This is a genomic window from Gracilibacillus halotolerans (genome assembly GCF_014206945.1).
Lineage (GTDB): Bacteria > Bacillota > Bacilli > Bacillales > Amphibacillaceae > Gracilibacillus > Gracilibacillus halotolerans.
Genome location: NZ_JACHON010000006.1, coordinates 56173 through 113843 on the forward strand (window position 1 = coordinate 56173; position 57671 = coordinate 113843).

The 57671-nt window shown below is 35.8% G+C and carries 49 protein-coding genes and 2 pseudogenes (2 of these 51 only partly in view); 47 read left to right on the plus strand and 4 right to left on the minus strand.

The genetic code is table 11. The features are described 5' to 3' along the window. Both GGQ92_RS08570 and GGQ92_RS08575 read right to left on the minus strand, forming a co-directional pair. Positions 1-91, minus strand: the start of a protein-coding gene (locus tag GGQ92_RS08570; RefSeq protein ID WP_184247164.1) for a tRNA-binding protein. It extends 239 nt beyond the left edge of the window; only the first 91 of its 330 coding nucleotides appear in the window; the start codon lies at positions 89-91; its stop codon lies beyond the left edge, outside the window. Positions 92-124: 33 nt separating this feature from the next. Continuing rightward, a complete protein-coding gene (locus GGQ92_RS08575) occupies positions 125-1036 on the minus strand; it encodes a DMT family transporter (RefSeq protein WP_184247167.1) in 912 nt (303 codons plus the stop codon). A 376-nt stretch (positions 1037-1412) separates the two neighbouring features. Here GGQ92_RS08575 and GGQ92_RS08580 point away from each other — a divergent pair. The 24 genes and pseudogenes from GGQ92_RS08580 to GGQ92_RS08695 all read left to right on the plus strand — a co-directional run. Continuing rightward, positions 1413-1556, plus strand: a pseudogene (locus tag GGQ92_RS08580) (JAB domain-containing protein); the annotation flags it as partial. Positions 1557-1702: 146 nt separating this feature from the next. Beyond that, positions 1703-2449, plus strand: coding sequence for an N-6 DNA methylase (locus GGQ92_RS08585; RefSeq protein ID WP_184247170.1), 747 nt, complete (start codon positions 1703-1705; stop codon positions 2447-2449). Next, complete coding sequence (locus GGQ92_RS08590; protein ID WP_184247173.1) at positions 2442-6785, plus strand: Eco57I restriction-modification methylase domain-containing protein; 4344 nt, start codon at positions 2442-2444, stop codon at positions 6783-6785. The genes GGQ92_RS08585 and GGQ92_RS08590 overlap by 8 nt, the downstream gene beginning before the upstream one ends. 390 nt (positions 6786-7175) lie before the next feature. Further along, positions 7176-7487: a hypothetical protein gene (locus tag GGQ92_RS08595; protein ID WP_184247176.1), complete on the plus strand. Its 312-nt coding sequence runs from the start codon at positions 7176-7178 to the stop codon at positions 7485-7487. A 238-nt stretch (positions 7488-7725) separates the two neighbouring features. Continuing rightward, positions 7726-7932, plus strand: a pseudogene (locus GGQ92_RS08600) (helix-turn-helix transcriptional regulator). Between the two features lie 62 nt (positions 7933-7994). Beyond that, the gene (locus GGQ92_RS08605; RefSeq protein ID WP_184247179.1) at positions 7995-8237 is read left to right on the plus strand and encodes a hypothetical protein; all 243 of its coding nucleotides are present in this window, start codon (positions 7995-7997) and stop codon (positions 8235-8237) included. Positions 8238-8557: 320 nt separating this feature from the next. Continuing rightward, positions 8558-9472 (plus strand): class I SAM-dependent methyltransferase, encoded by a 915-nt coding sequence (locus GGQ92_RS08610; RefSeq protein WP_184247182.1) that lies wholly within the window; start codon positions 8558-8560, stop codon positions 9470-9472. Positions 9473-9701: 229 nt separating this feature from the next. Further along, positions 9702-10274, plus strand: coding sequence for a GNAT family N-acetyltransferase (locus tag GGQ92_RS08615; RefSeq protein ID WP_184247185.1), 573 nt, complete (start codon positions 9702-9704; stop codon positions 10272-10274). Between the two features lie 169 nt (positions 10275-10443). Further along, positions 10444-11400 (plus strand): mannose-6-phosphate isomerase, class I, encoded by a 957-nt coding sequence (gene manA, locus GGQ92_RS08620; protein ID WP_184247187.1) that lies wholly within the window; start codon positions 10444-10446, stop codon positions 11398-11400. Positions 11401-11596: 196 nt separating this feature from the next. After that, on the plus strand, positions 11597-12427 hold the full coding sequence (locus GGQ92_RS08625; RefSeq protein WP_184247190.1) for an amidohydrolase family protein: 831 nt from the start codon (positions 11597-11599) through the stop codon (positions 12425-12427). A 34-nt stretch (positions 12428-12461) separates the two neighbouring features. Next, complete coding sequence (locus GGQ92_RS08630) at positions 12462-14732, plus strand: helix-turn-helix domain-containing protein (protein WP_184247193.1); 2271 nt, start codon at positions 12462-12464, stop codon at positions 14730-14732. A 357-nt stretch (positions 14733-15089) separates the two neighbouring features. Beyond that, the gene (locus tag GGQ92_RS08635) at positions 15090-16040 is read left to right on the plus strand and encodes an ABC transporter permease (protein WP_184247324.1); all 951 of its coding nucleotides are present in this window, start codon (positions 15090-15092) and stop codon (positions 16038-16040) included. Positions 16041-16069: 29 nt separating this feature from the next. Next, positions 16070-16969, plus strand: a complete 900-nt coding sequence (locus GGQ92_RS08640) for a carbohydrate ABC transporter permease (RefSeq protein ID WP_184247196.1) — start codon at positions 16070-16072, stop codon at positions 16967-16969. A gap of 69 nt (positions 16970-17038) precedes the next feature. Further along, on the plus strand, positions 17039-18667 hold the full coding sequence (locus GGQ92_RS08645) for an extracellular solute-binding protein (RefSeq protein WP_343068799.1): 1629 nt from the start codon (positions 17039-17041) through the stop codon (positions 18665-18667). Positions 18668-18762: 95 nt separating this feature from the next. Next, a complete protein-coding gene (locus GGQ92_RS08650) occupies positions 18763-18996 on the plus strand; it encodes a YesL family protein (RefSeq protein WP_184247198.1) in 234 nt (77 codons plus the stop codon). Positions 18997-19002: 6 nt separating this feature from the next. Beyond that, positions 19003-19503: a DUF624 domain-containing protein gene (locus GGQ92_RS16690; protein ID WP_184247201.1), complete on the plus strand. Its 501-nt coding sequence runs from the start codon at positions 19003-19005 to the stop codon at positions 19501-19503. Between the two features lie 302 nt (positions 19504-19805). Further along, a complete protein-coding gene (locus tag GGQ92_RS08660; protein WP_343068800.1) occupies positions 19806-20375 on the plus strand; it encodes an RNA polymerase sigma factor in 570 nt (189 codons plus the stop codon). Continuing rightward, positions 20356-21114, plus strand: a complete 759-nt coding sequence (locus tag GGQ92_RS08665) for a hypothetical protein (RefSeq protein ID WP_184247204.1) — start codon at positions 20356-20358, stop codon at positions 21112-21114. Before GGQ92_RS08660 ends, GGQ92_RS08665 begins: the two co-directional genes overlap by 20 nt. After that, a complete protein-coding gene (locus GGQ92_RS08670) occupies positions 21105-21974 on the plus strand; it encodes an ABC transporter ATP-binding protein (RefSeq protein ID WP_184247207.1) in 870 nt (289 codons plus the stop codon). Before GGQ92_RS08665 ends, GGQ92_RS08670 begins: the two co-directional genes overlap by 10 nt. A gap of 5 nt (positions 21975-21979) precedes the next feature. Then, complete coding sequence (locus tag GGQ92_RS08675; protein ID WP_184247211.1) at positions 21980-23218, plus strand: hypothetical protein; 1239 nt, start codon at positions 21980-21982, stop codon at positions 23216-23218. Then, positions 23219-24358 carry a hypothetical protein gene (locus GGQ92_RS08680; RefSeq protein ID WP_184247214.1) on the plus strand — a complete coding sequence of 380 codons (1140 nt, stop codon included), beginning with the start codon at positions 23219-23221 and terminating at the stop codon, positions 24356-24358. An 89-nt stretch (positions 24359-24447) separates the two neighbouring features. After that, on the plus strand, positions 24448-25419 hold the full coding sequence (locus tag GGQ92_RS08685) for an LLM class flavin-dependent oxidoreductase (protein WP_425486393.1): 972 nt from the start codon (positions 24448-24450) through the stop codon (positions 25417-25419). A 437-nt stretch (positions 25420-25856) separates the two neighbouring features. Then, entirely contained in the window at positions 25857-26705 is an 849-nt protein-coding gene (locus GGQ92_RS08690) for an alpha/beta hydrolase-fold protein (protein ID WP_184247220.1), read from the plus strand. Between the two features lie 86 nt (positions 26706-26791). After that, the gene (locus GGQ92_RS08695; protein ID WP_184247223.1) at positions 26792-28627 is read left to right on the plus strand and encodes a sugar-binding protein; all 1836 of its coding nucleotides are present in this window, start codon (positions 26792-26794) and stop codon (positions 28625-28627) included. 78 nt (positions 28628-28705) lie between these two features. Here GGQ92_RS08695 and GGQ92_RS08700 read toward each other — a convergent pair whose 3' ends face one another. Next, a complete protein-coding gene (locus GGQ92_RS08700; RefSeq protein ID WP_184247226.1) occupies positions 28706-29479 on the minus strand; it encodes a helix-turn-helix transcriptional regulator in 774 nt (257 codons plus the stop codon). A gap of 212 nt (positions 29480-29691) precedes the next feature. On the opposite strand from GGQ92_RS08700, the gene GGQ92_RS08705 reads away from it, so the two are divergent. From GGQ92_RS08705 to copZ, 7 genes are all read left to right on the plus strand, one after another. Further along, entirely contained in the window at positions 29692-30594 is a 903-nt protein-coding gene (locus GGQ92_RS08705) for an ABC transporter ATP-binding protein (RefSeq protein ID WP_184247230.1), read from the plus strand. Positions 30595-30609: 15 nt separating this feature from the next. After that, on the plus strand, positions 30610-31347 hold the full coding sequence (locus GGQ92_RS08710) for an ABC transporter permease (protein WP_184247233.1): 738 nt from the start codon (positions 30610-30612) through the stop codon (positions 31345-31347). Positions 31348-31350: 3 nt separating this feature from the next. Continuing rightward, positions 31351-32472, plus strand: coding sequence for a sensor histidine kinase (locus GGQ92_RS08715; protein WP_343068801.1), 1122 nt, complete (start codon positions 31351-31353; stop codon positions 32470-32472). Then, positions 32469-33074, plus strand: a complete 606-nt coding sequence (locus GGQ92_RS08720; protein ID WP_184247236.1) for a response regulator transcription factor — start codon at positions 32469-32471, stop codon at positions 33072-33074. The genes GGQ92_RS08715 and GGQ92_RS08720 overlap by 4 nt, the downstream gene beginning before the upstream one ends. A gap of 126 nt (positions 33075-33200) precedes the next feature. Next, positions 33201-33503 (plus strand): metal-sensing transcriptional repressor, encoded by a 303-nt coding sequence (locus GGQ92_RS08725; RefSeq protein WP_184247239.1) that lies wholly within the window; start codon positions 33201-33203, stop codon positions 33501-33503. A 12-nt stretch (positions 33504-33515) separates the two neighbouring features. Beyond that, complete coding sequence (locus GGQ92_RS08730) at positions 33516-35900, plus strand: heavy metal translocating P-type ATPase (RefSeq protein ID WP_184247243.1); 2385 nt, start codon at positions 33516-33518, stop codon at positions 35898-35900. A 33-nt stretch (positions 35901-35933) separates the two neighbouring features. Beyond that, the gene (gene copZ / locus GGQ92_RS08735) at positions 35934-36137 is read left to right on the plus strand and encodes a copper chaperone CopZ (protein WP_184247246.1); all 204 of its coding nucleotides are present in this window, start codon (positions 35934-35936) and stop codon (positions 36135-36137) included. Between the two features lie 100 nt (positions 36138-36237). Here the strand turns inward: copZ and GGQ92_RS08740 are convergent, their stop codons facing one another. Continuing rightward, on the minus strand, positions 36238-39054 hold the full coding sequence (locus GGQ92_RS08740; RefSeq protein WP_184247249.1) for an LPXTG cell wall anchor domain-containing protein: 2817 nt from the start codon (positions 39052-39054) through the stop codon (positions 36238-36240). A gap of 748 nt (positions 39055-39802) precedes the next feature. On the opposite strand from GGQ92_RS08740, the gene GGQ92_RS08745 reads away from it, so the two are divergent. From GGQ92_RS08745 to GGQ92_RS08820, 16 genes are all read left to right on the plus strand, one after another. Beyond that, positions 39803-40099 carry a WXG100 family type VII secretion target gene (locus GGQ92_RS08745; RefSeq protein WP_184247252.1) on the plus strand — a complete coding sequence of 99 codons (297 nt, stop codon included), beginning with the start codon at positions 39803-39805 and terminating at the stop codon, positions 40097-40099. A gap of 164 nt (positions 40100-40263) precedes the next feature. After that, complete coding sequence (gene esaA / locus GGQ92_RS08750; RefSeq protein ID WP_184247255.1) at positions 40264-43854, plus strand: type VII secretion protein EsaA; 3591 nt, start codon at positions 40264-40266, stop codon at positions 43852-43854. After that, entirely contained in the window at positions 43844-44344 is a 501-nt protein-coding gene (essA, locus tag GGQ92_RS08755; RefSeq protein WP_184247257.1) for a type VII secretion protein EssA, read from the plus strand. The genes esaA and essA overlap by 11 nt, the downstream gene beginning before the upstream one ends. A gap of 10 nt (positions 44345-44354) precedes the next feature. Beyond that, positions 44355-44639 carry an EsaB/YukD family protein gene (locus GGQ92_RS08760; RefSeq protein ID WP_184247260.1) on the plus strand — a complete coding sequence of 95 codons (285 nt, stop codon included), beginning with the start codon at positions 44355-44357 and terminating at the stop codon, positions 44637-44639. 5 nt (positions 44640-44644) lie between these two features. Beyond that, positions 44645-45946, plus strand: coding sequence for a type VII secretion protein EssB (essB, locus tag GGQ92_RS08765; protein ID WP_184247263.1), 1302 nt, complete (start codon positions 44645-44647; stop codon positions 45944-45946). 81 nt (positions 45947-46027) lie between these two features. Continuing rightward, positions 46028-50485: a type VII secretion protein EssC gene (gene essC, locus GGQ92_RS08770; protein ID WP_425486394.1), complete on the plus strand. Its 4458-nt coding sequence runs from the start codon at positions 46028-46030 to the stop codon at positions 50483-50485. A 25-nt stretch (positions 50486-50510) separates the two neighbouring features. Further along, the gene (locus GGQ92_RS08775; RefSeq protein WP_184247269.1) at positions 50511-51647 is read left to right on the plus strand and encodes a peptidase M16 family protein; all 1137 of its coding nucleotides are present in this window, start codon (positions 50511-50513) and stop codon (positions 51645-51647) included. Positions 51648-51651: 4 nt separating this feature from the next. Next, positions 51652-51939: a DUF5344 family protein gene (locus tag GGQ92_RS08780; protein ID WP_184247272.1), complete on the plus strand. Its 288-nt coding sequence runs from the start codon at positions 51652-51654 to the stop codon at positions 51937-51939. A 17-nt stretch (positions 51940-51956) separates the two neighbouring features. Continuing rightward, on the plus strand, positions 51957-53225 hold the full coding sequence (locus GGQ92_RS08785) for a T7SS effector LXG polymorphic toxin (protein ID WP_184247275.1): 1269 nt from the start codon (positions 51957-51959) through the stop codon (positions 53223-53225). 78 nt (positions 53226-53303) lie between these two features. Continuing rightward, positions 53304-53693, plus strand: coding sequence for a hypothetical protein (locus GGQ92_RS08790; RefSeq protein WP_184247278.1), 390 nt, complete (start codon positions 53304-53306; stop codon positions 53691-53693). After that, complete coding sequence (locus tag GGQ92_RS08795; RefSeq protein ID WP_184247281.1) at positions 53690-54157, plus strand: hypothetical protein; 468 nt, start codon at positions 53690-53692, stop codon at positions 54155-54157. Before GGQ92_RS08790 ends, GGQ92_RS08795 begins: the two co-directional genes overlap by 4 nt. A gap of 58 nt (positions 54158-54215) precedes the next feature. Beyond that, positions 54216-54635: a DUF5082 family protein gene (locus GGQ92_RS08800; RefSeq protein ID WP_184247284.1), complete on the plus strand. Its 420-nt coding sequence runs from the start codon at positions 54216-54218 to the stop codon at positions 54633-54635. A gap of 23 nt (positions 54636-54658) precedes the next feature. Beyond that, on the plus strand, positions 54659-55111 hold the full coding sequence (locus GGQ92_RS08805) for a hypothetical protein (RefSeq protein ID WP_184247286.1): 453 nt from the start codon (positions 54659-54661) through the stop codon (positions 55109-55111). 110 nt (positions 55112-55221) lie between these two features. After that, on the plus strand, positions 55222-55914 hold the full coding sequence (locus GGQ92_RS08810; protein ID WP_184247288.1) for a hypothetical protein: 693 nt from the start codon (positions 55222-55224) through the stop codon (positions 55912-55914). A 164-nt stretch (positions 55915-56078) separates the two neighbouring features. Then, the gene (locus tag GGQ92_RS08815; RefSeq protein ID WP_184247291.1) at positions 56079-57137 is read left to right on the plus strand and encodes an LLM class flavin-dependent oxidoreductase; all 1059 of its coding nucleotides are present in this window, start codon (positions 56079-56081) and stop codon (positions 57135-57137) included. An 8-nt stretch (positions 57138-57145) separates the two neighbouring features. Continuing rightward, on the plus strand, positions 57146-57671 hold the 5' portion of the coding sequence (locus GGQ92_RS08820) for an NADPH-dependent FMN reductase (protein WP_184247294.1). The gene runs 41 nt beyond the window's last position; only the first 526 of its 567 coding nucleotides appear in the window; it begins with the start codon at positions 57146-57148; its stop codon lies off the right edge, out of view.

Here is a 57671-nt window from a genome sequence, read left to right on the forward strand (position 1 = left end):
AGGCTGGTTTTTTGGCTTTAGAAAAAGCTTCTGCTCTTGTAATTTCTCCAACACGCATATCTAATTTTTGAAAATCGTCGAAAGTTGCCATAGTAATGCCTCCTAAAATTTGTTTTCGCATTATTTATTGAGATAAAGAAAGGTTAGAGTGTTTTTGTTCTTCTTGTCTATCTTTAATAACTAGTAAGACCCCTAAGAGAATTAAAATAGAACCTATCCAAAAGGTAATACTAATCGTTTCACCTAGTATTAACCACCCTAATAATGTTCCAACAATGGGTTGAAAGAAAAAGAAAACTCCCCCACTGGAGGCACTTAGCATTTGTAATCCACGATTCCATAATAGAAATGCAATAGATGTCGATATTACGCCCAAATAAATTAATCCTCCCCAAATGGTTGGATTCGTTAAATCGTTACTGTCAATTTGCGATAATTTCGGTATTACAAAAGGAGTTAAAACGACAAAAGCGATTAAAGTAGCATAGGTCGTAATGACAATTTGCGAATAATCGCTAGGTATACGTTTAATGAGTACAGACATTAATGCCCATGTTAAAGCTGCTATAATAAGTGATATTCCACCAAGCATGCTGGACATATCAATATCATCAATTCCAACGATGGTAATTACACCAATAGTGGCTAAACTAACTGAAATAGCCTTCTTTAAAGTTAAACGTTCTTTAAGGATTAAACTAGCAAACAAAACCATAAAGGCTGGCGTTGTAGATGTTATAATAGCACCCATTTGTGCAGTAGAAAGCATTGTACCTGTTTCTTGCGTAACAATGGAAATGACGTACCCTATAATTGCAATAGCAATTATAATGCCTAAGTGACGCCTTTTAATTCTCCAATTTTGTCTAGTCACCAGCCCAATTATGACTAATGCAACTAGTGCTATTAAATAACGTATCCATACAAGTTCTAAAGGTGGTATGACTGCCACTACTATTTTAACGACAACATACATACCTCCCCAGATACTCGAAGCTAATATTAAATATAAAGAACCAATAAGTGTATTTTTCATTTTTATACCCTCCGTTTTAATTTAGGCTTTATATGCCCTAACGGAGAGAAGTAGCTATCTCTCCATTAAGAACGGGAGAGTACTACTGGTACATCATTTTCGAATAAAGGTGCGTAAAACATAATTGTTCACCCTTTTTTATTATTAAGTAACAGCTTTATATTATCAAGATAGCTAACTACTATCAATAAAAACTCCTTGGATTGTATCAGCAAAATTTCGTATATTTATTATAAGGCTTTATTGTAATAAGAAATGGTCAAACTTTATTTTAAAGCAACACCTGCCTTATTTTTTTGATTTGAATGCGTTAAACACATGTAGTTAAAGTGAGAGGTATGATTTTCTTACGTTTTTAACACATTACTATTGATATGATCCAACACCATCGAAGGAAGATATTAACGTTACAAAGAGATTAGTCGAAGCCGGAAAGTTACTAGGCATTGAAGTACTAGATCACCTAGTGGTAAATAGTGATAACAGTTTTACTAGCCTGAAAGAAAGAGGTTATATTTAAAAGGGAGAAACAACTCCCTTTTTTTCTTCAAGTTTTTTTAAGTACAATTGTATCAAACGAATTTAGCAAAGTACTTTATGATAGAATAGAACTAGATAGAAATGAATAGATAATCGAAAGTACTGACACGAAAGGAGGTACTATGTTTGAAAGAGGAAATTATTAAATCTAAGCTTCGTGTTCAAAAACATGGGGAAGTATTTACCCCTAAAAGAATAGTAAATAAAATGCTGGATATACCGGAGGTAAAAGACGCTTGTGAAAATTTAACAGCAACGTTTTTAGAGCCGGCTGCTGGTGAAGGTGCTTTTTTAGTTGCAATACTAGAGCGAAAGTTAAACATGGTATCTGAGAAATACAATAGAGATTTAACACAATATGAAAATTATTCTTTGCTAGCTCTAACAACACTGTACGGAATTGAATTATTAGAAGATAATGCCCAAACATGTGTGATGAACATGTTTCAACAATATTATGATAAATACAAAGAACAAGTTGAACATCATAATGGAGAATTAAAGGAAAAAGTATTAGATAGTGCAAAGAAAATCATTTCATTAAATGTTGATAATGGTAATTTTTTAACGAGAAAATCGAGAGATGGAAGTCCTTTAGTATTCAGCGAATGGCAACCTATTAATCTGAGGAAAACAACTAAAAATATAAAGATTCAAAGAACTGAATATACATTGGATGAAATATACGGAAGTGTAAAAAAAGAAAATGGTCGAGCGATTAACAGATTAATACAAGAGCCAGTACAACTAGATTTGTTTGACTTTTTGGAAGATGAATCTGAAGAGATAAGTGAAGTTCAAAAAGAAATGCGGTATATACCTGTCAAAATAATCGATGTTTATAAAGAGGAGATGGAGGAAGCCAATGGATAAGACAGTAATTAAGCCTTTTCAGGAAATTAAATATAAAGTGTATGGTTATACCTTACCTGAGGTTCCAAACCACGATGGTTATGTGAAGATAGGTGATACGACACGTGACGCTGTTACGAGAATTTTTGAACAAGTAGGTACAGCTGGTTTAAATCCTAAAATATTGTTTGAAAAACTAGCTCGTAAATCTGATGGAAAATGGTTTCGTGATAAAGATTTACATAAATTTCTTATTCTAAATGGAATAGAGAAACAGAATTTTAATAGTCGTGCTGATGAGTGGTTTTATTTTAATGGAACGCTGGAAAAGGCTGAAGAGTTAACGAATAAGTATATAAATCGTGATTATGATGAAATACAAATTGATGATAAACGTTCTGATTACGTATTAAGAAATGAACAGCAACAAGCAGTAGAAAAAACGTATGAATATTATCAAGGTAAGCAGGAACTCAGAGAGTTTTTGTGGAATGCAAAACCACGTTTTGGGAAAACATTAACAACATATGACTTTATTAGAAACCTTAATGCAAAGAATGTTTTAATTGTAACAAATAGACCAGCGATTGCTAACTCATGGTTTAATGATTTCCAAAAGTTTATTGCCTGGCAAGAGCCACAAATGAAGTTCGTATCGGAAACAGATGCACTAAATGGAAAAGCGATGACTAGAGATCAGTATCTTGAGTTTATTGATACAACTTCTCATGCTAATCCTACGCAAATAGCATTTATTTCATTGCAAGATTTAAAGGGTGCAGAGTTTGCAGGAGGTATGTATAAGAAATTAGAATGGGTAGCAGGATTAAAGTGGGACTTGCTCGTAATTGATGAAGCTCATGAAGGGATAGATACTAGAAGAACTGATATAGCATTTAGCCAATTAAAAAGAGACTTTACTCTACATTTATCAGGTACACCGTTTAAAGCCTTAGCTAAAGGTGATTTTTCTGAAGAACAAATATTTAATTGGTCATATGTAGATGAACAAGAAGCTAAAGAAAATTGGGATTTAACGATTGGTAGCAATCCTTATGAAAGCCTACCTACATTAAATTTGTTTACGTATCAAATGAGTAAAATGGTAGAAGATGAAGTATCGGCAGGGTTAACATTAGAGGAAGAAAATAACGTTGATTATGCATTTGATTTAAATGAATTTTTTAGAGTTAAAGAAAATGGTCGATTTGAATACGAGGAAAGCGTTGTTCGTTTTTTAGATAATCTATCCTCGGGGAAGTTTCCATTTTCTAAAAACCAACATCGTAATGAACTAAACCATACATTTTGGCTACTTCCAAGGGTGAATTCCGCTAAAGCACTAGAAAAATTATTAAACTCTCATCCAATATTCAAAGACTATAAAGTAGTACTTGCAGCAGGAGATGGTGTTAGTTTACATGACGGCGTAGAATCGGAAGCACTTGATTTAAAAGAAAATACAAAAAGCTTTGATAAAGTTAGAAATGCAATTGAGCAAAATGATAAGACGATAACGCTTTCTGTAGGGCAACTGACAACTGGTGTGACGATTCCAGAATGGACAGCTGTATTTATGCTAAATAATATTGAATCACCTAGTTTATACTTTCAAGCTGCATTTAGGTCACAAAATCCTTATGAATATGAAGAAGGTGGTAAACTTTTTAGGAAAGAAAATGCGTATATCTTTGATTTTTCACCAGATCGAACATTAATGCTTTATGATGATTTTGCTAACAATCTATCTAGTGGTAGTTCAAAAACAAGCGAAGAAAGAAAGCGCAAAATAAAGAAGTTATTAAACTTCTTTCCAGTAATTGCTGAAGATGAAGATGGTACAATGCATGAAATAGATGCAAACGAAGTACTGACGATACCTACACGAATTACTTCACGAGAAGTAGTTAAAAGAGGTTTTATGAGTAACTTACTGTTCGCTAATATATCCGGTATTTTTTCAGGTGATTCACCATTTAAAGAAATTCTAGATAAAATACCACCTGAGAAAAATAAAAGATTAGAAAAACCTCGTGAGGTTTCTATTACTGATCCGCATTTAAATGATGAAGGGGAAGTAGAGATACCAAAAGAAGTAGTGTTAGGTAAATCAAAAGAACTTTTTGGAGAAAAAATTTATTCATCAATTGAAGTGGTTGATGAAGTTGTATCATCCTTCGAAGAAGCTGAGGAAAAACAAAAAGAATCCATTAAAAAACTTGCGAAAGATATAACAGCATCATTTTCAGATGGCTTTAATAACTTAAAGGATTCCTTCAAACTGAACAAAGGACAAACCGATAAGCTAAAAGAGTCAGTAAATAATTCAATTGAGGATATTATAACTGAGAAAAGTTTAACACTAAGCAATCAAGTTAAAGAAATAGAGGAAGAATATGCAAAGAAAAAGCAAGAAGCAGAAAAGAAAAATGATGAAACAGAATTAATAGCAGCGACTCAGCAATATGAAGAAGAAAAACAAAAGATAGAAGAGTCTTTTGCCGATGATATTAATAAAGAAGTAGAAAACACAATCAACACTGTTGTCGAAGAACAAATAGAAAAAGTAGAAGAAAAGAAAAAGAAAACAACAGAAGATGATGTTCGAGATCATTTACGAGGATTTGCACGTACAATACCTGCATTCCTAATGGCATACGGGGATGACCAGACTAGATTAGAAAACTTTGAAGAGAATATTGATGAAGCGACCTTTGAAGATATTACGAGTATCACAATTGAAGAGTTCAAGAAGCTTCGCGATGGTTTTGAATATGAGGACGATAATGGCAATAGAAAAGTCATTCATGGTTTATTCAATGAGGTAGTTTTTAATGCCAGTATACGAGAGTTTTTAGATACTAAAAAGCGTTTAGCCAATTATTTTGATGATAGTTTAGAAGAGGATATTTTTGATTATATTCCTCCACAAAAAACGAATCAAATCTTTACACCAAAAAAAGTAGTAAAAGAAATGGTCAATATATTAGAAAAAGAAAATCCAGGAATTTTTTCTGATAAAACAAAGAAATTTGCTGATTTATACGTAAAAAGTGGGTTATTTATTACGGAGATAGTCAAGAAACTAAACGATGGGTTGAAAGAACAAATTCCGGATCAACAAGAACGTATTAAATGGATATTAGAGAATCAAGTATACGCTTGTGCACCAAGTAACATTATATATAATATTGCTAAGAATTTCATTTATAGTGATGTAGTAGATGTTTCAACAAAAAATTTAATAGAAATTGATACAATGAATTTAACTAGTAAGGGAAAATTAAGTACAGATATTTATAAGGCATTTGGAGATGATAATTTGAAATTTGATGTAATTATAGGTAACCCACCTTACCAAGATGAAACAATAGGTGACAATAAAACTTATGCCCCACCAATTTATCATGATTTTTTGGAAGAGTCTTATAAACTGGCCGATAAAGTAATAATGATTCACCCTGCTCGATTTTTGTTTAATGCAGGAAGCACACCGAAATCATGGAATAAGAAAATGTTATCGGATGAACACCTCAGAGTTGTTAATTATTACGATGATAGCTCTAAGGTATTTCCAAATACTGATATAAAAGGCGGAATTGCTATAACGTATAGAGACAAAGAAAAAGTCTTTGGAGCGATCGGAACTTTTACAGTTTATGAGGAATTAAATTCAATTCTAAATAAAGTAACACCTAATACTTCTGAAACTTTTGATAGTCTCATTTCTGGACGAGGAGTTTATAAATTAGCAAAAGCGGCTCATGTGGATTATCCTGAAATTGAAGATATTCAGTCAAAGGGACATAAGAATGATATTGGTTCAGGAGCATTTAGGCTTTTAAAAGATATTATTTTTTACAAAGATAAACCTAAACACGAAGGGGAGTATGTAAAAATTTTAGGTCTTGAAAATAGTAAGCGAACATACTATTGGATGGATAAAAAGTATTTGAATGCCCCAAGCAGTTTTGAAGAGTATAAAGTGATTATACCCCAAGCCAATGGAAATGGAACATTTGGTGAAGTGATAAGCTCGCCATTAGTTTTAGAATCAAATGTTGGTGCTACAGAAACATTTCTTTCAATTGGTGGATTTTCAACTAAATATGAAGCAGAAGCAGCTTTAAAATATATTAAAAGTAAATTTGCAAGAGCAATGTTAGGTGTGTTAAAAATAACTCAAGCTAATACGCGAGATAAGTGGTCGAAAGTTCCTGTGCAAGATTTTACCAATCAATCAGATATTGATTGGTCAAAATCAATATCTCAAATTGATAAACAGCTATATAAAAAGTATAATTTGAGTGAGAAAGAGATTCAATTCATTGAAAGTAAAGTAAAGCCAATGGAATAGGTAGTAAGCTGAACATCGATTCGATTTTTGTGTATTCAACTAGCATCTAAGTGTTTTGGTTCAAATTGGTTCAAGTAATGTCATTTTTAATCCCTATTCATACATTTTTATCCATATAACATTTCCCAAAACGTTGATATAAATGGATTATGATGGATTCAATACACTTATAATTTATCTGTATATTTCTCAAAACGTTAATTTTAAATATAACGAACGCAGACATCAGCATATTGCTGGTGTCTTTTTTTACTGTGATATATATTTAATGAGTTGCCAGAGTATCACGTAAATATGCATCAAGATATTTATTAGAAAATGATAATAAAACTTGTTCAACTAGCGGGACTGAACGGTATTTATCGTTTTTCTAAAAGGGGGAATATTTTAATGGAGAGTAGATTAAGAAAGTTTGGAATATATGGATTATTGTTTGGGTTGGCTATCTCTATTTTGCTTGTCGATTACAAAGAGGTTATTCCTCAAGGAAATGAAGCTTATGAAATTACCTATAAGCCTGTCATTGACTACATTGTACCCATCTTGCGTTTTGGTATCATAGGAATGTTTTTTGGTTTATTTATTGGTTGGAAGAGTTATGAAAGAAGGCATAAAACACAAAAGGAAAAGTCATATTACCTTCCATTCTTCTTTGTAGTTTTTCTTATTTCCATAATTTTAATAATGATCTTTAATTGGTGAGTAAATGTATTGTTTACTAATGGTTAATAATATGAATATCTCGCCAATTCTTATATAACGGGCAAGGATAGTGAAAACAGATTCTACTTATTTATCGATTACTGCATCATTTTTGGTGCGGTTTTTTGTTTAAAAAGAAGGGACTTCTATAAATGAATTATCTAAATACGATGTAAAGGAAGCGTGACTAAAGTAAACTTTACAATATAATGTAATAGAATAGGGGGTGGTGATGAACTTGAAAAATAGATTAAGTGAACATAGAAAGAAGTATGGTTTATCACAGAATAAATTAGCCTAGAAATTAGGTGTTTCAAGGCGGACAATTATTTCGATTGAAAAAGGTAGATACAATCCATCACTTCCGTTGGCGATGATTATTGCTGAGATGTTTCAAACAAATGTAGAAAGTATTTTTATTTTAGAGAGAGAGGATTATAAATAAGTGCTAGATTTTAGGAGGTTATAAAATGATATGAACTCTTAAATTGGTCATCTCTTGCTTATATGGCATTTGCATTTGATCATCTTTATCCGCAATTTAACCAAAAGGATGAACGAGTTGATGCAATTAGACAAAAAGGTATGTATCAATCTATATTTATAGTGTTGGCTATTTTGATTGTATTAATGGTACTGATTCAATTCAATCTACTAATGATAACAACATTAGAACTCATAAGGATTATAATCTCGGTAATAATTGTTACTATTTGGACAAATTGGATTATTTTATCGAATAAAATGTAAAGCCTCTAAATTGCTAATGAGAGCTTTAAATGAATAAACTCCTACAAGACTTTTAATCCACTCTATTTTATACAAAACTGTGAACGAAATGAGCTTGATGTATTCAACTAACGTCCATCATGTAGGTGTAAAATAGATCAAGTCAAATCAATTCTATAATATACATTTGTAAAAGCCTTCTTCTATATCTTCAGAAAATAGAAAAGAGTAGATATTTGACAAAAAAATCATTTTATGCTATAATTTACAATTGAATTTTTGTTGTGTATAATAAGATTCTCCTGGCCAGGAGAATCTTATTTTTTTAGGAGGAAAACGATATGAAACAGGACGAATCCAGTTTAACTTCCTTGGTATCTGCTTTTGGTAGGGCATATCATAGCAAATACGACACACCTAAAATTTTTGATGATTTTATCGCAAAAGATTTAATTTCAAAAGAAGAATTTTCTGCTATAAGTAAAAATATGATTGAAGGCATAGAGTTTTTAAACAAAGAAATTGGAGAGAGATATAAGGGTAAAGAAGAAGAAATTTTGAAATGGATTACACAAGTTCAACTTTCACCGACACCATTAGCACGATCAGCTTATTGCGAAAAGGTGTTACTAAATGAAGTTAATTTAGGAGTAGAACAATATGTTATACTCGGTGCTGGACTAGATACTTTTGCATTTCGATACCCAGAGTTGAAAGCCCAATTAAATATATTTGAAATTGATCATCCGGAAACACAAGAATTTAAAAAGAAAAAGATAATGGATGCTAAACTTAACTTCCCAGAAAACCTCCACTTTGTTCCCATGGATTTTACGACTGGTTTTGGTAAACAAAAATTACGAAATAAAGGCTTTGAGAATAAAAGAACATTCTGTTGTTTTTTAGGAGTGTCCTATTATTTAACTAAAGAGGAAAACGAAAGGCTGATTAAAAACTTATTTGATATGATTCCGTCAGGTAGTTCAATAGTTTTTGACTACGCTGACGAAAATCTATTTAAAGAAGATGGACGATTTAATAGAGTTAAAAATATGGTGAAAATGGCCTCAGCAAGTGGGGAGCCAATGAAATCAAGTTTTACTTATAATGAAATGGAAAGTATGCTAGAGAAATCGGGTTTGCTAATTTATGAACATTTATCTCCAGCATTAATCAATGAGACGTTTTTCAAAAACAGAAAAGATTATTTATCTGCTTTTGAAACCATTCATTTTATACACGCTGTAAAAAAGTAAATATACGTTTGAACAGGATTGTTAGCACTCCTAATGAATTAGTAAGAGTTGAAAAATTTAAAGAGTAGCTGAGTCTTTCATTGATAGTTGTACTGCAGAAGTATATTCCTTCCCGTAAAAAATAAGTTTATAAATGATAAACGAAAGGTGTGATGTCTTATGGCGAATAAAATAAATCACGGTATTGGTTTTGTATTCAGTCAAAAGGATAATATGAGGAGATGTTGCATTGAAAGGGAAAGAGGAAAAATTTGATTTAGTTTCTGAGACGAAACGATTGATAATAAGACCACTACAAGAGGCAGATTATGAAAATTGGTTAAATGAATTCAAAAATCGATATCCATCCAAATACCGCCACGACCAAGGTCAATTAGATATGAGTGAATGTACAGCGGAGTGGTTTGAGAATTTAGTGTATAAGCATCAAGAGTTAGCGGTGAGAGATATTGCTTACGTGTTTGGTGTGTTTAGAAAGTCAGATGGCATACATTTAGGTACGGTAGATTTATCAACATTAGCAAGAGATAATTTTTGTTGGGGTAGGATAGGGTACTCCATTCATAACCAATATTGGAGAAAGGGTTACGGTAAAGAGGCTGTAAAAGAAGTATTATATATCGCATTTAACCAATTGAAATTTCACCGTATAGAAGCTCATATCAATGTAGATAATTCTGCATCCATTAAATTAGCAGAGAGTGTTGGGATGGAGTTTGAAGTAATAAGAAAAGGTTTTATTTTTGAGTTTGGAGAATGGACAGATAATATCATTTATTATAAAAATTCTGCTATCTCGTAATGACGGATGAAGAATTTAGAGAGCAGCTATGAAGTGCTAATAGCAAAGAAGAAGCTTTTGAGTTGTTAGATACGATAAGGTAACATGGATTATAATAGGGACAGAAGAGGACGAATGGGTTTTCTTCTGTTTCCTATACATAAATAACGAAGATATAATGGAGGTAGCAATGTACAACGAACCTATTTTACTACAGCCTGTTTTCCAAGAGAGAATTTGGGGTGGACAAAAATTAAAGACACAATTTAATTATGATTTACCATTTGAGCAAACTGGTGAGGCATGGGTAATTTCTGCTCATCCAAATGGGCCAAGCGTCATCAAAAATGGTCCCTTAGCAGGTAAAACGTTATTAGATGCTTGGGAGAATCATGGATCGTTATTTAACAAAAGTAAAGAGAATGAAAATGCTTATCCGTTATTAGTGAAGATCTTAGATGCTGCAGACGACCTATCAGTCCAAGTCCATCCAGATGATCAATTTGCGCGAGAAGTAGAAAAAGTTCCTTATGGAAAGACTGAATGCTGGTATGTCCTCCATGCTGAAGAGGGCGCTGAGCTGATTTTAGGTCATCATGCGGAGACGCAAGAAGAGTTAGATGAAATGATAAATAATGGAGAATGGGATCAACTATTAAGACGTGTTCCGGTAATAGCAGGAGATTTCGTTTACGTTCCGAGTGGTACAGTTCATGCGATTGGTAAGGGAATTGTTATATTAGAAATCCAACAGAGTTCTGATATTACGTATCGTGTGTATGATTATGAACGTACAGATGCAGCAGGAAATAAACGCGAATTACATTTAGACCGAGCAAAACAAGTGACGACGATTCCCCATCAGGATATAACGCTAGACCAAACACAACAAACTAAGAATGGTATGGAGATAAAGAAACTAGTAGAAGAGACGTATTTTTCTGTATATCACTGGACTTTAAATGGTGAAGTTTTTCTAACAAGAGACGGGGACTTTTTACAAGCTAGTGTCATTGGAGGAGCAGCGAAGATAACGATAGATGGGAACCATTTTGAAGTAGAGAAGGGAAGTCATTTTATCATCCCAGCTACGGTGGAAGAATTTATTATATCAGGTAATGCCGAAATAGTAGTCTCTCATAGTTAGAGTGTGATTCTTTAACTGATGCTCTATAAGATAGAATTAAAATCTATCGTATAGAGTATTTTTTTATGTGATTACTCCCCATTAAATGAATGGTGATTTAATGATAAATATCAAAAAAAGTTATAAAAACATCAGATTTTGCAATATGATTATACGTTATTTCATTATACTATAGAGATAAAATGGAGGTATTCAAATGAGAATTGACGCACATCAGCACTATTGGAAAATTAATCGTGGAGACTACGGGTGGATAACTCCAGAAATAACTGAGCTTTATAGAGATTTTCAACCTAACGATCTTAGCCCACATTTACAAGAGCATCATATTAGCCAAACTGTTCTTGTCCAGGCTGCCCCTACTATTGAGGAGACGGAGTATCTTTTAAACCTTACTAATGAAAACGGAACCATTGCAGGTGTTGTTGGATGGATTGATGTAGAGAAGTCAGATTATCAGTATCAGTATTCTCAATTTGAAAAACACCCCAAATTTCTCGGATTTCGTTTGATGATTCAAGATATGCCTGACGAAACAGTTATATTAAAAGAGCAATACATAGAGGCCATTCGTTATTTTGCTGAAAAAGATGTTCCCATAGATTTGCTTTTTACTCATGATCAATTTCCAGCGGTTCTTCAACTACTAGAAAAAGTACCAAATATAAGAGGAGTAATCGATCATATTGCAAAGCCAGCCATCGCTCAACAAGAATTAGAGCCTTGGAAGACTCACATAAGTAAAATTGCAGCTTATCAAAATATATATTGTAAATTATCTGGAATGGTGACAGAAGCGGATCATCTTTATTGGAAGCAAGAGGACTTTACCCCTTACATTCAACATGTTTTAGCAGAGTTTGGCATGGAACGAGTGATGTTTGGTAGTGATTGGCCGGTATGTCTTCTAGCAGGAAGCTATGATGACGTGATAAACATTTTGGAGCAGGCACTCCCGAATCAATTATCGGAAGCGGATAAAAAGAAGCTTTTTGGAGAGAATGCAAAAAAGTTTTATAAGATTTAGAAGATAAAAAAGCGTTACTAACAGGAGGGGTAAAATGCGAAGAGTGAAAGTAAGTAAAACCTTTCGGAATTTTTTGATTTCCTATGTTATTATACTTTCCATCCCTCTTATTACTGCTTTTATTAGCTATCATACATCGATTAAAATTGCAGAAACAAAATCAATTGAAAGTAGTCTTTTAGTATTGAACCAGAGCAAGACACATTTAGAACAAAGATTATCTGAGGTTGAAAAATTCACAAGACAATTAGCGCGGAATAGCTATATTAGTCTTATCATGAGCGAACAGAAACCCGAGAATGGAGGAAGTGCCTACCAATATGTGCAAATATCTAAAGAATTATTAAATAATATACAGGCTAATGAGTTTTTAGAAGATGCTTATCTTTATTTAAATAAGGATGACGTTATTATCCAACCTAATTCTGTATATGTTAGAATTAATGATTTTTATAAACTGTATCAATACAAAGATATTTCGTCTAACGATTGGAAAACAGATATTTTAGAACCCGTTTATCATAGAGAAATACTTCCTCTTCAAAAGTATGAAAAAAGAGATAAGGAAACATCGGTAATTACTTATCTACAATCCATTCCATTAACTTCTTTTGATTCTTCATTCGGAATGATTGTAATTCCGATAGAGCAAAGCAAAATCAACCATCTATTTAGCGGCATTTCTGAACGGTATGGTGGATGGGGTTATATAACAAATGAAGAAGGGGAACCGTTAGCTTATATTGGAACAGATAAAGAATTTATAGAAGGCTTAGATATTAAAGAGGATGAAACGCAAACGCATTATTATATAGACGATACGTTAATCATTACTACGCAGTCGGAAAATGGTTGGATGTATTATGCGGGTATACCAAAAAAAGTATTAATGAAAGAAGCTAATTCCATCAAAAGAATTGCTTTCATGGTTACAGCATTAAATTTGCTCGTTGGTCTTATTGTTAGTTTGTTTTTAGCTAATCGTCATCATCGACCGTTATTAACAATAATCGGTATATTAAGAGAAGAGTCTAAAGAGAGTAATTTAACGTATAACAATGAGTATGATTTTCTAAAAGGAAATATTGCTTCTTTAATCTCTAATAATCAGTCCTTACAATCAGAATTAAATGAACAATTACCAATGTTGAGAGAAGCTTATATTAAACAACTAATTAGAGGGGATTTCCATTCAGAGCAGGAAATTAAAACGGCGGCCTTGCAGGTCAACCTCCAAATCCATGAAAAAACTGGATATGTAGGAATCATAGGTGTTAAAGGATATGGGGACATGGAAGGCGATCAAGTCTATGAAGAGATTAACGCAGCTAGGATGATTATCAAGAAAGCATTAACGAATATTGAGCCGAATATCCTACTATGCTATCAGGGAAGGGATAAAATCATCGTCATTTTTCCACCGAATAAAGATGCAAATGGAATGGACTCTATTATAGAGATGTTACAAGAAGATATCGGTAAAAATTATCGAATTTCATTAAATATGTTTATTGGAGATTCTTTTAATTCTTATTTAGAAATAAATCGTTCCTTCAACGAGGCATTACAGACGATGGAATATGCGGAATTAATGAACTTGGATGGGATACAACGGTTTGCGGATATAGAGAAAGAAGGGGAATTATATGAATACCCAATCGAAATGGAGCTGAGTCTCTCCAATTATTTGAAAAAGGGCGAATATTCAGGTGCAAAACAAGTACTTAATCAAATATTCGCACTGAATTTTGAAGAAAAAAACTTACCACTCGATATGGGATACTTATTAATCGGAGAATTAAAATCTACTCTTATTAAGTCACTTGAACCGAAAATTGTCAGAGACCAAGAAGGATTAGAAAGGTTAAGAAATAAAGTTCTTGAAATTCAACTGAGAGATAGTTATCAAAACGTAAAGGAAGATATGTTGTATATAGCGAAGACGTACTGTGCATTCGTTGAAGAAAGACAAGCAGAAACAGATCATGAAGTTATCAATCAAATCACTCAATTTTTAGAAGAAAATTATAATGATTCGAGCTTAACTTTGTATGTACTTGCAGAGAAAATTGGGCGACCAGAAAATTTTATCTCTCATTTCTTCAAAGAAAAGACTGGGGAATCGATTATGGTATACTTAGAAAATTTACGAATGCAAAAAGCGACAGAGCTTTTAATTAGCACGGATGAAACGATAGATACAATATCTGAAAAAGTAGGTTATAATAGCTCACACTCTTTTAGAAGAGCATTTAAAAGAGTGATGAATATGACTCCTAATATGTATCGGAAGGTTAACAAATAAAGAAATAATTATGATAGAAAAACTTTGGCATTTCAAAGTGATGCCAAGGTTTTTCTTTATTTTTCCTTAGATTATAGCTAATGGAAGAACCAGCTACGAAAATAGAAATTGTACCTTCTAATTTTAATTGTACGTTCTATGAAGCACGTCTATAAAAAGCAGTAAATGAAAGCTTTATATAACAACGGATGTACAAGCATTACTAAAGATAACGTACTTTCCAACAAAAACTGTACCTTACTTTCGCCATTTTGGCATGCTATCTTTATTTTGTAAGCGCAACCATAACGGTAACGATGTGCGATTGTGCTGAGGAATAAAAATGTATAGGGAGGAGGTATTTCTATGAAGTTGGAAATGTATAGCACAGCATTAAAACAACAAAAAAGGAAAGTTTCCATTAGATCGAACCTTAATAAGGCATTCAAAAGACATTGGCAGCTGTATCTATTGGTCATTCCCCCTGTTTTATATTTTCTTATCTTTAAATATATACCGATGGCAAATGCCGTCATTGCATTTAAGGATTACAATGTTGTACAAGGTATTTGGGGAAGTGAGTGGGCAGGGTTAAAATATTTTAAACTATTCTTTGAGAACCCTAGCTTTTGGCCTTTAGTGAAGAACACCTTAGTATTGAGCTTATATACGTTGCTAGTTGGCTTTCCTATCCCTATTATATTAGCTCTTTTACTAAATGAAATTCGACAGGGTATTTTTAAACGATCCGTTCAAATGGTGACATATGCACCTTACTTTATTTCAACCGTCGTTATTGTATCTATGTTGACTCTTATTTTATCCCCAAGATTAGGCATTGTTAATGATGTCTTAGCCATATTTGGATTAGAGTCTATCAATTTCTTAGGTGAACCGGGAATGTTTCGCTCTGTATATGTTTGGTCTGATGTTTGGCAGCATACGGGATATAATGCCATTATTTATATCGCAGCTCTGGCAGGAGTAAACCCTGAATTATACGAGGCGGCGAAAGTGGATGGTGCTTCTCGTCTACAAAAAATTTTACATATAGACATCCCATCCATTATGCCAGTGATGGTCATTATATTGATTTTAAACGTAGGCAATATTATGGCGATCGGCTTTGAAAAAGTGTATCTATTACAAAACCCATTGAATTTAGCTACCTCGGAAATTATTGCAACCTACGTGTACAAGGTCGGTTTGTTAAACGCTAACTTTAGTTTTGCAACAGCTGTAGGATTGTTCAACTCTGTCATCAATCTTATCCTACTTTTATCTGTCAATACGATTGCTAAGAGGATATCTAATAACAGTCTTTGGTGATTTCAACGTAAAAAGAAAGGAGGATTTGTATGACTCGAGCGAAAAACAGCATTAGAGAGTCCTTAGGAGACAAAGTGTTTATGGCCATTGTCTATATCACTTTAACGATTGCATTACTAATTGTTCTCCTACCATTAGTGTATATCGTTAGTGCGTCTTTGAGTAGCCCTTCAGCAGTTACATCAGGAAAAGTTTGGTTGTGGCCAGTAGAATTTTCACTCGATGGATATAAGGCTACATTTAAGAATTCTAGAATCCTGACTGGGTATACGAACTCATTTATTTATACGCTATTTGGAACATTAATTAGTGTAACGTTAACCATATTAATTGCTTATCCATTATCACGGAAAAGCTTTTATGGGCGAAATGTATTAATGATTTTCATTGTATTTACGATGATCTTTAATGGTGGTCTTATCCCAACTTATTTAGTTGTACAGAATTTAGGGATGATAGATACAAGATGGGCGATGATCTTACCTCAGGCCATTGCAGTGTGGCAAGTTATTATCGCACGAACCTTCTTCCAGACGAGTATTTCAGATGATTTGGTGGAAGCGAGTGAAATGGATGGATGTAGTGATATTCAATTTATTTGGTCGATTGTCATCCCGTTATCCAAGCCTATCATAGCAGTTCTTGTGTTAATGTATGCAGTATTTCAATGGAATGCCTATTTCGATGCTTTAATTTATCTGAAATCTGCAGACTTACACCCACTCCAACTCGTTCTACGAGATATTATTATTTTGAACACTTCTGGTGGTGGGCAAATGGAGGCATCAGAAATGTTAAAGCAACAAGAGCTTTCCAATTTAATGAAATATTGTTTGATTGTCGTAGCAAGTTTACCTGTACTGATCATCTATCCTTTCGTACAAAAGCATTTCGTGAAGGGAGTGATGATAGGCTCTCTAAAAGGATAAGCTGTTTTAGAGTAAGAAATAGAATGCATTTTAAAATTCAATTTTTCAAGATGATAGGAGGAAGTGAAAGTGAATAAAAAACACATCATAAGCTTATTAATGATTGCGATGGTACTCCTTCTAGCTGCATGTTCGAATAATGAAGAAGCAGATAGTGGCTCGGATGAAGGTGGAGATGGAGTAGTGAAAATTAGTGTATTTTCACAGCAAAACTCTACCATGGATTTAGAAACAAACTGGTATTCCAATTTAATTGAAGATAAATTTAATATTGATTTTAATTGGCAAACTACTACTTGGGATAATACGGCTGCAGCGGAAGCTCGTAGTATAGCTATGGCAAGTGGGGATTACCCAGATATGTTTTTACTAATACCTTGGGTAGATCAGTTTTCACAAGCTGAGTTAATCAACTATGGTAAGCAAGGCGCTCTCATTCCTTTGAATGATCTAATTAAGGAGCACGCACCAAATATCCAAGAAGTGCTTGATAATCATGAGTACTATGCAGCAATGGCAACAGCTCCAGACGGAAATATATACGGATTACCACAACTAAATGAGTGTTTCCATTGTACATGGAATAATAAATTGTGGCTGAATCAAACATGGCTTGACAATCTTGGCTTAGATACTCCTACAACGCATGAAGAACTTGAAAAAGTGTTAGAAGCATTTAAGAATGAAGATCCAAATGGTAATGGTAAAAATGATGAAATACCTCTTAGTGGAGTTGCAGGATTAGATGATGGTGGAATCATAACGTATTTAATGAATGGATTTATCTATGATGATGCAACTACCAGACTGATAGTAGAAGACGGAAAAGTAGATTTTGCACCAATTAAGGAAGGCTGGAAAGAAGGCTTAGCTTATATGAATGGCCTTTATGAAAAAGGATTAATAGATTCAGGAGCATTTTCCCAAAACCAAGATGCACTGTACCAGTTGGGCGGAGCTGACGAAATGATTCTTGGTGGTACTGCCATTGTTCACCCAGCAATGATTGCAACGGATTTAGAGATTCATAACCAGTATTCTCCTGTTGCACCATTACAGGGACCGAATGGCGCTTGGGGAAGATATGACTATCCTAGTAAACCGGGTGGTACGTTTGCTTTAACGAACAAAGCAAGTGAAGAAGCGCAGATTGCAGCGATAAAAGTAATTGATTACATGTTTACAGAAGAGGGTAAAATTCCCGCTGAAAATGGTGAGGAAGGTGTTGGCTGGCAGAAACCTGAAGAAGGAGATGTCGCCATTAATGAAGATGTAGAACCTATCCTCAAGCAAATACCATTAGCCGAAGGGGAAGAAGAAAGAAATGATAGCTGGGGACCTTTATCTCAGTATTATCACCCAACAGAATTTAGAGATGGATTAGTTCAAGATATGGATATTTATTCTGCAGGTGGTTATGAGCGTAGACTCCAAGAGGCAACTTATTTATATGAAGGAACACAACCAGAGGAAGTTTTCCCTCATTGGGCAGTATGGTACGACCTAGAAGTAATAGATGAACTTAGCATGATGAGAACGAATATTGAAGATTATATTTACCAAAATGCCGTACAATTTATTACAGGTGACAAGAGCTTAGAATCTGACTGGGATGAATATGTAGAAGGCTTCAATCGATTAGGTTTAGACCGTTATTTAGAAATTATGCAACAAGCGTTTGATAACGCCCAGTTCTAAAAAAGTTTGAGATAAACAGGATATTCACCTAATAGTATTAGTGGGTGAATATCCACTTAAGGAAATATAAAACAATTGGAAAGGAGGAGAAAAAGGTGGGAGCTAGTGGATTAATGGGTGTATTTTATACTTTTTCAGAATGGGTCATGCGATTACTCATTATCAATCTACTATGGATCACTTTTAACATCCCTATTGTATATTTAGTTATTAATTTGATAGCAGTGGAGAATATAAATGAGCTATTTATGGTAGCTATGACGATAGCAGCACTTTTGCCATTCGTCTTCTTTCCCGCCACTTCTGCATTGTTCGCTGTTACTCGTTAGTGGGTCATGAAAGAAACGGATATCCGTATCATCCATTCCTTCTGGCGCTATTATAAAGAAAATTATGTAAGGAGTATGGTTGGAGGATTGATCTTAGGTGCGATATGTGCTATCTATGTATTAGATTATTATTATTTTATCTTGTTAAAAGGTGAATCTTTCGGCTCTACCTTATTCTTCTTCTTATCCATTGTTTTTCTAATCGTGTTTATGTTTTTGTTAGTATTTACATTTAATTTTGTTTCATATACCGTGCATATAAATGAGAGTTTATTAAAGTCGCTAAAAGATTCTTTCATTATAACGATTGGGAATCCTTTAATCAGTATTAGTATTTGTAGTTTGAATGCCTTGATTATTTACATTAGTTTCTCTGTACTAACATTTCTAATTCCCTTTTTCATGGGGGCATTGATAGCACTCATTTCCTTTGCAGGATTTTATATGATTTATCTAAAAGTAGTATTGATGAATGAAACTCGGAGTGGGTATCTTAGAAGTGTTTGAGATGGCGATATGAATAAACTATAAAAGTTACTGTAAAAAAGTAATAGGTTGGATTTAAAGGATAAGGTTACAAGCAAAAGTTTCATAGATTTGCTTGTAGCCTTATTTGTTGTTTTATAGATTGCAGGTTCGGTTTGCTTAATATAAACAGAAGATGATAACAAATTATTATGCTAAGCTAAAGTAAAATTAACGATTAAGGAAATTTCGAGTAGATATTTTTCTGTTTTTTTATAAAAGTTAAAACTATTATTCTTCAATTTTCGAATATATAGGCGAACTATGAAAGCGAGTTGTTAGTGGTGATCAATTTTGAAAAGAGATGGATACAGAAGATTAAAGACAATTCGGACCATGCAAGTGCTAATAAGCTCATCGAGAAATATTATAAGGAAATATATGTCTATGTATATAAACAGATGTTGGATGAAGAGCTGTCTCTTGATTTGACACAAGAAATATTTATTCGCATGCTGAAATCGATTCATAATTTTGAAGGTACTAGATCCAGTTTTCGGACTTGGCTATATCGAATTGCGACTAATCATTGTATTGACTATTTCCGCTCCAAACACTATAAGTCAACCACCCGAATAAATTTAATTCCCGAAATAGAGCTAGTAAGCGAGAATAATGTTGAACTTTCCTTAGAATACAAGGAGGACTATGAAGAAATCCAACTCTTATTGGCTCAGTTGTCTGAAGAAGTACAAAAAATTGTTCGTCAGAAAATATTCTTAGATTATTCATTTCGAGAAATTGCAGAGATATTAGATATACCCGAATCTACCGTTAAAACTAAGTATTACAGAGCAATAAAGCAAATGCGAATAAGAATGGAGGCCTATCGTAATGAAACGAAACAAATTTGAAGTACGGGTTCCCAGAGATGAAATCATTCGTGAGCAAATTTCAACTATTATAGAAAAAGGCCTGCCAAAACGGAAAACTTTTCTGGAAACCTTAAATGAAATTTATAATAAATTGCCCCTTTGGCATGTTCTATTTGGAAGAGGAGAATGGTTGTTTTCATTACTCATATTGACTTTCTTTTTATCACTAACTATGTTGTCGACTAGTAACCAGACAATTAAAGAAACAGAATTTTATAGTTTACTATTCACAGTTGCTCCTTTTGGGTTTCTTGCTCTAACTGGCTTTTCCTATCTGCACAGAAGAATCAACCGTACTTTGGAAATTGAGATGACAACGAAGTTTACTGTCTATCAAATGCTAGCACTCCGCATGTTTGCTTACAGTATAATAGCGAGTTTTTTAATAATTACATGTATTCTTTTCACAGCACAGTTTATTGAAGTTAATATTATATATTCGATACCGATTGGACTATCAGGTTTATTTATTTTCGCTTCGATAATGCTATTGCTTTATCAAGAACGGCATTTATATATTCGTACTGGAGCCTTCAGTATGATATGGATTGGTGGGAATTGGCTTTTCTCCTATTGGTTGGATTCCTACATACTCATCCTTTTGAAACTTCCTGTCATCATTTATTTTCTAATTTTGTTGTCGGTCATATGCTTGTTTATATACGCTTTAAAACGATTTTTCACACGTAATCAAGGAGGAGCATTTGAATGCTTATAATAAAGAATATTAGTAAGCGATATGGGGATTTTGAGGCATTAAAAGAAATAAATATGAGCTTAGAAAATGGAATTTATGGGATACTTGCACCTAATGGAGCTGGAAAGACCACGTTGATTAAAATGTTAGCGACACTAATAAATCCTACAGAAGGTGAAATCACCTATAATGGAAAAAATATTTTCCAATTAGATGATGATTACCGAGACATATTAGGTTATTTACCACAGCAATTTGGTTATTACAAACACTATACACCAAGGCAATATTTAACGTATCTTGCAGCGTTAAAAGGGATATCAAAGAAAATTGCTGAAGCTCGTACAGATGAGGTTTTAGAGATGGTAGCCTTATCAGAGGTGAAAAATAAGAAAATGCGGAAATTTTCAGGCGGGATGATTCAACGAGTGGGAATTGCTCAAGCTCTCTTGAATGATCCGAAAATCTTGATCCTTGATGAACCAACAGCTGGATTAGATCCAAAAGAAAGAGCGCGTTTTCGTCAAATTTTATCCAGTCTTTCTCGCAATCGAATCATTTTGATTTCGACGCATATCGTTTCAGATGTAGAGACGATTGCTAATGAGATTATTATGATTAAAAATAAGCATCTTTTATATAAGCAGGATGTATTATCTATTTGTCAAACACTCGAAGGTAAGGTTTTTGAAACAGTAATTGATTTTAAAGATTTAGCGAATTTTTCAGAGAGGTACTTCATACTGGGAGAGAGACAGGACAAAGGAAAAACAATGATTCGATTTGTGGCAAACGAGGAGAATTCTGATTGGAAACCAATTACTCCCCAGTTAGAAGATATATTTTTATATAAATATGCGAATGAAAGTACAAGTGGGTGAAAAGGATGAGGATTACTCTCCTTGAACTTCAAAAAATCCTCCGATCGCCTGTTATTGTGCTTATGTTACTAGTTTTTGTTGGGTTTAATCTATTCACAATCTTATCAAATGCATACATGAAAGATGAATTGAAGATATTGAATCAGATAGTACAAGAGTACGGATTATCATTCAATGATGAAAGCTTAAAGGAATTAAAACGTGCAATTGAACAAGGTGTTAGTTCGATTGATCATCAAGCAGAAACAATCAATGATTTTTTTAATCAACTAACCTTTGAAAATTATACTAATTATAGTTTGGATGACCAAAAGACTATCGATAATTTATCCTTGCGCTATCTGTACTATAATCAAGCTTCAGCGCTGGAGGAAAGGTATGAAGAATTAGACATTGAGGTGATAGGTGATGGAGTTATCGAAAAATTTAATATTAGTGGCATTGCTGAAGAGTTAATCCTTAATGATTATGAAAAATTAGCAATGCGGTTTGATGAAATTGTAGAAGAGCAAGAATATAAGACTTGGTTTTTTGCCGGGAATCCATACCGAATGCATAGTCAATTATTTCGCGAACTGATGTCAATTATCGCAATTGAAGGAGTAATTCTGGTAGTGCTTATATCAGCATTTATTGCTTGTTATGAAAGAGATAATCGAACAAGTTTTGTCACATATTCAACAAAGACTGGTCGTCGTTTGATGCTTAAAAAGTGGTATGCATCTTTGCTTGGTACGTTAATAGTTTGTGGCTTTTTGTTTATTGTAACGTTAGCTATTTACTTCACCACCTTCGATTATAGTGGCCTTTGGGAAAGCTTTGTTTCTAGCGGGATCAATTGGGAATATAAATTTCCTTATGTGACTTGGTATGATTTCACCTTTATCGAGTATTTAGGTATGGCTATACTTATTATTACAACAACCTTGTTGCTTATTTCAACCCTAACTTTTGGAGTGTCGGTTTTTATTCAAAATAGTTATATGGCGACGGTTTTCTGCTATTTATTATTAGTTGCTATGTTTGTAATTCCTAGTCTATTTACATTCTCTTCTTTGTTACTTTTACTAGGTCAGTTTAATCCAACTTTATTAATTTTAAATCCACATATGTACTTCAATGGGTTAGCTGGTTTGGCAGGAAGTCAATACCACGAAATCATTACATTAACGGTATGGATGGTAATTTCTATGTTTCTACTCACCATAAGCCTTAAACGATTTATGCGAAAGGATTTAGTCTAAATGAAATTATTTTGGATGGAGTTAAAGAAAATATTCACTTGGCCAGTTATTTTGCTCGTAGTGATACTGAATTTATTATTATACATATTACTAATTGAGTTTGAGCTAGAATACTTTCCGAATGGTCGCCCTGCTAAGGATGTTTTTCAGGTTGAAATGGAGATGATTGACAGATACGGAGAAGTTATCGATGAGGATGAGTTTGCTGATTTTATAGGAACATATGACGAACGAGTGAAAGACGCAAACGAATTTTTGCAAACCGATGAGTTAGCAATTAAAGCAGGAGTTGATTCCTATGAGGAATTTCGGAATACTGATATAGATGATATGGCTGCTGAAGAAATGCATAGTCATATTATGTTTGAACTAGAAGAAGACTTATTTTGGGAATTGCAAGCACGAGAGTCAATCATCGAGAGGTATGAGTCAAGAGTAACGGGTCTTGAATTTTTAATTCGTTATCAATCCAATAGTAAACAAGAAAAAGAACGAATTCGAGAAATGCTACAAAATAGAAAATTCCAATATTACAGTGAACTTGTACTTCGTAATTTTGAAAATTACTCCAGTCAAGTGGTAGTGATTATATTGTTAAGTATTGCGATCGTTTTATCTCCAATTTATATAAGAGATAAAGTGAGAGATATTGTTCCACTTCAATATACGAGTAAGAAGGGAAGAGGGATATTCCATTTAAAATGGCGTGCGGGGTTAACTTCAATTGGAATTCTTTTAGCCATTCACCTGTTGATTTATGGAGGACTCTATTTAACAAACGATACAGCTCATTATTTTTTTATGCATGTGTATAGTATGTCTAATAACCCAGTATGGTACGATATTACGTTTGGTGAATTTATTCTTTTAACTATTGTAGCTATAATCATGTTAGGATATGTGTTCGGTATTCTGACCATCGCTTGTTCTGCACTGGTTGGAAACTATCTGACCCAAATCAGTACTCAAATATTACTATTTTGTGCCTTTGCCTTCGTGATGATTCCTGTTGGTGTTCAGCGAATAATTGAGACGATGTACTTGCCATGGGTTGTACCTACGATCTATATTAGCCTGATTTTATTTGTTTGCCTAACAGACAGATTTGTTAAAAAACGTGAGTTAGTGAAAGACATTTAGATGATCCAAGCCAGATTAAGTATGTTTATTTGAACAGAAGGAAACAATCTAATACGATGAGAGATAAATATGGACAAAAGGAGTACGTCATCATGAAGTTGGGTGTTTTGGATCAAATGGCGCAACCGAAAGGGCTAACAGCGGAGGAGACAGCAGCTCAAACGATTGAGTTAGCACAATATGTAGAGAGCTTAGGCTATGAGAGATATTGGTTTGCTGAGCATCACGCAACAAAGGGGATGGTATCAAGTTCCCCTGAGATTATGATGGCTGCAGTCGCAGCAAAGACGGATGATTTAAAAGTAGGAAGCGGAGGTATTCTACTGCCACAGTATAGTTCTTATAAAGTAGCTACTCAGCTTTTTCAATTACAGGCTTTGTTTCCAGGCAGAATTGAAGCTGGGGTAGGTCGTTCGCCTGGTGGTAACGAGACAATTCGTTCATTGCTAGCGGATGGAAAACCAAATCAACTAGAAGAGTACCCTGAAAAGTTAAAAGACCTTGTTACGTACTTGAGCAAAAATGGAAGCATTCGTGCCGCACCGAGGACAGAGGAATCCCCAATGTTGTATTCATTGGGCCTTGGTGAAAATAGTGCCAAACTTGCTGCAGAATTAGGTGTCGGCTACGTGTATGGGCACTTCATCAATCCGAGTCGAGGCAAACAGTCACATGAGATATATGAAGCTCAATTTACTGAAGGCTATCTTACAAAGCCATCCAGAAGATCCGCCATTTTTGTTATATGCGGTGAAACAGACGAGCACGCAGAGGAGTTAGCAATCAGTCAAGATGCATGGTTACTACATGTGGAAAAAGGCTTGGATAGTAGAGTGCCTAGTACCGAAGAAGCAAGAGAAACGGATTGGAATGAGGAAGAATTGGCTAAAATTCGAAACAACCGTAAGCGGATGATAATTGGCGGGCCTAATAAGGTTAAGAATGAGTTACTAGCTCTTTCTAAGCAATATCAATGCGACGATTGGTTGATTCTAACAAACATTCACGACTTTGAGGAAAAGAAACAATCTTACTGCAGGATTATGGAGATACTTCATTAGATTTTTTAATTAGTGATCGCTTTGTATACGAAGACTACTATTAAGGATAAATGAACACAAAATAATACTCACCTGTAAAGGGAATCCCTATTTCGTTTTTTATTAAAATGGAATAGGTTTTTTTGTTTATACGTTAGGATAGTATATTTTTTTACGTTAAGGTAATTCGGCGTAAAAAAGTTCCAAGTACAGTACATCATAGGAGAACACTAGCCAAATTTTCTTTACTGAATGATTAAATATTAGGATATATCAATTTTACATTCGTTTAGGTCATTGTTATGCCTATGTGACTTATAGTAACATTAAAATTGATAGTAGAAATTATGGAATTCAGGAATTTTTCACTACACTGCTGAAAGGTGGTGATACATCCTTTTTAAGCGGGAGTTATTAAATAGTCTAAGACTAAAATAATTTAGTAGGTAGGTGAAAAAATGAAGAGAATTTACTTTTTGATATTATCTTTTTGTATTGTGTTTGCAATTGCTCCAGGCGCTATAACCGCTTCAGAAAAAATCGAAGCTCTATCTCCTGGATATGATGAATATCAAACTGAAATTCCTCATGGTGAAATGAAAATGGTTACGTATTATTCTACTACAATTGGACTTGACCGCAATGCAATGGTCTATACTCCTCCAGGGTATTCGCCAAAGAAAAAATACAATGTTTTATATCTTCTGCATGGAATAGGGGGAGATGAGAATGAGTGGAATGACCAAATGAACCCTAAAAATATTTTGGACAACCTCTATGCAGAGAATAAATTAGAACCAATGATTGTTGTTTTTCCAAATGGTCGTGCGATGGCAGACGATCGTCCCATTGGAGATATATTTGATCCTGAAAAAATTGCGGCATTTGAAAGATTTGAAGAAGATTTACTAAATGATCTTATCCCGTATATTGAATCGGAATATCCTGTTTGGAAAAATCGCCATCATCGTGCCCTAGCGGGGTTATCTATGGGTGGAGGCCAGTCGTTAAATTTTGGATTAAAAAATGTAGACACTTTTGGTTGGATTGGAGCATTCTCTGCAGCACCCAATACAAAGCCGTTGGAAGAACTAGTTACAAATCCAAAGAAAGTATCCAAGCGACTTCATTTACTCTGGCTATCATGTGGTGAGGATGATGACTTGTTATTTGTTAGTGAAAACTTTCATCGTAGCTTAACAGAAAAAAATATCCCTCATCAATGGTATTTAGATCAGGGAGGTCATGAACCAGCGGTTTGGAGTAGTGGATTGTATCATTTTTCCCAACAACTCTTTAAAAAGTGATGTCAAACGATTGTTGCATGAATAGCGTAAATAAAATTGTAATCGCTTACTACTTGAAGTGAAATACATTAACTATGGAGGCTATTATGAAAAGAAAAACTATCAAACCTGTACTTACGATATTGGTTGCTGTAGCGCTAGTATTCACCTATTCATCTAGTAGTTTGCCGGATGTTTCTGCTTCTTCAGGAAATGGAAAGTCAGGTAAATCTGCAGCGCCGCCTAAAAAAATTCCGGTGGACAAAGATGGATTTGATTCGGAGGGGAGAATGGTTGCCTATTTTGGCTCCCCACTTATTGATGGAGAAGTAGATAAAAAGGAATGGAAGCATGCTCCTAAAGTAAAACCGAAATATATAAATACCGATAACGTTTCGGCAACATTTCAGGCGTTATGGGATGATGATGCGATTTATATTCTTGCAGAGGTCAAAGACAAAAATTTATCCGTAGAATCAGGTACGCCATATATGCAAGATTCGGTGGAAGTATTTTTGGACGAGAATAATGATAAGTCACAGGAATATGGGATGGATGATTTGCATATTCGCGTTAACTATGAAAATGCATTATCAGTGGATAACGGAAATGCGGACGATTATTACACAGCGACAAAGAAAACGAAGGATGGATATATCGTTGAAGCGAGAATAGGGTTAAAAGGTAAGCCTGAAAATGGACAAGTACTAGGAATTGAATTGCAAGTAAATGATGCAGTAGGCTCCGAGAGGGTAGGAACGATTAATGTGTTTGATTCAACCGGTAATGCATGGAACGATACAAGTGTATTTGGGGAGATTGTCCTTGCAGGGAAAAAGAAGAATGACACTAGCGGACTAAATCCTTATGATCTCATCAACTTAGTAAAGAAAACGTTAAAAATGGATTTTTCACTTTACAAAAACTCAAATGTTGTAATGGAAGCTATTGGTGACGTTACGGAAAGTGCACTCATCAATGAGAAGAAGGTTAAACAAGAACAAATTGATGAGCAGTATGACGCATTACAGGAGGCAATCAGCAAGTTGGAAATGACAGAAGAAGCTGCAAACGAAAAATACTTTACACCTCTTCCAGATGAGTATCGAATTGAATCCGAACAGCCAGGAACAATCGAAACCTTACATTATCAAACTGAAAATTTAGATGGTGGAAAAGACGATAAGAAATTCCATGTTTATCTTCCACATGGCTACGACGAATCCGACTCAAGTAAGAAATATAACGTTCTCTACCTCATGCATGGTGGCGGTGAGAATGAAGATCTTATTTTCGGCGGTCCAAATGAAAGTAGAGAGATGAAGAGAATTATCGATAACATGATTGCGAAAGGTGACATTGAACCTCTAATCGTAGTCACGCCGAGTTTCTATGGAGGAAAAGGTGATGTTGCTCTATTCCACGAGGAACTAGTTAATGATATTATTCCACTAGCGGAAACAGAGTACCATACCTATGCTCAATCTGGAAGCAGAGAGGATATAAAAGCCTCGAGAGCACATCGAGCGTTTGGAGGATTTTCTATGGGATCCGTCACCACATGGCATACCTTTGCTGAAGCTCTTGACTATGTTAAATATTATATGCCACTAAGTGGTGATAGTTGGGCAATAGAGGATTCTGGTGGTGGTAGCAAGCCGAAGGAGACGGCTGAATACCTTGCAAATGTCGTAAGAAACTCTGAATATACACCAGAGGACTTCTACATTTTCAGTGCTACAGGAAATCAAGATATCGCATATCCGAATTTAAAGCCCCAAGTGGACGAAATGAGAAAACTATCAGATGTGTTCATTTATTCCTCGGATACAAATAAAGGGAACTTCTACTTTATTGAAGCGGATGGCGGTGTTCATTCTTGGTACTGGCAGAATCAGTTTATTTACAATATCTTGCCGGATCTATTTGTAGACGAGGAGTAATCGTACAACACTTTAAAAGACAACAGATGTTAGAATGACAAGCTATGGGAGGAGAATGTCCTCCCTATTTTTGTTGATTTAAAATGTCTCCACATATTGAGATTTTTGAAATTCCTTCGGTGTATTCCCCGTAATATGCTTGAATTGCCTACAAAAATGCTCTACATTTTGATACCCACACTGAGAAGCAATTTCTGCGATGCTTTGGTTGCTATGAATCAAGTATTCTTTCGCTAGACGAATTCGGTTAGCAATAACGTCATCCATACAGGAAACCCCGAACGTCTTTTTATAGATGCTCTGTAAGTAACCTGCACTAATGCTTAGTTGCTCTGCCATTTTTGAAACCGTCCAATAATCTCCCGGATTGTTTTGAATCATGGTGCGGATTTTCAACAGATTGTAATATTGTGGAGAGATATCACCATGGAAGTAAGATTCCAATAGCTTGTTGAATAATGTTTTTAATAAAAAGTCGATCGAGATTTCTTTATAATCTCGATTATAGTTATGTTCAATAGATAACAGCTCAAATAATTTGCGACAATAGTTAGGATCGTTTACGGAAAACGGAACACCGAATGGAAGTGGAGACTCCGTAATATAAGGTACGTCCGTTTCAAAGCGAATCCAATCATTGATAAACTGATCTCTTGAAGCCCTGTAATAAACTTTTTGTGGTGGACGGTAAATAATTGCACTGTGTGCGGGGTACTCCTTAGTTTCACCTTGCACCCAAAATTCAGAAGGCGTTTTTGTGATAACAATTAACCAATGATAGCCTTCAGGTACATCGACAACGAAATTGCTGTTGTGCTTCATATTGTGTTCAACGGAGTAAATATGTGTCATCTATATAAACCTCCTTTGTAAGCGTTATCCAAAAGAATTATAGCACATGTAAGAAAATACAAAGTGAGATGAAATGCTGAGGAGGATTCCTCTTCTTTTATATCTATATAATCCTATATGACAAATGTCATACGAAGTAATGACAACATCCACTGATAAAGTGGCATATCGATAACATATAATTAAGCTAACTAAATAAAGGAGCTGGTTCGATGGAGTCGATAGTTGAAATAAAAAAGTTAACTAAAAAATTCAAAAAAGAAAAAGCGGTAGATAATGCGTCCTTCTCCATTCAAAAGGGTGAAATTGTAGCCATTCTAGGTCCAAATGGAGCCGGGAAAACGACAACGATGTCTATGATGCTAGGGCTCTTACACCCAACTGAGGGGGAAACGTTGTTATTCGGGATGGATCCAAGGGAGAGAGCAGTTCGAGAAAAAATCGGTGTCATGCTTCAAGAAGTGAGCCTGATGGATACGATTAAAGTAAGAGAAATTATCCAATTGTTTCGAAGTTATTATCCAAATCCCCTTTCAATGGAAGAACTCATACGTTTAACAGGGTTAAAGAAAGAAGAGTTAAATAAGCGTACCGAAAAACTTTCTGGTGGTCAGAAACGTAGAGTCGGCTTTGCTCTCGCATTAGTCGGAAATCCTGATTTATTATTCTTTGATGAGCCAACAGTCGGAATGGATATTACTGCTCGGAAGTTGTTTTGGGATACGATTAATGAGCTTGCAGCAAAAGGGAAAACCATTATTTTTTCAACCCATTATTTACAAGAGGCAGACGATATAAGCGATCGAATTATTTTGTTCCATGAAGGAAGAGTTATTGCAGATGCGGAACCAGACCTCATCAAAAAACAGCTTACTAAGCAGTCTGTTTCCTTTATCACAGAGCATTCTATTTCAGAAAAGATGTTTCTTCAAGAAGCTTTTGTTACGGACGTATTTAAGAAGGATGAAAGAGTTCACGTTATAACGGATGATACGGATGCTGTACTACAAACAATATTTACTTCCAATTTAGATGTGAGTGATATTCGCGTAGAGAAAGGTCGTCTTGACGATGCTTTTTCACAATTAGTAGATACAGAAAAGGATGTAAGTTAGAGGAGGAGAAATTCTATGAAAATAGTTATCAACCAAAGTCGAATCGAAATGATTCGGGTATTAAGAAATCCATATTATTTATTTTGGTCCTTAGCTATGCCAATCGTTTTTTATATTGTTTTCACAAAAATATTTGATGTAGAAACTGCCGATAAAGAAGTTTGGGCTGCCCATTATTTAATGTCGATGACTGTTTTTAGTGTAATGGGGAGTTCGATAATGACGATGGGTATTCGTTTAGTGGAAGAACGTTCTCAAGGCTGGACGAGATACATGCGTGTAACGCCTTTATCGGACTTTCAATATTTCTCAGCAAAGATGTTTGGCCAAACGGTTGTCCATGTATGTTCTATAGTTGTCATATTTACAGCAGGAATCCTATTTAATGGCGTTCGATTGTCTATATTTGAATGGCTTTTCAGTGCTTCGTGGATCTTATTAGCATCCCTACCATTCCTAGCAATAGGATCATTAGTCGGCACCATGAAACGGGTAGATACTGCTATAGGGATTAGTAATGTGCTTTACCTATTATTAGCTGTCACAGGTGGCTTGTGGATGCCGATTGATGTATTGCCTAAAGTAATGCAAAACATCAGTATGTGGTTACCAGCCTACCATTTTGGAAATGGAGCATGGGAGATTGTTAGGGGTCAATTACCTGAGCTACAAAACATTTTAATATTAGTCGGTTATCTAGTTGTTTTCATGGTATTATCTATGTATATACGAAGAAAGCAGGATGTGGTGTAAGTAGTGAGAAATTTTCAACTCTTTCCTGAGAGATATGGCTTTTTACCGTACGTGTTCTTAGTTTATTTAGCAATGCCTATTTATTACGTATCTTTAGAAACAGGGGTAAAAGCATTCGTCGGTTATGCTCTCATACTTCTTTTCTTTATTAGTTATCGACAGTTATACTGGCTTCCGACTAATAAAAAATATTCTGTTTGGTTAGGTATTCAACTGGGTATTATTATTGCGCTAAGCATTGCTTATAATCCTTATCATTTATTTTTAGGCTTTTTCCCTGCGCATTTTATCGGTTATTACGAAGAGAAAAAGCATTTTAAGATAGCGCTTATAACATTTGCTATTACATTAGCGCTACCTACTATCTTATTAGGAATTATGCACTCGTTTATGAATATTTTATTCTTACTACCATTTTTAATAATTATGCTTATTTCCCCTTACGGAATACGCTCGATGAATGCACGTATGGCGTTAGAAGAAGAGTTGGAACAAGCGAATGAGCAAATTCGGCAATTAGTAAAAAGGGAGGAAAGAGTGAGAATTGCCCGAGACTTACACGACACATTAGGTCACACACTCTCACTTATCACGTTACAAAGCCAGCTAGTCCAACGGCTAGTTGAAAAACAGCCAGATCGAGCGAGAGAAGAGGCGAAGGGGATTGAACAAACCTCTCGTACAGCTCTTCGACAAGTACGTGAACTAGTATCAAATATGAGAGCCGTTCCAATTGAGGAAGGGTTAATGCATATGGAACAGATATTGCAAGCAGCAGATATTAAGTTAGAAGTAACCCAGCAGGAAGATATATCCGAAACTTCATCTGTTCAACAAAATATTATGAGCATGTGTTTAAAAGAAGCAGGGACGAATATCGTAAAGCATAGTCAAGCAACCTCTTGCTCTGTCGAGATACAGAACAGAAAGGGTTACATTTATATTACTGTAGAAGACAACGGAATTGGCATGCATATGAAAGAAAACAATGGTAATGGCATTCAAGGAATGAAGGAGAGACTTTCTTTAATAGAGGGTCAATTAGCCATCGTTAGCTCTAAGGAAGGAACAACATTGAAGTTTACGATACCAATGGTCCTGAAACAAGTGGAGATGGTTTTATGATTAGAATCGTTATCGCAGAAGATCAACGTATACTACGTGGAGCATTGAGTACCTTACTTGATTTCGAAGAAGATATGGAAATTGTAGGCGAAGCAGAGAATGGAGAAGACACGATTCACCTCATTCAGGAGAAACAACCTGACATTTGTTTAATGGATATAGAAATGCCAATCAAAAGTGGGCTAGAAGTGGCAGAGGAATTAAAAAAGATTGGTTCCTCATGTAGAGTAATTATTTTAACCACTTTTGCGAGACCAGGGTATTTCGAAAGAGCTGTGAAGGCAGGTGTGTACGGTTATCTTTTAAAAGATGGTTCGATTGAAGAACTTGCAGAATCGATAAGGCGAGTGATGGCTGGAAAGCGTGAATATGCTTCCGAACTTATTATAAGTTCTTATGAGGAGGATAATCCACTTACTGAAAGAGAACAAGAAATATTAGCATTGGCATCAGAAGGTATGACAGGAAAAGAAATCGCTGAGAGTCTATTCCTATCATCCGGGACGGTCCGTAACTATATATCTGAAATACTTCAAAAGCTACAAGTGAAAAATAAAATTGAAGCGATTGCGATTGCCAAAGATAAAGGCTGGCTTCCTTAATGAGAGACTTTTTCCATAATGGAAAAAGTTTTTTTTGAAAATAATAGGAGATAAATAAAACTTATGTTTTGACTTATATACTATAGGGGGGTATAGTATAAGTATAAAACGAAGGAAGTGATAACGATGGGTGACTTCTTACATGATCAGCCTATTAAGCCACGAACGGCCGATGAAAAACAAGCAGTTATTAATCGACTAAAACGAGTAGAAGGCCAAGTTAGAGGCATTCAAAAAATGGTTGAAGAAGACCGTTACTGTATGGATATACTTGTACAAATTCGCGCGATTCAGTCTGCATTACAACAAGTAGGATTTAGCGTAACGGAACGACATATTAAACATTGTGTTAAAGATGCGATCAATTCCGGTGAAGGAAATGAGACAATAGATGAACTTTTAACTGTCTTAAAACAATTCTCCAAATAAGGAGGTCTAACTATGAGTGCGAAAAACCAAACAACAATTGGTGTAACAGGGATGACCTGTGCGGCTTGTTCCACTCGAATTGAGAAAGTACTCAATAAAATGGACGGAGTAGAAGCACAAGTAAATTTAACAACAGAGAAAGCAACAATCGAGTATGATTCCGAAAAAGCGGGACTAGATACGATTACAGAAAAAATTGAAAATATGGGTTATGGCGTCCTCACAGAAAAAGCAGAGTTAGATATTACTGGAATGACGTGTGCTGCCTGTTCCACTCGAATCGAAAAAGTTTTAAATAAACAAGAAGGTGTGAAGGAAGCGGCTGTTAATTTAACAACCGAGAGCGCTATAATCGAATACAATCCAAGTGTAGTAGGTGAGAGCAATCTAATTAAGAAAATAAAAGATATTGGTTATGATGCAAAACCTAAGGCGGAGATGGAGGAAAAACAATCCTCTAAAGAAAAGCAATTACAGCATATGAAGACAAAATTAATTATTTCCGCCCTATTATCTGCACCATTATTAGTAACTATGCTTGTACATTTATTTAATATGGACATACCAGCTATATTTATGAATCCGTGGTTTCAGTTTGCGTTAGCAACTCCAGTTCAATTTATTATTGGATGGCAATTTTACGTAGGAGCATATAAAAACCTCCGTAATGGCGGAGCAAATATGGATGTTCTTGTTGCTGTAGGTACAAGTGCTGCCTATTTTTATAGTTTATATGAGGGTTTGAAAACAATAGGCAACCCAGCTTATAACCCGCACCTATACTTTGAAACGAGTGCTATTCTTATTACACTTATCTTATTTGGTAAATATTTAGAAACTAGAGCCAAAACACAAACTACAAATGCGATATCTAAGCTACTCCATTTGCAAGCAAAGGAAGCTCGTGTAATAAGAGACGGTGAGGAAATAATGCTTCCTATAGAAGAAGTAGTAGTAGGGGATCGTTTAATTGTGAAGCCAGGTGAAAAAATACCTGTTGATGGTATTGTGTCTAAAGGTAGGACTTCTATCGACGAATCAATGCTTACTGGAGAATCGATACCCATTGAAAAAAATACAGGGGACACAATTATTGGTTCAACGATTAACCAAAACGGTTCAATTGAAATGGAAGCTACAAAAGTAGGGAAAGATACTGCCCTAGCTTCCATTATAAAAATAGTAGAAGAAGCTCAAGGTTCCAAGGCTTCGATTCAACGATTAGCGGATGTCATTTCAAGCTATTTCGTTCCTATTGTAGTCGGAATTTCTATTGTTACATTTATTGTATGGATTTCATTTGTACAGCCTGGCCAATTTGAACCGGCCTTAATAGCTTCTATTGCTGTATTAGTCATTGCATGTCCATGTGCATTAGGCTTGGCAACACCAACATCGATTATGGTTGGTACAGGACGAGCGGCAGAAAGTGGTATTTTGTTTAAGGGTGGAGAACATCTAGAGAAAACCCATGAAATTGATACGATTGTGCTCGATAAAACAGGAACAATTACAAAAGGAAAACCAGAAGTAACGGACTATATAGGTGATGATGAAGCATTACAGTTATTAGTTAGCGCAGAAAAGTATTCAGAGCATCCTTTGGCAGATGCTATTGTCACTTATGGTAAGAATCATTCTATTTACTTATTAGAAATAGACGAGTTTGATGCGATACCTGGTCATGGTATTAAAGCTACAATTGATAACAAGCAGGTACTAATTGGTAATCGTAAGTTAATGAAGGATCATCAGATTTCTATCGAGGCTGTTGAACCGGATTTAAAGCAGTTTGAAATAGAAGGTAAAACAGCAATGATTATCGCTATTAATGGAGAATACCGTGGCATTGTTGCAGTTGCGGATACAATAAAAGAAACAGCACAAGAAGCAATTCAGCAATTGAAAGACTTAGGTATTGACGTAGTGATGCTAACAGGAGATAACGAAAGAACAGCACAAGCAATTGCGAGTCAGGTTGGTATTAATCATGTGGTTGCCCAAGTGCTTCCTGAGGAAAAAGCAGACAAAGTGAAGGAAATTCAGTTGCAAGGGAAAAAAGTTGCGATGGTTGGTGATGGTGTTAATGATGCTCCAGCACTTGTTGTTGCAGATGTTGGTATTGCGATTGGCACAGGAACAGAAGTAGCGATTGAAGCAGCAGATGTAACGATTCTAGGTGGAGAATTGTTACTGTTACCAAAGGCTATCAAAATGAGTCATGCCACCATACGAAACATCCGTCAAAATCTATTTTGGGCATTTGGGTATAATACAGCGGGGATTCCAATAGCTGCGATTGGTTTGTTAGCTCCTTGGATTGCGGGCGCAGCAATGGCACTAAGTTCTGTTAGTGTTGTAACGAATGCATTACGATTAAAACGAGTTAAAATATAGAATATGACACTTCATTTAAAGGAGGTGAGTAGCATGGAAAAAACATTAGATGTACAAGGCATGTCATGTGGCCATTGTAAAGCGTCTGTTGAAGGAGCCTTGAATAAATTAGACGGAGTAGAGGAAGCAGAAGCAAACGTAGCGACTGGAAAAGTAAACGTAACGTTTGATGAAGCAAAAGTAAACGAACAAGCACTCAAAGAGGCCATCGAGGAACAAGGTTATGATGTTCAATAACATACGATGTTATTTTAATAGAAAGCTTTAGCAAAAAAAATGGATCCACTCCCACGAAGGGATGGATCCATATCTATTATAAATCAATGACTTATCTTATCTACTTTGCTTGAGTAGATTTTTTTCGTTTAAAGCCAACAAACCCAAGTAAGGAACTAACTAATAATAAACCTCCACCCATTAATAAAAGATTATATGTTTGTGTAGCGGTGTTAGGCAGTTCATTATCTGATGATGCACTACTCTCACTTGAATCATCGTTGGAATCTCCATCATCACTCGTGTTTGTTTCTTCAGCAGTTTCGTCCTCATTTTCATCTGTTTCATCTGAATCAGATTCATCGGAATCCTCTGCTCCTTCTGAACTTTCAGGCTCTTCGTCGGAGTCCCCTGGCTCAGCGGGATCTTCTGAATCAACAGGATCCTCAGGGTCGGCCGGATTTTCTGGATCAGCCGGGTCCTCAGGGTCGGTTGGATCTTCAGGATCGGTTGGATCTTCTGGGTCAGTCGGATCTTCAGGATCAGTCGGGTCCTCAGGGTCGGTTGGATCTTCAGGATCAGTCGGGTCCTCAGGGTCGGTCGGATCTTCAGGGTCGGTTGGATCTTCAGGGTCGGTTGGATCTTCAGGGTCGGTTGGATCTTCAGGATCAGTCGGATCTTCTGGATCAACAGGCTCCTCAGGCTCTCCTGGCTCACCCGGCTCTGCAATAATATTATCTATCGTGATAACCTCTGTAATTTCATTTCCATTTACATCCCTTGCATAAACCGTATAGTCCCCATTCTCTGTTACTTCGAAGGATGGGTTATTAATATCAATCACATATCCTCCTGGCGGGGGTGCTAGTAGTTGAGCGGCAGCAAATAGGTTCGTTCCATTTTCGACTCTAAATGCTTCTACTGGTTGGTTACCTGGAAGCCATTTTAAAGCTTCAATCTCCGCTTCACTATCAATGTTAATCGTCACTATAACAGATTCTTCGGTTTCCTCAATTTCAGAAGGATCTAAAACTAATTCTATCGGCGTCTCTGCTGTATCTTCTACTGTAAAATCTATTTCTTCTACAACATTGGAATTCTCGCCTTTATCTCTTGCATTAATAACCAATGTATAATCACCGGGCGTTAAATCCTTTAAGCGGATAGTGAACGTCCCATCTTGGTTAAGTGTAGCAAGTTCTGCTTCCGTTATTGTTTCCGTTGTATTGTTTGTGAGTTCATATGGGACGAATAGATAATCATTCACATCATAGTTAATCCCATAAATGTCCTCCACTAAAGGTCCCCACTCAACAAATTTGTCAGTGATAGAACCAGAAAACTCTACATTTGATGAGTCTATTGTTTCATCGAAAGAGTTTAAATTAATTTCAGCTGGAGATTTTTTCACAAATAATGGTCCTGTTTCCACAGTGCCTGTATAGGAAACCTCGTCTGTCGTTGCTCCTAGTTCAACAGTATATATCCCTTCTGATAAGGAAGGTAATATTCCAGAATTCCAGTGCCAAGGAGTATAAGCTAGAGAAATACTAAATTTATGTTCTCCTGGTCCAGATGGAAACTGGGACCATTCAGGCCAAGATCCAAGAGTACCATCATTTAGATTTCCAGCGGTAGGATCCAATTCGTCAACAATTATCCCTGTAACGGTTACACTTTCCTCTAGATTAACAGTTAGACTAGATCCGGGTTTTTCATCACTAATAACATCGTTAGTAAGCGAAGGATTTTTAATTACTGACGATGCCTCAGGTGGTACATAATCTACCTGGAAGGTCATCGTTTTTTCAACACCTTCATTACCTAGGATATCATTCATTTTTAATGTAATTGTGTGTTCACCTGTAGTTAAGTAATATAAATTTATTTCGAATGTCCCGTCTTCTTTAATAAATACGTCATCCGACACTTTATTACCATTTGGTCGAGTTAATGTGTATTCTGCTTCAAATAAATCATCTACTCTAAATCGGCCACTTATTAATTCTCCTAGCTGCCGATTAAGATCTACAATTTTATCGTATACATTACCAGTGACTTGATATTGTTGTTGCTGGATGGTTTCTTCGATCGGATCAAATTCAAAATTGGTTTCAGTTGTTTTTGCAAAGAAGATACCAGAGTATCCGATATGCTTAGCATCCTCATCCAATAGAAAAATTCGATAGATACCTTCATCTAACTGTTGCTTGGTACCACTCAAAGAGGTGTACGTATCACCTATTGTAAATGTATGTTCACCAGCAGGATAATCATTGAAATCCTCTATATACCCGATGTATGAGCCGCTTGCTAAGTCAGCAATATACACACCGAATGTAGCATCGCGGTTTAAAATCGTTTTTAATTGTAGTTCGTCGATATACCCATCACCATTTGGCGAGTAAAAGTTACCGTTTAATTCGATTTCATCTACAATAGGTTCATTTGTTTCATTTTGGATAGCTGTGTCTGGTTCAGAAGTGGAAGATTCATCGACGCTTTCCTCTGAAGCGTTTTCTGAATCACTGGACTCTTCACTTTGATTTTCACTCTCCGCAACACTCTCTTGTTCCTCGACAATTTCGTTTTCAGTGTCTGTGTTTTCATCATTTTCAGAAGTAGTTTCTGAATTGACTCCATTTTCAGGATTATCCTCTAGCTTGGGTTCCTTTTCCAAATCTACTTCCTGTTCAGACGTGTTTCCTAGTTCCTCTTCGGCTGTTGGTTCTTTATCTAATGGTGGTTCATCTTGCGGTGTATTGGATGGTGTGGAAGGAATATCTGTTGGTGGGTTATTTTCTAGTTGTTCAGAGTTTTCTTCATTTAAAGTATCTTCTATGGTCTGTGCAGTCAAAATTGGGGAGAAAATAGAGCTAGCTAGAAGAAGGATGATAGCCCAGACCATCAAAGATTTAACACGATTTCCTTTTCGCAAATTCGTAACCTCCTTTATCTTATGAAAATATGAAATAGTAAACAAAACTCCCTTCCTTATAATGATAGAACTGAGCATTATGTGCCGAATAATCATCCATTACTGCCCAAGTTCATACTAATAGTAATCAAGTTAAATAGATTACTCAATACAATTTTGAAATTATGTAAAAAAATGAGAATAAAGTAACGGAACGTAACAAATAACATAGTAATATTGATTGATGAGTAAATATGATTAAGAATTTTTGACTGTGTAAATGGATGTTTTAATAAACGGAAAGTCATATATTGTAAAAAGAGAACGGTGAACATCAAGGAAAAAGCCAGTGACAGCAAAGGCTTTGATTTGCACATTAGTTTTTAGCAAAATGGAAAGTTAAAGCAATAGTGGGAGTAGTACAAATCACTCAATGCTCCCTTCGAATTATGCATTTCGCGGTACCTAGATTTATACCATTTTTAAAACTAGTAAAATATTAGGTAATAAAGAACTATTATCAATGATAAATAGACATAGAAAAAGGCTATAACCACTTCTTCTGAATGGAAGTATAGAAATCTTCCAACAGATAGATTGAAAGTCTTAGATTAAAAGACTTAAAAACAGCGTCATATCAATAGTTGGTAAGATAGTTCTGTTTTTTAGAAAAGCTAGAAAATTGGTTGACTTTGGTAACTGAAATCTTCTAATCTAAGTTAAGAAAGCTTTAAACAACCTAAACAATTGTAAAAGGGAGATGAAATTTATGGCAGGACAAATTCGTATGTCGCCTGAAGAACTTAAAGCAAGAGCCAAAGTTTATGGTCAAGGATCTGATCAAATTGTTGATGTATTAAACAAATTAACGAATCTACAAGACCAGCTACGCGGTGAGTGGGAAGGTCGCGCATTTGAACGCTTTGATGATCAGTTTAGAGAATTGACACCAAAAGTGGAGAACTTCTCACAACTACTTCAAGAAATTCAAGTACAGCTTGAAAAAACAGCTCAAGCAATGCAAGAACAAGACGAAGCACTTTCTCAAAACTTTGGTTTACGCTAAGAAATTTTAGAAAACATATGCAATCCGAAGTGTTTTGCATTAGTGCTAATGTATGGGCTACACGATGATTTGTATTGTGTAGCCTATCTATTTATACTGCCCTTTTTATTCTTATCCCTTATTTATTACGTAAGAATAGATGTGAGAATTGTAGGAGATGAAAAATGAAGAAGACATTCATTAAATTGCCATTATTTTTGTTGTTTATATTCGGACTAATACTCGGTTTATCTTATCTATCGTTGGACCAGCCAACTACATCTACAGTAGAGCAAACGAATAATGATATGTCAATCGCGCTTGTAAATGAAGACGAAGGGGCGATTTTTAATGATGAACAATTAGATTTTGGTAATACGTTTGTCCAAAGTCTAAATCATAATTATAATCATGAATGGTTTGTTGTAAGTAGAGGTGTGGCAGAAAACGGGCTACAAAATAATACATACGACATGATGATCATTATCCCTAAGGATTTTACTAGAAAAGCTTTATCGATTGATTCCGATACACCTGAACAAGTAGAGCTTACCTATAAAATCAATGCTGCAGATAGTGAAGCGGTGAGAGCACAAGCTGAGGAAACGGCAAGTACTATATTAAACGATTTTAATAGAAGAATTATTGATGTGTATTTTGCTAGTATTATTGGAAACTTACAAAATGCCCAGGATAACGTGGCGAAAATTGTAGAAGACTACGAAGGATTGACGAATACTTACAGAAGTTCCGTTCACGATCCGCTATCAGGATATACTGGCCAATTCGGTCTAATCAAAAGTAATACTGAATTATCAAAGGATAGCTTTAGTGGTTTTGAAAACACACTAGATTCTTATGAATCAACTTTAACCGAACAAATAGACAGTTTCGACCAATATCAATCAAATATTGGGGATGTACAAGATACAAAACAATCTAACAGTGTTATGAATCAAGATTTTGCTGAGAAGTTAGGCGCCTTTCAATCCGTTTTAAACCATCAAGATGTGAATAACACACTTAGTAATTTAGAAGATTTTAATACGTTTATTAACTTTCAATTTCAAAAGAGTGAAGAAGAAGGCGAGCAACTTAATAATATTGCCTTCCATTCCAATGTTTTGCAACATCGTCTTAATGAGGCTTTAGAGGCTTTAAAACAAGATGAGGAAGCCTTTGATATAGAATTGATTAATCAGGGGATTAGAGAACGTCTAGCTGTAATGGTAGAAGAAGCGTTCGATGGTCAAGACCAAGTAACACTCTTATTAGAATCTCAACAAAAGAGAGGTCAGGAAAGAATCGAACAGCTTATAGCGAATCTTCCGACTCTTAATAAGGAATTATTCGATGATAGCTATCTCTCTCCTAACATGACGAGAGAAATTAATAACGTTATCGATGTTACTAGGAAATACAATGAAGAATTTAGAAATGTATGGCCTAGAAACGATGATGTCATTTTACCAGAGTACATTGATGAGCTAAAAGAGAACCTTTATAAGAATGGTTATACGATGACAGATACGGTAGAGCTTCCAGAGTCAGAGTTAGAGGAACCAATGAGACAGCTACAAATCTTAAACATACCAGAAGGCTTCAACATCGATCTTGTTTCCATTAAGATTAATGATGAAGAAAGAGTCTATAGAGATTATCAAGAAAATGAAACAATCGATCTATCAGAATACCCTCATGGATTATTCACCATTTCCTTAACATTAAAGCTGAAAGAAGATTATTTGGATCAACCGATTGATATTTATGAAATGAAGCAATGGGAATGGAAGCTACAGCAATTGGAGCCAGTACCTGAGGATGAAGAAGATGATGAGGACAAGGAAAACGACATCAATCCACCACGAGAAGAGAATAAGGGTAACTTGCCAACGATAGCTACTACCCAAGCTACTTCAGGTGGAGACTCTTCTAATGTAACGGAAGAAGGTAACGATGGAGATGCAAACGATCAACCAAATGAAGAAGGAACTCCTGTAGAGGATGAGGAAAGTACTAAGGGTGAAAATACAGACGAAGCACCTGAAAATGAAACACCTGTAGATGGAGAAACACAACCTACAGATGGCGATACACCAGAGAATCCTAGTGATGAGACTCCAAGTGAAGATGGAGGAAATTCAGGAGACGGTGAAGATAATGCTGGCGATGGTGAAGGGACTGGGGAAGAAACACCTGGTGACGGTGATGATAACGAAGGAGACAATGGCGGAGAAGAAGATAGTACTCCTCCACTCTTAGAGGTTATTGTAGAAAAGGATATTCATCATCACCACCATCATCATTATATTCATCATAAAGTAACGTCACCGATGATTGACGAGGCGACAGAAGATTTAGTGAAAGTAGTGGAAGACACTGTTGCGCCATACCAAAAACTACTTTCCACATATGAAGCTTATTTTGGAGTTTCTCTATCATGTCACGGAGACATTGCTGACTGCGGAACAGTAAAAGCGGATGTTCCACTTAAAGATATGATTACTAATGATTCTTTATATGCTCTTTTCCAAAAGGATATTGGTGAGCTTCTAACTGACTACATCGCTGATCAAGTTATAGTGGATGTGCATGCAGAAATAAGAAGTCCATTAAGAAATTATGAAATGAAATTAAGAGACCAACAAAGGTTTATTGATCAAACATTAGCACAATCCAATCAATTAGCAGAGAAAGTAGTTAATACTAGAAATGCTGCACAAGAACTAAATACGAATCTTGCACAATTGCTTACAGATGTTGCAGCTTGGCGAGATCAAGCAATGGCTTTAGCGGAGGACCAGGGCGTCATTCTATCTAATTTAGAAGAAGAACAGACGATGGTAATGTCTCTAAATGAAGGTTTTCAACCGCTCTTACATCAGAGTCAATCGCTCAAAGAACAAGCATCAAGTAATTTGAATGAAGCGGATATGGTTTACCAAACATTCGATCGGATTGATGAGCAGGCAAATGACATTCAAGAAAGTGGTTCTAGTATTGTTCAGCAAGCTGAAACACTAGCAAATAACATGACGAATAAATTAATGACAGATCAAGAGTTCGCAGAGAATTTTACAACAGTAATGGCAAACAGTCGTATTGGTGAGAGACAGAATGAAGACTTATATGATTTCTTATCGAATCCAGTACAAACAAAGAATGAAGGAGTTATCATAGAAACAAATAATTTCTCTCCTTACTTCCTTGTCTTAATTAGCGCACTGGTAGCTTTATTTACAGGATATGGAATCTCAACGTTTAATCAAAAACGTACAGAGGATGATTTTGAACAAGAACAATCCTTAGTAGCCAAAAATTCGTTAATGACTGCTATTACTGGTACAGTAGGGATTATGGAAGGTATTTTACTTGGATTAGTGTCTGGTTATTTACTTCAAATTGAAGGTGGACGTCTCCTAATTTGGACACTATTAATGATATTAATTATGGTTAGCTCTGTTTTAGTTGCTACGTACTTGTTAAGACAGCTGGAGATGATAGGAATGTTTATCCTCTTATCCATTATTAGTATGTACCTATTTTTAACAGATGCTCTTTCAAACAGTATTGCAGGAGTAAGTGCATGGAGAGATTTCTCACCATTACATTATGTCGAAAGATTAATGCGACGAGCAGTTCAAGCATCTGCTGACTATGGCTTAATTGTTCTAGGGTTAATATTAGTAACACTTATTGCCGTTGTCGCTAACTTATTAGTAGTATCACGACGAAATGCGAACAGAAAAACAGAGGATGAGACGGATGTTGCTTAAGATAGTAAGCAGAACCATCTTGTTAAGTACCTGCTTTCTTCTGTTGATGCCAACATTGGCATCAGCAGAAGACAAAGCAGAGACAAACAATAGTAGTAATGAAATTAGTGGAAAAATGAATTGGAAGATTGATAGAGTTATAAAGAGAGACGCTAATCGTAATAAAACAGAGACAGAACTGGAGAAGAGTTTTCCAGAGCTTTTTAAAGTAGAGACAACAACTACGATTCATCAAGTGAAGGAAAAGAACCAGGAGTCGATTGAGGATTTGAAAAAACAGCTCTTTACTACAGATATTAATAGCTCAGCAACTATAGAAGAAACAAAAAAGATACTATTTAATGCAGACTATGTGGCTCCGAGAACCGCTGATACAGAGGAAGAGGAGGACACATCTGGTAGTTCACCAATTTTAATGATTAGTTTAGCGACGTTAGCTTGTGTTGTAAGTGGAGCTGTCTTTTTATTATTTCAGCGACTTACCGGTTAGGAGTGGAAACATGAAAAAAAACAGTCATATCAATGTAACCATACATTTCGAGCAAGCTGACGCAGAAACGAGCTATGACTTACGCATTCCTGTTCATATATCGATAAAACAACTGTTGCTGGATCTAATGGAAACCCTCCACATAAGTAATCCAGAGCAATACCAAACTGTTTTAAAGGTTAAAACCAAAGGTATGATTCTTGCCGATGATGATATATTGGCGGATTTCCCTGTAACGAATGGAGATATACTGACCGTATTGTCAAAAGAGGCGAATAGAGTGAAGAAGGGGTAAGCAGAATGGAAGAAAAAAAGATAGAACTCCAAAACCTATCCTTAACCTTTACAATAGAAGGTGATACGAGGGTAGTTCGATTACCAAAATCGCAAACGCAAATTAAAGACTCTCAGCAAACCCGTATGCTTACTGCTGTAAGTGGAGAATCTTTTGTACCACTAACTGTGAAAGAAGAAGGAGACGCGTTCGAATTTTCCTTTGAAGTGGATCGAGGACTAACTACTTGGAAACAGTTAAGCGAATTACATCGACATGAACAATTACGGTTACTATATAATATCTCTCGATTAGTAAAACTTCTCCAATCTCGGATTACATTCTTTCTTCATCCTGATAATGTAGTTTTTGATGATAATTTGCAACCCCTCATCATTTATCGAGGAATAAGAAACGTAATACCTCCATTTGAGATGGAGGATGAAGAATTCTTAAAGCAATTGAAATGTTATAGTATCGCTCTCTTATCGAAAAAGTTTACGTTTGATCAGTTATACAATGGTTCGATTCACCATGCGAAGGAAACAGAATTCGAGAGACAGGTTCGAAGTAAAGAGAGTATCAATGAATTAATCGATTATTTGGAAAAGAGTTATCAAGCAGAACAGAAAAAAACGAAAAAGACGATGCAACTCCTACCAACTAAACGATTTACACTATATAAGCGTTTAGCCATATCTTTTATGATTGCATCGGTTTTATTAGCTGCTCCGCTTATTTATTTAGGAATCGTGAGTCTTCCTTATCAACAAAGCTTACTTAAAGCGCACGAGGAATATTTAATTTCTAATTATGATGGGGTTATTACTACGTTAAACGGTGAAAATGCGGAAAAGATGCCGAAATCTTCAAAATACATTTTAGCTCATTCCTACTTACTCGCAGAGCCATTAGCTGAAAGCGATAAGGATGTTATTTTAAATAATCTTAATTTAAATAGTGATAGCAATTATCTACTTTATTGGATTTATAATGGACGTGGGGAATTTGAGGAAGCAATGGAGAAAGCGAAGTATCTTGATGATCCGCAATTGATTATGTATGGGTTAATTAAGCAAATTGAGGCAGCGAAAAACAACCCAAAATTAAGTGGCTCTGAACGAGATGATATGGTGAACAATCTACAACAAGAATTAAACAAATACCGTGAAGATTATCAACTCGATGGCGAAGAGCCAGAAGATATGAACTTTGAGGATTCCGAGCAGAATACGGATAGTCAAATTGGCGGTTCGATAGAAGAACAAACAGGCTCTAGTAATATAGAGCAAAATACGACAGAAGAAAGTAACAATGAAGAAGAATAGAGATTAACGATCGAACGTAGTACCGATAGAATTATTGAAAGTACTACAGGGGTTCTGTTTTTAGAGAGGGAGAATGAGATGATTTTAAAAACACTAATGGTCACATACGGTAATCAATCTCATAAATATGGACTACAGAAGAGTTTACAGAAAGAAATATCGGTTGGTAGCCATCAATCACATGCGATAACCTTTCCCTCCATTTATGAAACGATCAAGGTGAATTGGGATGGGGAGTCGTGTTTCGTTAATGGCCAACTATTAGAAAGTCATATTCGTCTTATGTTAGCCGATGGGGAGGCTATTCATTTTTATTTAATGGATGCTCAGGAGCTACATATGATGGACACAGCAGGAAAGGATTACTTCTCTATCGGTCCGTATTCCTATGATGACATAGTAATAGAAAATTGTAAGGCAAGTCTATTTCTATTCCGTGAATCCATTGATGGCTGCTTTAAACTCGAAGTCTATGAAGGAGATGTTTATGTAAATCATTCCTTAACGAAAGGTAATTGCGCGGTAGAGGCAGGGGACCAGCTCTTTTTTGATGGAATAGGAATTATTATTCATAGAGAAATGATAGAGATCATGCCTTCAGGTAGAACGGTTTCTTCATCGTTTGTAGCTATTCCAGTAAAAGAAAATGACTTTGGACCAGATTATCCGAACTACCATCGTTCTCCAAGAATTATTTACAGGGAACCAGAAGATAAGCGTGTAATTGGCACACCAGCTCCAAAACCGACAAAGCCAAGTGAACAATTAGCAAGAACAATTGTCCCACCGCTTGTTATGATTCTAGCGTTAGGGTTAATATCTCTTCTACAGCCTAGAGGGATTTACATTATTGTGATGCTAGCTATGACAGTAACGACCGTTATTTTTTCCGTTACTTCTTATATTAAAAGTGTGAAAAAATATAAGGCGGATATGATTCACCGTGAAAAAACATATCTAGCTTATATTCAACGGAAAACGAAAGAATTGCACGAGGCTATAGAAGAACAAAGACATGCTCTCACGTATCATTATCCTGACGTAGAAGAAATTCGTGAAATGGTATTAACGATTAATGCACGTATTTATGAAAAAACAAGATATCACCATGATTTTTTAACGTTCCGTGCTGGTTTAGGAACGGTAGATACGAGTTTTGAGATTGAATTTAGAGAAGAAGAATACTCCCAAGAGGAAGATGAATTAATCGATGCAGCGAAAGAGTTGCGTTCTTTCTTTAATGAATTAGAGAATGTTCCAGTGATTACCTCACTGACAAATGGTCCGCTTGGCTTTATTGGCCAGCGAGAACTTGTTCGAGAACAACTCCAGTTATTAGTTATGCAAATTGCCTTATTCCATAGTTACCATGACGTACAGTTCATCAATATTTTTCCTGAGGAAGAAAAGGAAGACTGGAACTGGATGAGGTGGCTTCCACATGCAAGCTTACAAGAGTTGAACGTACGTGGCTTTGTCTACCATGAACGCTCTAGAGACCAAGTTTTGCATTCTATGTATCAAGTATTAAAAGAGCGAAAACAACACCTTGAAGAAAAAGGTAATAGAAACGAGAAAATATTCTTTTCGCCCCATTATGTCATTCTCATAACGGAAGAAAAGTTAATAATAGACCATATCATTATGGAATTCTTTAATGAAGATCCTAGTGAATTAGGTGTTTCCCTTGTATTTGTTCAAGATGTAATGCAATCTTTACCAGAGCACGTTAGAACGGTTGTAGATATTCGTGATTCTAAGAGCGGTAATATTATTCTAGAAAAAGGGGAATTGGTAAATAAAAGATTCACACCAGACCATTTCCCAGTACATTTTAACAAAGAAGACATCTCTCGTGGATTAGCGCCACTTCACCATTTGCAAAGCTTAAAAAATTCGATACCCGAAAGTGTCACTTTTTTAGAAATGTACAATGTTGAAAAGGTAGAGAATTTACAGATAGCGAGTCGTTGGGCACAAAATGAAACATATAAGACAATGGCCGTTCCATTAGGGTTAAGAGGTAAGGATGACATTGTTCAATTAAACCTTCATGAAAAAGCACATGGACCACACGGGCTAGTGGCTGGTACGACAGGTTCTGGTAAATCAGAAATCATTCAATCTTACATTCTATCGCTTGCTGTTAACTTCCATCCTTACGAGGTTGCATTTCTTCTTATTGATTATAAAGGTGGGGGAATGGCGAATTTATTCAAAGAATTACCGCACCTTCTAGGAACTATTACGAACCTAGATCGTACACAGGCTATGAGAGCATTAGCTTCCATAAAAGCTGAATTGCAAAAAAGACAACGATTGTTTGGGGAACATGACGTGAACCATATCAATCAGTATCAGAAGCTCTATAAGCAGGGTAAGGTCTCGGAAGCAATGCCACATTTATTCTTGATATCGGATGAATTTGCTGAATTGAAATCGGAGCAACCAGATTTCATGAAAGAACTAGTATCGACAGCGAGAATAGGTCGTTCATTAGGGATTCATTTGATCTTAGCGACACAAAAACCAAGCGGTGTTGTAGATGATCAAATCTGGTCTAACTCTAAATTTAAGCTGGCATTAAAGGTACAAAATGCGAGTGATTCGAATGAAGTTTTAAAGACTCCGGATGCTGCAGAGATTACGTTACCAGGTCGTGCGTATCTTCAAGTAGGAAATAATGAGATATACGAGTTATTTCAAAGTGCATGGAGTGGAGCAGACTATGTACCAGATAAGAATGAACATGAGTATGTGGATACAACCATTTATGCAATAAATGAATTGGGACAATACGATATTCTTTCGGAGGATCTTAGTGGATTAGATAAGAAAGAGGAAGTGGAAAGTGTTCCTACTGAATTAGACGCAGTAATCCAGCATATACACGACTATGCACAAACAGCACAAATTGAACCTTTACCACGACCATGGTTACCACCTTTACCGGAGCAGATTTTCCTATCAAATATTCATCCTGTTTCCTTTAAAGAGGCATGGCAGCAACCTAAAGAGCATTTACAAACAACCATAGGTTTACTTGACCAGCCAGAATTACAAGAACAGAACCCACTAACGTTAGATTTAACAGAGGATGGACATATTGTAACCTTTGCAAGTCCTCAATATGGAAAGTCTACCTTCTTACAATCGTTAGTCATGGACTTAACAAGACAACATCATCCAGGCCATCTACATGTTTACTTGCTTGATTTTGGCACGAATGGATTACTACCGTTAAAAGGCCTACCACACGTAGCGGATACGATTCTGTTGGATGAATTAGAGAAGATGGGCAAATGGATACGCATTATTACGAATGTGGTGAAAGAACGTAAGCGAAAATTAAGTAAATATAGCGCAGCTGACATCGAGATGTACGAAAAGATAAGTGGAGAAACTGTGCCTAATATTCTCATCGTTATCGACAATTATGACTCTGTAAGAGAAGCAGATTTTAGCGATGAACTAGAACGAATTATTACTCAGATTGCTCGTGAAGGGGCAAGTATTGGGATTCACCTTGCGATTAGTGCCGGACGCCAAACAGCTATGAGAATGCCATTATTATCTAATATTAAATTACAGATGGCGTTATACTTGATTGATGAATCGGAGGCAAGGTCTATTGTCGGTAAGACGGATATAACTGCTGAGGAGTTACCAGGAAGAGGGCTGATGAAACTGGAAGAACCAACCCTTCTTCAAATTGCTCTTCCTGCTGTGGGCGAAGATGTAATCGAACAGCTGGAAAACTTGAAACAAGAAGCAGATGAAATGAGGAAGGAATGGAAAGGTGAGTTACCGAAGCCAATTCCGATTGTGCCAGATGTGCTCTTTTATCATGAATTTATGAAATTGCCGCATTCGTCAACTCTGTTGAGTGAAGGGAAATTACCATTTGGTGTAGATTTCGAAGACGTTATGCCGATTACATTTACGAATCCTACTCATATTTTCGTTGGTTCAACTGATGTTTTTAAGACGTATGAAGTGTTTCGTCTATTATTCCAAACATTAAAAACACAACTTGATAGTAGTATTATTGATGAATTGATATACTTTGAAGACAAAGCAGGTACGTTAGAGGATTATAAAGAAGATATCGATTGCTACTTATCTGGAACAAGTGAAAAGGAATCAATGGTTGATAATATATACCAAGTATTAAAGGCTAGAAAAGACATACCAAAAGAAGAGTATCAACCAATCTATCTACTTATGCCAGATTGTGTTGGATATGATGAAGAGTGGACAGACGAAAGTATAGATAAACTTACTACCCTGCTAGAAGAAGGGGACAGATATAAGATTTTCTGTGTAGTAGGGGATGCTTTCGACAAGTTATCTCGTAGCTTTAGCCAACATGCTAGTGTAATAAAGAAAATAAAAAATGTGATTTCCTTATCAAAAGTAAATGATCAATCCGTGTTTACCGTAAATAATATTGGATATCGTGAAGGACAGCTTGGAGATAGCGAAGGGTACCTTATTGAGAATGAGCAGGCTGTCAAAATTAAGCTACCAAAAGCTTAAGTTACATGAGGTGGAAGGTGATAGAATGCTTTTGGAAAAACAAGTACTTCATAACCGTTTGAGATGTCTGTTTATTGATTCGAATGAAAGAGATAAGGTATATGTTTCTCTTCACATTGGTTCAGGATATGGAGATCGCATTATAGCCAAGAATGGTGACATGGAATGGGTTGGCAGTGGGACTACGAATATCTTATTGAATATCCGTAAGAACCAAATGAAAGCAAAACGTCCAGATTTAAATTTTCAATCTATTATTACAATGGACACCGCAACACTTTTCGTGGAAGTTCCTGTCTCAGAAGTAGAGGAAATAACAGAGATTATGTTAGCAAGTTTGCAATGGGAGGACATTGAAGAAGAAGAATTTATAGAACAAAAAAAGGCATCAAAAAGGGCTTTTTTAGAAAACCTGGACCACGTCTCCTTTCGAGCGATGATGGAAATCCAAGCATATGCGTTTCCAAATAGACTGTTTAGTGTATCTCTTATCGAGCAAGATCTAGAAGAGGTGCAATTTGAAGATGTTCTGACCCTTCAACAAGCATTTTTTCACCCGGATAACAGTGTTTTAGTTATTTGCGGAGATATGAATAAGATAAATGTGAAGGATAAAATAGAGAAGCAGCAGATGCCCTATGAAAAGCCAAAGTTCCCAGCAAAACACGTCTACAAAAGAGCAGCTGAATTGGTAGATCAAGAAATAAGTCAACAAGCTAATACCTCTTACTTTATTGGCTCGTTAGCATTTCGAAGTGAACGTATAGGTTTTTCACTGGAGGAAGAGCATGTTTTTCTACAGATTATCGGTGAGGTTATTTTTAAGAAGGACTTTCAAGTAGAAGTGAATAAGGATCACGCGAGTATTATTTATCAAACTTCGCTAAAAACGCGATATAAGCAAGCGTTATTAGCCACAATTTGGAGCAAAAATAAATTTGAACAAGCGAAAGCCAAAGTGTATGAAAGGTATCGGTACGTTAAGGATAACGATGCCGGCATGTATTCCTTTATATATGGCCAATTTGCAGTAAAAGACTTAGATTTATCCCAGTTACTTCTTGAGGAAGAGATACTAGGATTTGATCGCTTCCGAGAATATATTGATTGTGTGCAAAATACAATGGCAGAAACGAAAATCCACTATTCAAACGGAGGTTGAGATAATGGGAAGAGAGGTATTAGTTAAACCACACGAAGTTGAACAGCATCGCGATAACTTGAATGGGTCTATATCCGGTATAGAAGCAGATACAAAACTAATCGAAACTGAGTTAAGTGAAACTAATTTAAATAGTATCAATAAACTAATGGAGATATTAGTAAACTTCGAACAAACGATGACGATGTATGTAGAGATGTGTAATAAGGATACTGAGAAAGTAGACTTTGTGAAAAATAAACTCATTGAAGAGGATAATAGATTAGCAGATTTACGAATATTTACTGAATGAGAGAGGAGGGACCATAAATGAAAAGATTGTCCAATTCTGATATCACGACGTTAGAAAAAGATGCACAACAATACCGAGAACAAGTGTTGGATGCATTCTATGATTATTATCAAAAGGTTCTCTCCTTTATCGATAGTCGCGCAATGAAGGGTAGCACTGGTGAGGCAGTATTCTCCTATTATGGGCAGGTTCACTTATACTTAATTAATAAGACGATGAACGTAGTTAGTGAAATTTCAGAAGAGATAACCCGTATTAAAGAAGAGTTTTTAGCTTATGAAGAAACATCTGATGGATTAGTAGACACGAGTATCGTAGACGAAAAGCGAGATAGAATCCGCCAAGTATTCCGTGACTTCGAAGCTCATGAAGCGAGATTGAAAAATGTAGAGTCTCAGATTATGGGTATATCGGGTGTATCTGCAACAGACACAGATTCAGTAGTAACGAAGTTTGGCCAGACAGATACAGTGATGAGAGAAATTGTAGAGAATTTAGAACAGAAGGATGAAAGAATCTCCAATAATTTAACGAATTTAGAAAGTCGGGTTAACGAGTTAAAAAATGCCATTATCGATATAGATAATAATTATAAAACGGACAACGGCTTCTCACAGACAAAAATAGATGGAATCAAGCAGGCAGAATGGTATACCGAAGAGGAAACAAAAGAGCTTGCGGATAAGTTTATAGATAGTCCATTCATGGTAGGCAGTCATGAAGGTAATTCTTATGTAAGTGAAGTGGGAATGGTAACAGATCTAGGCGACCATACGCTCGGAGTATCGGCTAATGACCATGGTTATGAGTATTCTGTAGACGGTAATACGATGAGTGTCGGAGGTCATTATACTGGATTAGAGGCGCGATCCGAGATTCAAGGTGACTTATATAATAATACAACAAGAGCACAAATCGGCTATGCTGGAGCAAATTTAGAAGTAAGTGATACCGGATTTACTGCTGACGGTAATATCGGTGTAGCAAGAGCGGATGCTGATTTAACAGTCGGATGGGATGATTGGAATGTGCATGCTAGTGGAGATGCTGGTGTGCTAACGGCAGATGGAAAGGTAAGAGCAGACACAGGTGGAGTTGGCCTTAATGGATCTGTTTCCTTAGCGCATGCCGAAGCGGAAGGTGGAGTAAGCTTATTTGGAACGGATATCGATGTTGGTGTAAGTGTTGGTAAGGTTGGTGGTGGAGTAGAACTTGCTTGGGATAAGATAGAAATAGAGTTGAATATTATTGCTGGTGCAAAGCTATCGATCGATTTTCCATGGTGAGTTAACGATTATTAGATGTATACGAAGAAATGAACACGTTAAAACAAGACCAACTTTCACAAAAAGGAGTATTTTATTGTGAGTTTACCAAGGTTTATTGTATTAGCCGCAATTTCAATAATTATAAATCTAGCAAGTATGATAAATGCTGGATTTGCTCTCTGGTCATTGGTACTATTAATTTTTGCTATTTTTCAATTCAAATTCCGAGATGCGAATAGGCCAGCAACTGATAAAAAGACATATGGATTCATACAAATATTTATGTTAGCTGTTTTAATCTTTATGAGTACAATGGGGCTTGTAGGGAGTTATGCATTAGGTTTATTCGTCTATGACCGATTTTCGCAAATTTTCATCGTATGTTTAATAGCAGCCGTGCTAGGATTGGTATTGTACTATTACTTAGTAATTCGTTTAATGAGAGAGGCTATCTCTATCTTTAAACAAGGAAGGCGAGCAGGATGAGATGGATAACAATTGTCCTTTTAACGGTTGGAAGTTTGCTCATTAATGCCGTATCTATATACAATGTGTTTTTAGGCATTGCTTCCCTCTTCCTGTTATTGATCGTTTCTATTACGCATTTATTTGTTACATTAGTAAATAAAGCGAAACGCACATCGCATACCAATTTTGCGGTAAGAAATTTAGCAAACTACGGGACACATTCGCCTACGCGTACGATGAATAAATTTGCAGTTGTCTTTGGTTTAATCGTTGTGTACGTAATGTCCGTGTTTTTTACCATTTTGCAGATGTACCAAAGAGAAAATTTCACGGACTTTCTAACGAGGCATTTCAATGAACAATTACTCTTTGTAGCAGAAATATTAAGTGTAATCGGTTATGTACTATTTGTAAGCTCTTTGCTAGGTGTGACCATTTACTGTATCAGGGCAATAAAGAAGGAAGCGGTTTTTACAGGTTAATCTGATCTCAGCAAAATCATCATCCTATTGATTGGATAAATAGGGAGGGAAGGATGAAATGACTAGAGCACATTTACAGCAACAATACAATAGCATGCATCAACAAGTGCTGTCTTGTCAGGCAGAAAGTCGATCGCTAGAAGAACAATTAGAATTTGTCCGGGAAAAGAAAGAAGAATTAAAATCGCTTAAAAACGATTTTAAAACGAACAAGCAAGATGCGACTCTTGTAGATCTGAGTATTAGCATTATGCAATGGCGAGGGAGCAATTATGGTCTTTATCATGATGAATATATTCGAGATTTAGTAAATGATAAGTATGCAAAACTAATTAACGATATTGACCATAATCTCGATGCACTCGTTACGGAAGAACGCCGGTTAGAAAATAAGTTATTAGATAATCAAGGGCTAATAGGAAGATTAAGACAAGGACTGAATTGGATTACTTCCGAGATAGAGAAATTAGCAAATTAGTATTAGCGAAAAGGGTGTAATAGATGGAAAAAATAGAGCTAATCCTACCGAAAGCACATCAAAAAGTGCAAATAACACCAGCTATGCAGAGAGAAATGGACGATGTACAACGAGAGCTTTTGGATAAAGGAAATCGATTAGATGAAGGTAAAATTCATGTCATCATATCCAAAGGCTTTTATAAGCATGATAAAAAAATGATGACAATTGCGACGGTAATTGTGAATAAGACAAACCAAGATATAAATACACTTAAAATGACGTTAAAATTTGGGTTGAGAGACAATGTCAAAGCACAATTCGCTCCAATGAATGCTATGTTAGATGAAGAATTTTTAGGTCTCCTAAAAAATAATCAAGCCTTTATTTTGCATATAAATGTACCTGTAAAAGATGTAGGAGAAGGAGACCACGTATTTGAACCAAGAGATATTGTCGGTCAAATTGATAATGTGGAATATTTCATCCAGCATTAATTTGCGAGATGGAAGTACAAAATTCCTGTAATCACACCCTAACGTTAAAAAGCTATAATGGGGATTATGTGGAAAATTTTAAGAAGACAACATGTGAGGAGAGAATTTTAATGAAGAAATTATTATGGACACTAATGTTAGCGGGGATTCTTGTTATTGCTGGATGTGGTGGATCTGAAGATGAACCCGCGGAAGAAGAGAACACTACAGACACTGTAAATGAGACAGAAAATAATGATAATGAAGCAGAGGAAAGTACCGAAGAAGTCGAAGAAGAACCTGTAGAGGAAGTAGATACAGAGCAACCAGAGGAAAACAGTGATACAGGCGGAAGCGGTCTTGACCAAGCAAGCAGAGACATGCCAGACCTGAAGCTACAAGTCCAAAAGGCAGACGAGGAAGCAGGTATTACAACAGAAAACAATGAAATTTACAAACAATTAGTAGATGTCATTAATGCCGATCCGAAAGCTGGAATTCCTAATGACTTTAGTGTTTATCCACATGATCTCGTTCAAAATGAAGACGGTAGTACTTCCGTATTGTTTATCGGGGTAAATCGTCTAAATAGACCAATCCATAATATTTCCTTTGATTTAACTTTAGGTGATGTAGAAGGCAATTATATATTTGATGGTCAAGAAGTACTTCTAGATGAAAACGGAGTAGGAGTCATTCAACCTCATAGTGCGGTTCCATTCCTATTAGGTATTACAGAAGAAGATCAAGATATTTTTATGAGCTTGACGGAATCAAATGTAGAAATAAGGCTAGACAATGCTCAAGTGGACTACGGTGAATAATTAGATGAATATATTTCAGAATAAGTCTCTAAAGCTAGAGGCTTATTTTTTTTGATTTTGTACAAGGACAATACTCTAACTTACTTAAAGTAAGCAAATGGTTTTAAAATTGTCTCAACTTCCTCCATAATGTAGGTAATGTATTATTACAAAGGAGCATGAACATGGAAAAATTTAGAATACAGCCTGAGAAGGGCTTGGAATTTGGTTTATATACCCTTGGTGACCATTTACCAAATCCAGAGACAGGTGAGAGAATTTCTGCTAAACAACGTCTAGATGAAATTATTGAACTCGCAAAACTAGCCGATGAGGTTGGTATTGACTTTTTTAGTGTTGGAGAGAGTCATCAAGATTATTTTGTTACCCAGGCTCACTCTGTAGTGTTAGCTGCCATCGCACAAGCAACTGAACGTATAAAGATTGGTAGTGGATCGACAATTATTAGTACGTTAGATCCGGTTAGAGTTTATGAAGATTTTGCTACAATCGATTTAATCTCGAACGGAAGAACAGAGATTGTTGCGGGTCGAGCATCACGGATTGGTAACTTTGCTTTATTAGGTTATGACCTAAATAACTATGAAGATCTTTATGAAGAAAAATTAGATTTATTATTAAAAATCAATGAGGAAAAAATCGTAAATTGGCAAGGAGAATACCGTGCTCCCTTACAGGATGCTGAAGTAATCCCAAGACCATTGAATGAATCTCTTCCTATATGGAGAGCGGTTGGTGGTCATCCTTCCAGTGCAATTAAGGCAGGTCATAGAGGTGTGCCGATGTTTTTAGCAACGTTAGGTGGAGCGGCAGGTCATTTTAAACGAACGATTGATGCTTATCGTACTGCTTTAGTAGAGAGTGGTCACGACCCTGAGGAATTTCCGGTGGCGACTGCAGGGTTCTTTCATGTAGCGGAAACAACTCAGCAAGCGCAACGAGAAATGTATGAACACATTAACAGCGGGATGATGAAAACAAATGGCCGAGGTTATCCAAAGCCTCACTTTGCTCAAGGTGCGCATCCTCATGACGTAATGAATATCGGAAGTACACAAGAAGTAATAGAAAAAATCTTATATCAACATGAATTATTTGGACATCAACGATATATTGCGCAGATGGACTTCGGTGGCGTTCCTTTTAGCCAATTGAAACGTAATATTGAAACAATTGGTAAAGATATATTGCCGGCCATACGAAAACATACGGCAAAGAAGTAGGTGATGAAATGAAGTTTACGGTACTTGTAGGTTCACAAATGGGTTCCAAAACAAAAATAGCAATGACAAAGACATTAGATTTATTAACAGATAAATACCCAGAAATCGACACAACTTTATTGGACTTGGCTGACTATAAGCTCCCGTTTAGTGATGGACGTAACTATCTCGACTATGACGGCGATGCAAAATATGTGACGACTACTATTATGGAATCGGACGCCATTATAATAGGAACACCTATTTATCAAGCTTCCATCCCAGCTCCATTGAAAAACATTTTTGATATGCTACCTGTGCATGCACTAGAGGGTAAAGTAGCAAGTATTGTCGTAACAGCAGGATCAGCAAGGCATTATTTAATAGCAGAGCAGCAGCTCAAACCAATACTATCTTATATGAAGGCACAACTCGTTCCAAATTATGTATTCGTGGAAGAGATGGATTTCAAATTTAAAGAAATTGAGAATGATGATGTTGTCTTCCGTTTAGAACGTCTAATTGAAGATACCGTTCTTTTAGCAGAAGTGTACA

What these genes read in the sequence shown, in the direction of transcription:
- GGQ92_RS08785 (WP_184247275.1), top strand. Translation starts at nt 51,957, where the DNA reads ATGAAAAGATTGTCCAATTCTGATATCACGACGTTAGAAAAAGATGCA.
- GGQ92_RS08805 (WP_184247286.1), top strand. Translation starts at nt 54,659, where the DNA reads ATGGAAAAAATAGAGCTAATCCTACCGAAAGCACATCAAAAAGTGCAA.
- GGQ92_RS08625 (WP_184247190.1), top strand. Translation starts at nt 11,597, where the DNA reads ATGAGAATTGACGCACATCAGCACTATTGGAAAATTAATCGTGGAGAC.
- GGQ92_RS08670 (WP_184247207.1), top strand. Translation starts at nt 21,105, where the DNA reads ATGCTTATAATAAAGAATATTAGTAAGCGATATGGGGATTTTGAGGCA.
- GGQ92_RS08725 (WP_184247239.1), top strand. Translation starts at nt 33,201, where the DNA reads ATGGGTGACTTCTTACATGATCAGCCTATTAAGCCACGAACGGCCGAT.
- copZ (WP_184247246.1), top strand. Translation starts at nt 35,934, where the DNA reads ATGGAAAAAACATTAGATGTACAAGGCATGTCATGTGGCCATTGTAAA.
- GGQ92_RS08590 (WP_184247173.1), top strand. Translation starts at nt 2,442, where the DNA reads ATGGATAAGACAGTAATTAAGCCTTTTCAGGAAATTAAATATAAAGTG.
- GGQ92_RS08745 (WP_184247252.1), top strand. Translation starts at nt 39,803, where the DNA reads ATGGCAGGACAAATTCGTATGTCGCCTGAAGAACTTAAAGCAAGAGCC.
- essA (WP_184247257.1), top strand. Translation starts at nt 43,844, where the DNA reads ATGTTGCTTAAGATAGTAAGCAGAACCATCTTGTTAAGTACCTGCTTT.
- GGQ92_RS08630 (WP_184247193.1), top strand. Translation starts at nt 12,462, where the DNA reads ATGCGAAGAGTGAAAGTAAGTAAAACCTTTCGGAATTTTTTGATTTCC.
- GGQ92_RS08700 (WP_184247226.1), bottom strand. Translation starts at nt 29,479, where the DNA reads ATGACACATATTTACTCCGTTGAACACAATATGAAGCACAACAGCAAT.
- GGQ92_RS08575 (WP_184247167.1), bottom strand. Translation starts at nt 1,036, where the DNA reads ATGAAAAATACACTTATTGGTTCTTTATATTTAATATTAGCTTCGAGT.
- GGQ92_RS08800 (WP_184247284.1), top strand. Translation starts at nt 54,216, where the DNA reads ATGACTAGAGCACATTTACAGCAACAATACAATAGCATGCATCAACAA.
- GGQ92_RS08815 (WP_184247291.1), top strand. Translation starts at nt 56,079, where the DNA reads ATGGAAAAATTTAGAATACAGCCTGAGAAGGGCTTGGAATTTGGTTTA.
- GGQ92_RS08595 (WP_184247176.1), top strand. Translation starts at nt 7,176, where the DNA reads ATGGAGAGTAGATTAAGAAAGTTTGGAATATATGGATTATTGTTTGGG.
- GGQ92_RS08680 (WP_184247214.1), top strand. Translation starts at nt 23,219, where the DNA reads ATGAAATTATTTTGGATGGAGTTAAAGAAAATATTCACTTGGCCAGTT.
- GGQ92_RS08780 (WP_184247272.1), top strand. Translation starts at nt 51,652, where the DNA reads ATGGGAAGAGAGGTATTAGTTAAACCACACGAAGTTGAACAGCATCGC.
- GGQ92_RS08720 (WP_184247236.1), top strand. Translation starts at nt 32,469, where the DNA reads ATGATTAGAATCGTTATCGCAGAAGATCAACGTATACTACGTGGAGCA.
- GGQ92_RS08690 (WP_184247220.1), top strand. Translation starts at nt 25,857, where the DNA reads ATGAAGAGAATTTACTTTTTGATATTATCTTTTTGTATTGTGTTTGCA.
- GGQ92_RS08675 (WP_184247211.1), top strand. Translation starts at nt 21,980, where the DNA reads ATGAGGATTACTCTCCTTGAACTTCAAAAAATCCTCCGATCGCCTGTT.
- GGQ92_RS08760 (WP_184247260.1), top strand. Translation starts at nt 44,355, where the DNA reads ATGAAAAAAAACAGTCATATCAATGTAACCATACATTTCGAGCAAGCT.
- manA (WP_184247187.1), top strand. Translation starts at nt 10,444, where the DNA reads ATGTACAACGAACCTATTTTACTACAGCCTGTTTTCCAAGAGAGAATT.
- GGQ92_RS08710 (WP_184247233.1), top strand. Translation starts at nt 30,610, where the DNA reads ATGAAAATAGTTATCAACCAAAGTCGAATCGAAATGATTCGGGTATTA.
- GGQ92_RS08695 (WP_184247223.1), top strand. Translation starts at nt 26,792, where the DNA reads ATGAAAAGAAAAACTATCAAACCTGTACTTACGATATTGGTTGCTGTA.
- GGQ92_RS08810 (WP_184247288.1), top strand. Translation starts at nt 55,222, where the DNA reads ATGAAGAAATTATTATGGACACTAATGTTAGCGGGGATTCTTGTTATT.
- essB (WP_184247263.1), top strand. Translation starts at nt 44,645, where the DNA reads ATGGAAGAAAAAAAGATAGAACTCCAAAACCTATCCTTAACCTTTACA.
- GGQ92_RS08635 (WP_184247324.1), top strand. Translation starts at nt 15,090, where the DNA reads ATGTATAGCACAGCATTAAAACAACAAAAAAGGAAAGTTTCCATTAGA.
- GGQ92_RS08795 (WP_184247281.1), top strand. Translation starts at nt 53,690, where the DNA reads ATGAGATGGATAACAATTGTCCTTTTAACGGTTGGAAGTTTGCTCATT.
- GGQ92_RS08730 (WP_184247243.1), top strand. Translation starts at nt 33,516, where the DNA reads ATGAGTGCGAAAAACCAAACAACAATTGGTGTAACAGGGATGACCTGT.
- GGQ92_RS08775 (WP_184247269.1), top strand. Translation starts at nt 50,511, where the DNA reads ATGCTTTTGGAAAAACAAGTACTTCATAACCGTTTGAGATGTCTGTTT.
- esaA (WP_184247255.1), top strand. Translation starts at nt 40,264, where the DNA reads ATGAAGAAGACATTCATTAAATTGCCATTATTTTTGTTGTTTATATTC.
- GGQ92_RS08640 (WP_184247196.1), top strand. Translation starts at nt 16,070, where the DNA reads ATGACTCGAGCGAAAAACAGCATTAGAGAGTCCTTAGGAGACAAAGTG.
- GGQ92_RS16690 (WP_184247201.1), top strand. Translation starts at nt 19,003, where the DNA reads ATGAAAGAAACGGATATCCGTATCATCCATTCCTTCTGGCGCTATTAT.
- GGQ92_RS08705 (WP_184247230.1), top strand. Translation starts at nt 29,692, where the DNA reads ATGGAGTCGATAGTTGAAATAAAAAAGTTAACTAAAAAATTCAAAAAA.
- GGQ92_RS08665 (WP_184247204.1), top strand. Translation starts at nt 20,356, where the DNA reads ATGAAACGAAACAAATTTGAAGTACGGGTTCCCAGAGATGAAATCATT.
- GGQ92_RS08610 (WP_184247182.1), top strand. Translation starts at nt 8,558, where the DNA reads ATGAAACAGGACGAATCCAGTTTAACTTCCTTGGTATCTGCTTTTGGT.
- GGQ92_RS08605 (WP_184247179.1), top strand. Translation starts at nt 7,995, where the DNA reads ATGGCATTTGCATTTGATCATCTTTATCCGCAATTTAACCAAAAGGAT.